Genomic DNA, 45,109 nt, shown 5'->3' with positions numbered 1-45,109 from the left:
CGTTTGCACAGCTCGGGGGTGGCTTCAAGCGCTTGCACAAAGCGTTTGTCGCGGGCGGTGAAATACTGCGCGCCGTGGTCAAACGAGCCAAAGGCGCTGTCGCGGGTGGCCATGCGCCCGCCCAGGCCACGGCTTTTCTCGAACAGCGTGACACGCTGCCCGGCTTGCACCAAGGCACGGGCGCAGCTGATGCCAGCCATGCCCGCGCCAATGATGGCAAAGTGTTTGGAAGAGGTTGTGTTTTTCGTCATGAGTTACTCCAGTGAATGTGACCGACTTTACACGCCCCGGTGCCGCTCCAGCAGCGCACTGCGGGTGGTGGCGCTTTGCAGCTGACCCAGCCACCACTGCAAGGCGCGGCCAGCGCCGTGGTTGCTGGCGCGCCAGGCGTAGTTGACGCGCACCGAGCGCGCTGGCTGCTGGGTGGTTTTCACCACCAGACGGCCACTGTCGATGTAGGGGCCGGCCATGCATTCGGGCACCGAGCCACAGCCCAGGCCACGCAGTTGGGCATCCAGCTTGTCTTGCATGGTGGCCACGGTCAACACGTCTTGCCCGCCCAGCAGCCCAATGGTGACGCCGTTGCCACGGCTGATGGTGTCGGCCACCGCCACCGCGCGGTGCTGGCGCACCAGGTCGTCGGCCAACGGTTCGGGCGCGCTGGCCAGCGGGTGGTGCGGCGCCACCGCGTAGACAAAGCGCACATCGCCCAGCGGCAGCGCTTGCAGCGTGCTGGTGGACACCAGGTCAGCCACGCCCAGCGCCAAATCAGCCTGGCCGCTGGTCAGGGCTTCCAGCGTGCCTGACAGGGTTTCGTCGCGCAGCCGAATGCGGGTGGGTGGCTGGCTGGCCAAAAAGCTGTCGCACAGCTCCATCACGGTGGCTTTGGCAATGATGCTGTCGATGGCAATGGTGAACTGCGGCTCCCAGCCGGTGGCCACGCGCTTGACGCGGTTGGCCACGGCCTCCAGGTCTTGCAGCAGGCGCTCGCTCTCGCGCAGCAGCTCCCGCCCGGCCGGGGTGGGTTTGGCCTGGCGGGCACTGCGGTCAAACAGCAGCACATCCAGCGCATCTTCCATCTGGCGCACGCGGTAGGTCAGGGCGCTGGGCACCATGCCCAGGTCACGCGCGGCAGCGGCAAAACTGCCGGTGCGGGCAATGGTTTGCAGCATTTGCAACGCATCAGGGGTGAGGACTTGGCTGGCAGTTTGCATGGTGTGGGCGCTTTGCTTCAAATAAATTGAATGATGCCATCAATTTCACTGTGCCACATGGCGCGTTGAGGCACGGAAAATTCAGCCATCGATGTTCAGCTTGAACCGCACGCCCTGAACCCAACCGCCTATTGTTTGAAGGAGAACCCATCATGCTGACCCTGCGACCCTCTCAAGAGCGCGGCTATGCCGACCATGGCTGGCTCAAGTCGTACCACAGCTTCTCGTTTGCCGGGTACTACGACCCTGCCCACATGGGCTGGGGCAATTTGCGCGTGATCAACGAAGACTGGATCGCCCCCGGCATGGGCTTTGGCACGCACGGCCACCGCGACATGGAGATCATCACCTACGTGCTCGCGGGCGAGCTGGCGCACCAAGACAGCATGGGCAACGTCAAAGGCATTCCGCCGGGCGACGTACAGCGCATGAGCGCGGGCACCGGCGTGCAGCACAGCGAGTTCAACCACGCCCCTGACAGCACCACGCATTTGTTGCAAATCTGGATTGAGCCCAACCAGCGCGGCGTGCCCCCCAGCTACGAGCAAACCACTTTTGCCAGCGCCGCCAAGCAGGGGCGCTTGTGCCTGGTGGCCTCGCCTGACGCAGCGCAAGGCTCGGTCAAAATCCAAGCCGATGCCTGGCTCTATGCGGGGTTTTTTGAGGCCGGGCAAACTGCGCACCTGTCTTTGCCAGCGGGGCGCAAAGCCTATGTGCATCTAGTGCGTGGCGCGCTGCAGGTCAATGGTGTGACGCTGACCACGGGAGACGCGGCCTTGCTGGCCGATGAGTCTGAAGTGGTGCTGTCAGAAGCGGATGCCGCCGAGGTGCTGGTGTTTGATTTGCACGCCTGAAAAAAGGTTGGTTTATTTCTGTGTTGGTTTTATTTTCAATTTCAAAAGGAGTTTTCTCATGGCAACAGTAGCAGTGGTATGTCATTCGGGTTACGGCCACACCCTGCGCATGGCGCAATCGGTGGCCGCAGGTGCGGATGCTGATTTGGTCACCATTGACGGCGACGGCAATGTGTCTGACGACGGCTGGGCCACGCTCAACGCGGCCGATGCCATCATCATGGGCAGCCCCACCTACATGGGTAGTGTGAGTTGGCAGTTCAAAAAATTTGCCGACGCCACCAGCAAACCCTGGTTTGGTCAAGCCTGGAAAGACAAGGTGTTTGCTGGCTTTACCAACAGCGCCACCATGAACGGCGACAAACATTCCACACTACATTACCTGTTTACCCTGGCCATGCAGCACAGCGGCGTGTGGGTCGGCACCGGCCTGATGCCCAGCAACAGCAAGGCCGCCCAGCGCAACGACATCAACTATGTGGGCTCATTTGCTGGTGCCATGGCGCAGTCGCCCTCTGACGCGTCCGCCGAAGACATGTTGCCCGGCGACCTGGAAACCGCCCGCCTGTTTGGCCAGCGCGTGGCGCAAATCACCGCCCAGTTCAAGCGCTGAGTCAGCCCCATACCAGCGGCACAAATGAATGGCAAAGCTGCACATCAGCTCCAAAGACAAACTGCGGGGTGGTGTGTTGCTCGAATGCCAAAGCGTGCTAATCGCGCATTCAGCCACGGCAGCTTGACGGCAGCGGCATACCCCTCGTGGTTTGATTTGACTTTTGACCGGTAATGATCTGATGCGTTATTTGCAGTTACTCGGCAAATATTTTGAATCAATCTTAGCGAAAAGCCCAGGACCACCTGAAACACAAGTCCAGGTGATACGTCCGTTATTGAGCGTGGCAACCAAGGATAGAAACTTATCGGTCAGTTCTGGATGACCAGCACCGGTAACTGTCAAATAGCCAATATTGCTATTTCCACGCCAAGTCACGTTTGAAACGTACTTTGATGAGTGTGCTGGAGCCACATAGCATGTATCACAAGGAACGAACCCATTGTTATTGAGTGCAACCCATTCCTCCACTCCTATGCGCCCAGGGGTTGCTGCCAAAATAAGTTCTGTAGCTTTTGAACGGATTGTGTAGGCTTGATAACTTGGCAAAGCAACAGAAGCCAGAATGCCAATGATGGCCACCACAATCATCAGCTCGATCAAGGTGAATCCGCCTTGCCTTCGGCGCGGAGACGTGTTGGAACTTGTGGCATTGACATCCAAGGTGGCCGGGTGCGCATCAGCGTGCGCAGCTGTTGCCAAGGTGCCAGCTGCCCTTGAGCGGCGACGGCTGATGGCTCCCACCACCCCTAAACCAAGCAGCAACATGGCGTAGGTTTCGGGCTCGGGCACTGGGGCCATCACATCACCAGCATGCACAGCCAAGGCATAAATCTGAGGGGATTTAACGGCGGCATCCTGGCCACCATCCCAGGTATTGAAGTACCACGCGCGGTTGGGATCAGGCGCGTACTCTGTACCGATCCAGTAGTAGCTGGACTGCATGTTCTGAAAACTACCTGCGTTGGTCAGACCGAAACCCGCTTGCTCTGCACCACTGGTATTGAAGTAAGCCTTGTTGCCCAGAGTGTTGTAAAACAGGCTGGCCATTTCACTGGTGGATGTGGTGGAGTTGTAACCACAGTCAGTGCCGACGGGTGACAAATTGCACCCCGGCGTGCCAGTGTCAGTCATGGTGGGCAAGCGCCAGCCGCTGATGGTGTTGCCACCACTGCCGGTGCTCAGGTTAGCGGCCCAAGCAGTCGCAGTGTCCCAGGTCATTTGCCTGTTGGCGTTGGCATCGCGGAGCCAGGTGACCCCTAGCGTGGTGTCATACAAGTACACCGCGCTGACATCGGTGGCAACAACGGCATTGCGGTTGATGTCACGCCCTAACAATGTGGTTTCCCAGCTACCTTGACCTGACACGGATTGAGCCTCTGCGGGCAACACACAGGCCAGCGACAGGACAGTGGTGGTGACTGCCGTACCAAAGAGCGAAGTGAATTTCATGCGTAGGATCTCCAAAAACAACAAACCACTAAAACGCGCCAACTTTCAATTGACCTGATTCGCCAAAGACCCATGCGCCCTTGAGCGGCGACAGCTGATGGCACCAACCACCCCCAGGCCAAGCAGCAACATGGCGTAGGTTTCGGGCTCGGGCACTGGGGCCATCACATCACCAGCATGAACAGCCATGGCATACAACGAGTCGCTCTTGTAGGCGGCAAGCTGGGTGCCAATGCCGTTATTGAAGTACCAAGCAGTAGGTCTGGAAAGGTTAGGCGCGAACTCTGTACCGAGCCAGTAGCCGTTGGGTTGCAAGTTTTGGAAGCCACCTGCATTGGTCAAACCATAACCTGCTTGGACTGCGCCACTGGTGTTGACATATGCCTTATTGCCCAGGGTGTTGTAAAACAGGCTGGCCATTTCGCTGGAACTACCGGGCACGTTGTAACCATAATCCGTGGTGCCGTTGCTACTTATGTTTGTATTTGGGTTGGCCACCGTCATGGTAGGCAAGCGCCAGCCGGTGACACCACCCACATTCAGGCCACTGGCCCAGGCATTGGCTGTATCCCAGGTCAATGCCCCACTGGCCATATCAAGCCATGTCACGTTCAGTGTGGTGTCGTAAAAGGCGTTGGTAGCACCAGTGCTACCAATGTCACGCGCTTGCAAAGCCGCCTGTGCGGGCAGCATGCAGGTCAGTGACAGGATGATCATTGAGGTGGATGTGCCAAAGAGCGAAGTTAGTTTCATGCGGGAGTTCTCCATAACAAACAAACGTAAACGGGTTAGGTGCAAATTTCAGGAGCCGATGCTAGGCAGTACAGCGGTTTTTGGAAATGGTCTGTTTAGACCAGGTGGCACAGGTTTAATTAAGGGAAGCGTCCCATTTATGCCATTGCCTAGACGTTGTCGGATCAATCAAACCGGGGTGTACCTGTGACGACCCACAACCGCCCCTGTGATGCCAACCAGTCAGCAGCATGGCGCAAGTTACCGGCTCTGGTACAGGCGTTACCGAGGTCAAGAGTATTGAGTCTCCACCAGCCGTACGAAGCGTAAAGCCGCTTGTGGCGGTGGGTGTACTTGCTGATGAACCATTGCTAAACACATTAAAGTCCCCGACGGTCGAAGGAAAAGCACCTGAACCCCATGCCCCCTCCGGATTCGCCTGTCCAAACCACTCACGATTCAGATCCAAAATTCCGCCAGCTGTGTTGATGAAAAAAGTACTGAAATCCGACAGGCCAAACGTACCATTTCCGCCAGATGATCCAGTGACGGTGATGCTCAATGCCGACAAAGCCGACATTCCAGAAAAAGAAGTAAAACCTGGGTTATTGAGGCATGCCGTATCAACGGTAAAGTAGCCCGTGGCAGACGCACCATTACCAAATGAAGCGCCGCTCCAAGTCAGGTTGAATGTCTTGTAAGTTGCAAGTACATGAGCCAAGCTGCCGAAAAAAAGACTGGTTGACATTGAAGTGGTCTTAAATAAATGTAGAAAACCAATTTCCAAAATGTGTGCAGCACCAAGCATTTGAGCAATAAGAAAGGGTAGCGTCCCCTTTTTCATATCGCAAACGTGCGTGGGGCAGGCGCAAATTTCGGGGGTTGATGCTAGGCCGGGCAGCAGCTTTTGGAAATGGTCTGTTTAGACCAGAGGGCACAGGTTTTTCGGGTGGTTTAATACGCGCCATGGTTTCGCCACGCATCCTGCTCATTGATGATCACGCTATGTTTCGCGCCGGCTTGTGCATGGTGATTGGCGGCGCCTTGCCTGGCGCGTGCATCTTTGAAGCAGCCACACTAGAGTCCGCCCTATGCAACGCACCCGATGCGCTTGATGTGGTGCTGCTCGACATTCAGCTCAAAGGCACAAGCGGCCTGGAAGGCTTGAAGCAGATCAAGCACAAGTGGCCGCAGATGCCGGTGCTGATGTTGTCGTCACAAGACGAGCCACACACCCAGCGGCTGGCGTTGGCTCGGGGTGCCGCCGGTTTTGTGTCGAAAGCCGAAGCGGCTGACAACATCATTGCCGCCATTGAGTTGGTCTTGCGCGGGGAATTGGCCGCAGCCACACTGCCAGATGACAGCCCACCAACACGCCAACTGACACCACGCCAGCGCGAGGTGCTAGACCTGCTGCACCAGGGGCTGTCAAACAAACTCATTGCGCGGCAACTGGCGCTGTCAGACAACACTGTGCGCCGTCATGTGCAAGACATTCTGGAGTTTCTGGGTGTTTTAAGCCGCTCGGAAGCCGTGTTTGTGGCTCGCAAACAGGGCTTGTTGAGCTGACAAATCTGGTTGCCTAATGAGACTCCGCAGTAACCCACTACGCCTTGCCGATGAGCGTATTTTGGTAGAGCAGCTGCGCGCGTTGATGCTGGGCACGCTCACTACCGGCATTCCTATCACAGGCGTGGTTGTATTTTTGGTTTGGAGCTTGTCCAATGCCAACAATGCTTTGATTTTGAGTGCGTGGGCGGTGCTGGCATTGCTGAGCCACTTGAATTTTCAATTGTTTACACGACGCTGCATGGCAGCTGGCATTGCCGCTGATCAAACGCACCGAACGGTGTGGATTTTGATGCTGTTGAGCGTCATTGGCGGGGTCATTTGGGCTGGGTTGGCCTGGATCGCATTGGGCAATGTTGGCTTGTCAGGCAATTTATTGGTGCTGGTTGCGATTGCAGCCATGGCCAGTGGCAGCGCTTCCTCGCGTTCGCCCGTGCTACCAGTATTTGCGGCCTACATTGTTCCAAACCTGCTGCTGACCGCGCTGAAAATGTGGCAAATCGAGGAGCGCGACCCGGTGTATGTGGCGTTGGGAGCAGCCTGCATTTTGTACATGTTCGGCCTGCTTGGCCAGGCACGAAGCAATGCAAAAACCATCCGCACTTCCATCGAGTTGCGCTTTGAAAACATCGACCTACTGGACAAACTGCGCCGTGAAACCGAGCTGGCCAAGCTTGCCCGCACGCAAGCCGAGCAAGCCCAGCGCGAGGCCGAACACGCCAACGCAGCCAAGTCCAAATTCCTGGCCGCAGCCAGCCACGACTTGCGCCAGCCCATACACGCGCAAGGCTTGTTTCTGGATGTGCTGTCACGCACATCGCTGGATGCGCGCCAGCACCAACTGCTCGACAGTGTCCATGCCGCCGCCGCCGCATCGTCTGACATGCTCAACACACTGCTGGATTTCTCGCGCATTGATGCCGGGGTGATTGAGCCACAGCTCGCTCCGTTTCGAGTGCAGTCGTTGCTCAACAAGATAGAGCGCGAGTTTGAGCCTCAGGCCGATGCCAAAGGCTTGCGCTACCGATCGTGCGAAAGTGCGCTGGTGCTGCAGTCTGACCCGGCCCTGGTTGAGCTGATTTTGCGCAACCTGGTCTCTAACGCCATCCGTTACACCGAGCGTGGGGGCTTGCTGGTGACCTGCCGCCCGCGCGGCGCGCAGGCAGTGCTGGAGGTGTGGGACACCGGAATCGGCATACCGTTGGCGCAGCAGCAAGAGGTCTTTCGGGAATTTCACCAGTTGGGCAATCCACAACGTGACCAGCGTAATGGTTTGGGCTTGGGGCTGGCCATTGCGCAAGGATTGGCGCGCACGCTGGGCCACCCGCTCACATTGAAGTCCACCGAGCACCAGGGTAGCCGATTTCAACTGGCTTTGCCATTGGCCACAGAAACCTTGACTGACCAGGTGATCAATCCTGAGTTGGGTATGGACCAATTGCGCAACGTGCGTGTTCTGGTGCTTGAAGATGATGAGGCCGTTCGCCACGGCATGCTGCAGTTGCTGCGAGATTGGGGTTGCCAGTGCGAGGGAGCGCCAGACCAGGACGAGGCGTTGGCAAGGGTGCAGATCTTTATGCCACAAGTGCTCATCAGTGACTACCGGCTGCGCGAGGAGCGCACCGGGGTGCAAGCCATTGCCGCCCTGCGTGCAGTGCTGGGGGCAGGTTTGCCAGCCTTGCTCATTACCGGAGACACCGCACCTGACAGGTTGCGGGAAGCCTTGGCTAGCGGCACCACATTGCTGCACAAACCGCTGACACCCCGGCAGCTGTACCGAGCGCTGGTGAGCGAGCTGCAGCTGTAAAGCAGCGCCAGACTTGGCGTGCGCAAACATTCGCCCTGCGTTGTGTGCATCTCCTTTTGTTAGCATCGTGGTGTGAGCCAAGGGCTGGCGCACTCACAACACTCAAGGGGATGGATGAACGCTGAATTTGGGTTGCAAGATCGTGCCCGCCACGTGCGCGCTGCCAGCACCATTGGGCTGTGGGTGGGGGGGCTTTTTACCGTGTTCAACCTGCTGCAGCCAGACCTGCGAACGCTCGGGCTGATTGAGCTGGCTGCGGTGCTGCTGCTGGTTGCCCCCTCGTTTTTTTTCAGCCGCCTGTCTAGCCGGGTGGCCTTGGCCGAGACCTTGCTGTTGCTGGCCAGCGCGGTGATTTTTGGCGCACTCATTGTGGCTGGTGGCATTCAGGGCACCGGTTTGTTTTGGGTCTACACCCTGCCGTTTTTGGCCTTTTTCTTGAAGGGCGAGCGCTTGGGCTGGGTCTACAGCTTGGCCTTTTTAGCGGCTGTGGCGCTTTATTTTGGGGTGCAGCAGCCCACCTGGTCTGCGGCTTACCCGCACCCGCCTGTGGTCGCGCTGCACTTTGTGCTGTCTTTGGCGTTTTACACCCTGGTGGCTGCCGCGTTTAACCATGTGCGCAGCCGGTACGAGACGCAGTTACAGCAGGGCAAGGCACAAGCCGAAGCAGCTTATGCCTCCAAATCGCGCTTTTTGGCGGCTGCCAGCCACGACCTGCGCCAACCCGCGCACGCTCTGGGGCTGTTTGTGGCCACCTTGAAGCAGCGCCCACTGGACGCCCAAAGCACCGAGCTGGTGCAAGGGGTGGAGTCTTCAGTGCGTGCACTGCAAGACATGCTCAACGCCTTTTTTGACTACTCCCGGCTCGACGCGCCCCAACTGGCCGTGACGCCCAAAGCCTTTCCCGTCAACCCCTTGTTTGAGCAGTTGCACAACAGCTTTGCCGCTGTGGCAGCAGGCAAGGGCTTGCGTCTGCGCTTGCGCCCAAGCCCGCTGTGGCTGCAGACTGACCCGGTGCTGCTGCAGCGCGTGCTGCTGAATCTGGTCAGCAACGCGGTCAATTACACCGAAACCGGTGGCGTGCTGGTGGCCTGCAGGCGCGCGCAGGGCGGGCAAGCGGTGCGCATCGAGGTCTGGGACAGCGGTCTGGGCATTGCACCTGAGGAACAGTCCCAAGTCTTTGAAGAGTTCTACCAGGTGGGCAACGGTGAGCGCAACCGGGCCAAGGGTTTGGGGCTGGGCTTAAGCATTGTGCGGCGCACCTGTGAGGTGCTGCAGTTGAACCTGACTTTGCGCTCGGTTCCTGGCAAGGGCTCGTGTTTTGCACTGGAAGTGCCTCGGGCGTTGTCACCCGCTGCCAGTGCAGCCCCGCCATCACCTGGCTGGCCGCTGCAGTCGCTGGCCTTTTTTGCCCCTGACTTGGCACATGTTGCTGAACCCCTGGCCACACCCGCCGCTGCTGCAACCACCGCCGCCTCAAGCCTGCCAGCGTCTGACTTGCAGGGCATGCATGTGCTGCTGTTGGAAGACGACGTCTTGGGCGGTGACGCGTTGGTAGCATTGCTGCAAAACTGGGGCTGCCGCGTGAGCCGTGCTGAGAGCGCTGCGGCCGCTTGCGAGCTGGCGCGCCAATGTGGTGCGGTGGATGTGCTGGTCAGCGACTACCGCCTGCCCGGCCCGCACACCGGGCTGGACGCCGTGCGCATGCTGCGGCCAATCTTGGGGGACATGCTGCCCGCCTGCATCATCAGCGGCGACACCGCATCTGAGGTGCGCGCACAGGTGCAAGCGGCTGGCCTGGTGCTGTTGCAAAAGCCGGTGCGCCCCGCCAAGTTGCGCAGTGTGTTGCGCCATGCTGGGCGTGCACAAACGCCCCTGGCTGCAGCGGATGAAAGCGCTAACCCGTGCCCTAACTTGTAACCTGAACCCCCGTAGGATGGGCTTCAGTTCGTTATGATAGACTTAATTTTTATAGCTGCTCACGCATATTCCATAAGCTCTAGAGGCCAATTTGACCATGAACATTGAAGAAAAAGCAGACTTTACCACGCCGTTTGAATGGATCGGTGGCGAGGCGCGGGTGCAAGCCTTGGTCAACCGCTTTTACGACCTGATGGCGCTGGAGCCTGCCTATGCCCAGCTGCGCTCGGTGCACGGCCACACGCTGGATGACGCACGGCAAAAGCTGTTTTGGTTTTTGTGCGGCTGGCTCGGCGGGCCGCAGTATTTTGTTGAACGCTTTGGCCACCCCCGGCTGAAGCAGCGCCATATGCCGTTCAAAATTGGCTTGGTTGAGCGCGACCAGTGGCTGGCTTGCATGGCGCAAGCCATGGCCGAAGAAGCGCTGCCGCAGGGGCTGCAAGACAAGCTCAAAGCCGCATTTTTTCAGACCGCAGACTGGATGCGCAACCAGCCCGGATAACCTGCCCTCAAGCCCGGCTGGTCATCAGCAGCACCACCAGGGCACCGGCGCCGCCATCGGCTGGTTTGGCCTGCACAAAGGCCAGCACCTCGTTTTTTTGCACCAGCCAGCTGTGTACCCGGCTTTTCAGCACCGGCGCTTTGCCGGGTGAGCCCAAGCCCTTGCCATGCACCACGCGCACGCAGCGTATGCCTTGCTGATGCGCTTCGCGGATGAAGAGGCTCAAGGCCTCGCGTGCCGCATCGCGGCGCAGGCCGTGCAGGTCAAGCTGGCGCTGAATGCTCCAGTCGCCGCGGCGCAGCTTGCGCGTCACGTCCGGGCCAATGCCGGGGCGGCGAAAGCTCAGGTGTTCGTCCACTTCCAGCAGGGTCGAGACATCAAACTCGTCGCTGATGGCTTCTTTCAGCACCGCTTTTTCATCTTTTTGGTACTGCATGGTCAGTGGTACGGTGCGCACTGTTTTGTGGAGCACCTTGCGCTTGTCTGGCAAGGGTTTGACGGCGCCTGCGGCCTTGACAAAGAGGTCTTTGTCGGTGGCCGCTTGCTTGACCGCCTTGGCCTGTGTGCTGATCTGCAGGGCGCGCTGTTTGGCTTGTGCGGCGATGGCTTTTTTGACCACTTTCAGGTCGCTCAAGGCGGTGACTTTGACTGCCGCTGCGGTGGGCTTGGGCGCATGCGGCATCACAGCAAGCCCCGCTCGGCCATGCTCAAGGCCTCGCCTGGTGCCACGATCACGTGGTCTAACACCCGCACGTCAATCAGCGCCAGGGTGGTTTTCAGGGTTTGCGTGAGCATTTCATCGGCGCGGCTGGGCTGCACGCTGCCGCTGGGGTGGTTGTGCGACAGCACCACGGCGCTGGCCTGGTGGTGCAGGGCGCGCAACACCACTTCACGCGGGTAAACGCTGGTTTGGGTCAGGGTGCCCTGAAACATTTCATCGAGCGCAATCAAGCGGTTTTGCACATCCAGAAACAGCACCGCAAACACCTCATGCTTGCGCTGTGACAGCTGTAACTGCAGGTAGTGCTTGACGGCGTCTGGGGTGTCAAACACCGTGCGCTCTTGCAGCCGCTGCGTCATGGCGCGGCGTGCCAGCTCCAGCACCGCCACAATTTCAGAGCGCTTGGCCGGCCCCAGCCCTTTGACGCGCTTGAGGTCGTCTGCGGTAGCGTCCAGCAGCCCGGCCAGCCCGTCAAAACCGGTGGCAACAGGCGTGGGGGTGGCGTTTTCAGCAACACCGGGCACTGCGCCAGGCTTGGTGCTGGGGGCGGCCGCAGGTTTGAGCTTGAGCAGCTCGGCCGCCATCTGCAGCACGCCTTTGCCTTTGATGCCAGTGCGCAGCAGCAGTGCCAACAGCTCCACGTCGCTCAAGGCGGCAGGGCCGCGCGCGAGCAGCTTTTCACGCGGGCGGGCATCGGGGGGCAGGTCTTTGAGTGGCATGTGTGGGCAATGGGCTGGCTTTTACAATGCTGTGCAGTTTATGCCGCCCCACTTGGCCAACTGCCCAAGTAGGGTCTCAACGCAACACCATCACACCATGTCCACAACGCCTCCCACCATTGCCCCCGGCTCGTTTTTAACCTTGCACTACCGCTTGAGCGGCCCTGCGGGCGACGTGGTCAACACCTTTCACGCCGCACCTGCCACCCTGACGCTGGGCACCGGCGAGCTGGCACCGGCGGTAGAAGCCCGCCTGATGGGGCTGGCCGAGGGCACCCGCACCACGCTGGAGCTGCCCGCGGGCGAGGCGTTTGGCCCGCGCAGCCCCGACATGCTGCAGTGGTTGTCACGCAAAGAGCTCAATGCCCTGGGTGGCGTGGGTGAGCAGTTTGCGGTGGGCGAGGTGGTCAAGTTCCCCACGCCTGATGGCCAGGGCGAATTTGCCGGGGTGATCAAAGAATTTCGCACCGACGCCAAGGGCGAAGCCGTGTTGTTTGACTTCAACCACCCGCTGGCTGGCCAGCCGGTGACGTTTGAAGTGCTGGTGATTGGGGTGCTGTGAGCATGCCCCAAGCACCTGCCCACCTCACGCCTGCCACGCCCGTGCTGGACGTGCTGCTGGCCGAGCCCCGTGGCTTTTGCGCCGGGGTAGACCGCGCCATTGAGATTGTGGAAAAAGCCCTGGCCAAGTTTGGCGCGCCCATTTACGTGCGCCATGAAATTGTGCACAACACCACCGTGGTGAACGACCTGAAAGCCAAAGGCGCTATTTTTATAGAAGCGCTTGAAGCAGTGCCTGCGGGCGCTACGCTGGTTTTTTCTGCCCATGGCGTGAGCCGTGCGGTGCAGCAGGAAGCCAGCCGCCGTGGTTTTCAAATCTTTGATGCCACCTGCCCACTGGTGACCAAGGTGCATGTGGAAGTGGCCAAGCTGGCCAAAGAGGGCTTTGAGTTCATCATGATCGGCCACAAAGGCCACCCCGAGGTGGAGGGCACCATGGGGCAGCTTGACGGCGGCATCCATTTGGTCGACAGCGTGGCCGATGTGGCGCGCATCACCCCCACGCAGACCGACAAACTGGCGGTGGTGACCCAAACCACCCTGAGTGTGGACGATGCTGCCGACATGGCCGCCGCCATCAAGGCACGTTTTCCCAAAGTGCGCGAGCCCAAGCAGCAAGACATTTGCTACGCCACGCAAAACCGCCAGGATGCCGTCAAGCTGATGAGCCCGCAGGTGGATGTGGTGGTGGTGGTGGGCAGCCCGACCAGCTCCAACAGCAACCGCCTGGCCGAAGTGGCGCGCAAGCTGGGTACCCCCGGTTACATGGTCGACACCGCGGCTGATTTGCAAGCCAAGTGGTTTGAGGGCTGCCAGCGGGTGGGGCTGACTGCCGGGGCCTCGGCGCCTGAGATTTTGGTCACGCAAGTCATCGAGCGCCTCAAAGCGCTGGGCGCAGTGTCGGTGCGCCGCTTGCCAGGCGACCCTGAGAACGTCAAGTTCCCCTTGCCCAAAGGGCTGCGAATCGACGCCACAGACGACCTTGAATCAATTTAAAATTCATAGCTACTCACGCAATATCAACGGGCGCTAGAGCCTTATTTCTTATATAAAACCTTATCATGCTAGACCTGACCCTGCTGCGCAAAGACCTGACCCAAGTGATCGCCCGCCTTGAAACTCGCAAGCGCCCACAAGCCTTTTTGAATGTGGAAGCCTTCAGCGCGCTGGAGGCCGAGCGCAAAACCATCCAGGTGCGCACCGAGGCACTGCAAGCCCAGCGCAATGCGTCAAGCAAGCAAATTGGCCAGCTCAAAGCCAAGGGCGCCACCGGTGCCGCTGAAGTAGAGGCTGTGATGGCGCAGGTGGCGGGCATCAAAGACGAGCTGGATGCCTCGGCCAAGCGTCTTGACCTCATCCAGCTGGAAATGCAAACCTTGCTGCTGGCGGTGCCCAACCTGCCACACGAGAGCGTGCCGGTGGGGGCTGACGAACACGCCAATGTGGTGGTGCGCAGCTGGGGCACGCCCAAAGCCTTTGACTTTGCGGTCAAAGACCATGTGGACGTGGGGGAACCTTTGGGTCTGGACTTTGCCATGGGTGTCAAGCTCACCGGCGCCCGCTTTACCGTGATGAAGGGGCAAATTGCCCGCCTGCACCGTGCCCTGGCGCAGTTCATGCTGGACGTGCAGACCACGGAGCACGGTTACACCGAGTGCTACACACCCTACATCGTCAACGGTGAAACCCTGCGCGGCACCGGTCAGCTGCCCAAGTTTGAGGGCGATTTGTTTGCTGCCAAAAAAGGCGGGCAAGAGGGTGAAGAGCAGCCTGACCACACCGCGCTGTATTTGATTCCTACCGCCGAAGTGCCCTTGACCAACTTTGTGCGCGACGTGGTGGTGGCCGAATCTGAGTTGCCGATCAAGCTCACTGGCCACACGCCATGCTTCAGGTCAGAGGCAGGCAGCGCCGGGCGCGACACCCGTGGCTTGATTCGCCAGCACCAGTTTGACAAGGTGGAGATGGTGCAAATTGTTCACCCCGACACCAGCTACGACGTGCTGGAGCAAATGACCGGCCATGCCGAGGCCATTTTGCAAAAGCTGGGTTTGCCCTACCGGGTGATGAGCCTGTGCACCGGCGACATGGGCTTTGGGGCGGCCAAAACCTACGACCTGGAGGTCTGGCTGCCAGCGCAAAACACCTACCGCGAAATCAGCTCGGTGAGCAACTGCGAAGCCTTTCAGGCGCGCCGCTTGCAAGCCCGCTTCAAGAACGCCCAAGGCAAAAACGAGCTGGTGCACACCTTGAACGGCTCCGGCCTGGCGGTGGGCCGCACGCTGGTGGCGGTGCTGGAAAACTACCAAAACGCCGACGGCTCTGTCACCGTGCCGGAGGTCTTGCGGCCGTATCTAGGTGGCTTGGCAGAGCTCAAAGCCTGAGCGACTGAACTAAGGGCTTGTAAAGCAATAACCGGCTGTGCGATGGCCGCGCCCCAGTTGATTGCCTTGGTGGGTGCCGAGTGCACTGGCAAAACCACCCTGGCGCAGGCGCTGGCGGCACATTTTGGTGGGCTGTGGGTGCCTGAGGCATTGCGCGAATTTTGCCAACAGCAGCAGCGCACGCCGCGGGCAGATGAACAAGCTGCCCTGATGCGGGCGCAATTTGACCAAGAAGAACGCATCACAGCGCAAGCCAAGCAAGCCGGTTGTGCCTGGGTGTTTTGCGACACCACGCCGCTGACTACCGCGGTTTACAGCGCCTACTATTTCTCAGACCACGCGTTGCTGGCCAGTGCCCATGCGCTGCAGAGTCGCTATGCCTTGCACCTGGTTCTGCACCCAGATGTGCCCTGGGTGCCCGACGGCCAGCAGCGCGACGGAGCTTCTGCCCGCCAAGCCGTGCACGCCATGCTGCAGCAGCAGTTGCAAACCCGGCATTACCCGTGCATCGACATCAAAGGGCAGGGCGCTGACAGATGGGATGCCGCGGTGTCGGCTGTGTTGGCACTTTTGTATTGATGGGCGGACTCAAGTCCAACCCTGTCAACTCAAACTTTCAGGTGTTGCTTTGAAGCTGTGAAGGACTGAGGCATGAATCAAACACGACTATGCCAATACCCAGGCTCACGGCTTTGATGAGCCACCGCAAATATCTGCGGACCCAGCGTTTGATTTTCTTCGTACACCACAGTGAAGGGAAATCGGTTGAAGTGGTAGATGCGCAGCCCATCTTCGCCATGCGCGCCGCATTGTTGATTTTTCATCAGCAACTCAACGACTCTTTTGAATTCAGCAAGGAACGCATTAGCAATATTTGCGCTAGCGTGGGTGGCGTAGAACTCAGCCGCATCACCAAGTTCTGCTTCGGCATCGGGATGAATACCGTAATTCAAGCGATCCTTGCCTTGATGCGCAACATGGCATCTGCACCATTGACCATGGCAACTTCACCCGTTCTGATTTGTTCGCGGCGTTGTAGTGCCAGATTCATCCATGCTTTTTGAGGGTCTGGTTGGGGTTCAAAACTGTTCAGCAGCAGTTCGAGGATTTTGGCGCGATCTTGTGCCGAGAGTTCAAGCACTTCTGCAGCTAACTCTTGTACTTGCGGGGGCATAAGGATTCCTGTGGGTTTGATGCATGAAAACGACTGTTTTTTCATTCTACTTTTTCGCTCAGAAAAGGTCATTTTTTTTCTGTTGAATGCGGATGTCATTCACTGGGGTGTGGTCGGGGGGGAGTTTTAACCCGGCAGGGCGACTGGGTCAGGGGCGTGCGGTTTTGGGGTGAAAGCACGCGCGGGGCTAATCGCCTTGGTACGCCAGCTCCTCTTTCGCGCGCATTTCACGCAGTAGCCCGGTCCCCTGACCCAATCACCCTGCCTCACTTGGTTTGGACTCGAATATTTATAAGAAATCAGCCTGTAGCCCATGTATGACAAGCGTAACCAGCTATTAATTTTGCTATTTCTGCCAGCACAACAGCCACACAGATAAGGCGTGGTGGTTGGGTCAGGTGACCGGGCTTTGGGGGCAAAGGCGCGCGCAAGTGGTGAAGGGCGAACCGAGGCCTCAGCCCCGCGCGTGTTTTGCCCCCAAAACCGCACGCACCTGACCCAGCCGCCGCGCCGTGCCAGTGCCGCCAAAGCAGCAATGCACCAGAGCCACCGGGTGCGATTCACACTGATGTGTTGTGCGTTTCACTCCCTCTCCCTCTGGGAGAGGGAATAAATCCACATCAGTTTGAATCGCACCCAGAGCCACTAAAGCAGCTGTGCCAGAAACCCGGCGTCACTACAATCCAAACCTCACCGGGGGTGTCTGGCGCAAGCCGGGCTGAGAAAGTCCCCATACCTGATCTGGATCATGCCAGCGTAGGGAGCGTGAAGGTTTTGGAGTCGGGCCCCGCCTTGGGGTGCTGTCTTTCACGCCAACGCTTCTGATGTTGGCGCACTGAAAGGCCTTGCCATGAACCGTCGTCACTTTGCTTTTGCCGCCACTGCGCTGGCTGCACTGAGTTTTTCTAGCCTGTCACTTGCTGCCGATGAACTGCGGGTGATGGTGCACAGCTCATTTGCCCTGCCCAAACCGCTGCTGGCCGATTTTGAAAAACAGGCTGGGGTCAAGCTGGCGCTGATCAAGGGCGGCGATGCCGGTGAAATGCTCAACAAACTCATTTTGACCCGTGCCAACCCGGTGGCCGATGTGGTTTACGGCATTGACAACACCCTGCAAGCCAAAGCGCACGCAGCTGGTGTGCTTGATGGGGCGCTGCAGCCTGTGGATTATGGCTACGTCACTCTTAATTTTGATAAAACCGCGATGGCCAAAAATGGCTTGGTGCTGCCCACCACCCTGCAGCAACTGACCCAACCCGCCTACAAAGCTGCGCTGGTGATGCCAAACCCGGCCACCAGCAGCACCGGCTATGCGTTTTTGCTGGCCACCATTGCCGGGCTGGGTGAAGAACCGGCCTTTGCCTGGTGGGCGCAGATGCGTGCCAACGGCTTGAAAGTGGCCAAAGGCTGGAGCGAGGCTTACTACACCGACTTCACCCGTGGCGGCGGCGCCCAGCCCATGGTGGTGAGCTATGCCACCAGCCCGGCCGCCGAAGTGTTTTACGCCACTGAAAAACGCACCCAGTCGCCCACTGGCAGCCTGACCCTCAAGGGCGGTGTGTTCAAGCAGACCGAAGGCGTGGCGCTGCTCAAAGGCGGCGGCCAGCGTGCGGCGGCGTTGAAGTTCATCGACTTCATGCGCTCAGGCCCGGTGCAGCAAGCGCTGCAAACCGAGATGTGGATGTACCCGGTGTTGCCTGGCACGCCACGGGCACCTGTGATGCAACACGCCACTGAGCCCACCCAGTTTGAAACCTTGCCGGTGCAGACCATGGCCGACAAAGGGTCGCAATGGGTGGCACGCTGGACGCAGGTGGTGCTGAAGTAGCGCGAACCTAGATGCCTCAATTTTGAGCACGCCCACCCGCAACCCGTTGCGCAGTTTCTGGCTGGGCGTGTTGCCCGCCGCCGCCTTGCTGGTGCTGCTGTGTGCCCCGTTGCTGCGCTTGCTGTGGGCGGGGTGGAGCGGTGAAGCACGGCAGTGGCTGGCGGCCCCCGCCCCCGCATCGCTTTGGCTGCCTTGGCAAGACGCTTACCTGCGCTGGCGCGTGGGCTGGTCGGTGGCGCAGGCGGGCATCACTTGCGGCTTGGCTTTGGCCATTGGCCTGCCGCTGGCCTGGGTGCTGGCACGTTTTGAGTTTACCGGGCGTGCGCTGGTGCTGCGCTTGTTGATGCTGCCGTTTGTGGTGCCCACGCTGGTGGCGGGCTTGGGGGTGTTGGCGCTGTGGGGGCCGCATGGTTTGCTCAGTGGCTGGCTGGGTGTGAACTTGCAAGACACGCCCTGGCTGCTGCTGTATGGCAACCTGTTTTTTAACCTGTGTTTGGTGGTGCGCGCCGGGGCGGACGCGCTGGGGCAGGTCAACGCCGCGCAGGTGGCGGCCGCGCGGTCTTTGGGTGCTACCCCCTGGCGGGCGTTTTGGCGCATTGAGTGGCCGGCCATTGCGCCGTGGCTGATGTCAGCACTGTGCTTGGTGTTTTTGTATTGTTTTGCCGGGTTTGGCCTGGCGCTGGTGCTGGGTGGGCAGCGTTATGCCACGGTAGAGGTTGAGATTTACACCCTGGTGGCGCACGAGCTGCAGTTGGGGCAAGCCAGCGTGCTGGCGCTGTGGATGCTGCTGCTCACTGGCGCTGTGGCGATGGTCTATGCCTGGCTTGAAAAACGCATGGCGGCACCGGCGCGGGTGCAGCCCGTGCTGCGCCATGTGCCACATGGCGTTTGGCAGTGGCTGGCGCTGTTGGCTGCGCTGGCGGTGTTGGGGGTGCTGTGCGGCTTGCCCTTGGTGGCCATTGTGTGGCGGGCGCTGGCTGTGGACGAGGCCGCCTGGGCGGCACTGGTGGAGCCTGAAGTGCTGGCTGCGTTGTGGAACACCTTGCGTTTTTCAGCCGTGGCACTGGTGCTGGCCACGCTGCTGGGGGTGTTGCATGCGCTGGCAGCGCAGCGCTCGGTGCTGTGGCGGGCGGCGGCGTTTTTGCCGTTTGTGGTGTCGCCGGTCACGGTGGCGTTTGGCTTGCTGCTGCTCTACCCCGGCTGGACGGCCAGCTTGCCACTGCTGTTGGCGGCCTATGCGGTGCTGGCTTACCCGTTTGTGGCCAAAGCCATGTCGGCTGGGCTGGACGGTTTGCCGCCCCATGTGCTGCAAGCAGCGCGCACTCTGGGCGCTGGCCCGTGGCGCTGCTTTTGGCGAGTCACCTGGCCGCTGCTGCGCCCGGCGCTGCGCCGGGGCATGGCGTTTGCGGCAGCCACGGCGCTGGGCGAGTTTGCGGTGACGCTGTTTTTGTCGCGCCCCGAGTGGGCCACCCTCACCACCTTGATTTACCAACGCTTGGGTCACCCCGGTCAGGCCAGTTTGGATCAAGTTTTTGTGCTCTCATGCTTGCTGATGCTGCTTGCGTTGCTCTCTTTTTTGGTGATTGAATGGCCCCGCCCCAACACTGCGGCGCGGCCGCTTGCCAGGGAGCTGTCCCATGCTTGAGTTGCGTCACATCAGTCAAAACTATGCCGCCAGAGCGCTGCTCAAAGACATTGATCTGCGCGTGTCGGCTGGGGAAATTGTGGCGCTGCTGGGGGCGTCGGGCAGTGGCAAGAGCACTTTGCTCAGCATCGTGGCGGGGCTGCAGCCGCCGCGTGCTGGGCAGGTCTGGTTTGATGGCCACGACATCACCACCCAGCCACCCGAGCAGCGCCGCTTTGCCCTGATGTTTCAAGACTTTGCGCTGTTCCCGCACCTCAACGTGCAAGACAACGTGGCTTTTGGCTTGATCGAGAAGCGCCTGCCCAAGCCCCAAGCGCGTGCCCAGGCGCTTGGCATGCTGGGGCTGATGGGCTTGTCCAGCCACGCGCAGCACAAGGTGTGGCAGCTCTCTGGCGGCGAGCAGCAGCGCGTGGCGCTGGCACGCGCTTTGATCACCCAGCCTCGCGCTTTGCTGCTGGATGAGCCTTTTTCGGCACTCGATGCCGACTTGCGCAGCAGTTTGCGTGACGAGTTTCGCAGCCGCATTCAAGCCGCTGGCATGCCCACATTGCTGGTCACCCACGACGAGGCCGAAGCCCAAGCCATGGCCGCGCGTGCCGTGCGTTTGGTGGACGGTTTGCTGCAGCCGCTTTGGTATAGGGCTGGCTAATTTAGAGCGACTGTTTCAAACGGCGCTGGGTTGCTGCGGCGCGCATGGGTTGGGCATAAACTGCCTTCATGACAAACAGCATCTCACCTGACCCCATGTCTTCCCCCCTCATTGAATCTGTCACAGAGCCGCTGGCGCGCGTGCTGGCATTGCAGCGCCAGGCCTATGCGGCGCACCCTGTGCCCACTTATGCCCAGCGTCGGGCCGATTTGCTGACGCTGCAGCGCTTTGTGCGTGAGCACAAAGACGCGCTGTGTGCGGCCATCAGTGCGGACTATGGCCACCGCAGCCGCCACGAGACGCTGCTGGCCGAGGTGTTTCCGGTGGTTGATGGCGTGGATCATGTGCTGGGCGAACTGCGCAGCTGGATGAAGCCGCAGCGCCGCAGTGTGGACTGGCGCAACTTTTTCGGTGCCCGCAACCGGGTGCTGGCGCAGCCGTTGGGCGTGGTGGGGGTGATCGTGCCGTGGAACTTTCCGCTCAATTTGAGCCTGATCCCGCTGACCTACATCTTTGCCGCCGGCAACCGTGCCATGGTCAAGATGAGCGAAAACTCGCGCCACCTGGCGGCCTACCTCATTGCACACATGCCGGCCTACTTTCCGCCAGAAAAGCTGCAGTTTTTTGATGAAACCGGCGGTGTGGGGGTGGCATTTTCCCAGCTCAAGTTTGACCACCTGTTGTTCACCGGCTCCGGGCAAACCGGTCGCGCCGTCATGGCCGCGGCCGCGCGCAACCTGTGCCCGGTCACCCTTGAGCTGGGGGGCAAAGCCCCGGCCATTGTGTGTGACAGTTTTCCTTTGCACACGGCGGTAGAGCGCATCATGTTTGTCAAGCTGCTCAATGCCGGGCAGATATGCACCACGGTCGACCACGCCTGGTTGCCCACAGCCAAGGTAGCCGAATTTGTGACCCTGGCACGCGCCATCGTGGCGCAGCGCTACCCCACGCTTGACTCATCCGACTACACCAGCATCATTGACCAGCGCGCGTTTGATCGGCTGCTGGCCGCGCTGGCGCAAGCGCGTGCCCGGGGTGCGGAGGTGATTCCGTTGCTGAATGGCCCCGCCTTTGATGCCGCCAGCCGCAAAATTGCCCCGCATCTTGTGCTGAACGCGCCCGCCGACTGTGACCTGATGCAACGCGAGATTTTTGGCCCTGTTCTGCCGCTGCGCAGTTACACCGACTTGGCCGAGGTGGTGGCTGCAGTCAATGCCGGACCGCGGCCGCTGGCCATTTACCCGTTCAGCCATGACGCGGCGCAGGTGCAGCACCTGATTGACCACGTGATGTCGGGCGGCGTGTCGGTCAACGACGCGCTGTTTCATGTCGGCCAGCACGACTTGCCGTTTGGTGGCGTGGGCGACTCTGGCATGGGGCACTACCACGGGCATGAAGGCTTTGAAACTTTTTCCAAAATGCGCCCGGTGTTCTACCAGGCACGTTGGAGCTCACTCAAATTCCTGTGGCCGCCCTACGGCAAGTTGGCCGACCGGGTGTTGTCGTTTTTGATTCGGTAAACCCCAAACCCTGGCTGGCAAGGCGGGGCGCCACAGCTGCCGCCTATACTTGCCTGCTGATTTGTGTAGGAGTTCACACATGGCGACCAACTTGGCATTGAATGACGATTTGATTGAAGAAGCGCGCCAACTGGGGGGGCATCGCACCAAAAAAGAGGTGGTCACGCAGGCGCTGCTTGAATACGTGCAGCGCAGGCGCCAAGCGGGGTTGATTGACTTGTTTGGCACGATTGAGTTTGATGATGCATTGGATGCCAAAGCACAGCGCCACGTGGCGCGCACGCCCCTGGCTGATTGATGAAAGTGCTGGTAGATACCTCGGTGTGGTCGCTGGCATTGCGTCGGCCTAAGGGGGCGTTGCTTGTGGCTGATCAAGTCTTGGTCGACGCCCTGGCTGACTTGGTGCGGGACGGTCGCGCGGTGCTGATGGGGGCCATTCGTCAAGAAGTGTTGAGCGGCATCAAGTCTGCTTCACAATTTGAGTTGTTGCGCAGCAGCTTGGCGGCGTTTGACGATTTGACTCTGCCGGCTGTGGTTTATGAGGCAGCAGCGCAGGCCTTTAACGTGTGCCGAGCCCATGGTGTGCAGGGCTCCAACACGGATTTTTTGATTTGCGCGGCTGCTTTGCACCATGCGCTGCCTATTTTTTCAACCGATGGTGATTTTGTGAGCTACCAGCGTTGGTTGCCCATTCAGCGCTATTGGCCAACCACACACTCATGAACCTTCCGTTTGAACTCCTTCTGGGCTGGCGCTACACCCGCGCTGGCCGCGCCACCCGGCGCAATGGCTTTATTTCCTTCATCTCAGGGGTGTCGATGCTGGGCATTGCGCTGGGGGTGGCGGCGCTGATCATTGTGCTCAGCGTCATGAACGGCTTTCAAAAAGAGGTGCGCGACCGCATGCTGGGGGTGGTGTCGCACATCGAGATTTTTGCCCCCAATGGCGCTGCCTTGCCCGATGTAGAGCGCACACTGGCGCAAGTCAAAGCCCACCCCAAGGTGCTGGGTGCTGCACCTTTCATAGCTACTCAAGCACTGCTGGCAAGGGGGGAGGACATGAAAGGCGTGATGGTGCGGGGCATTGAGCCGACCCTGGAGCCGAGCGTGAGCGATGTGTTTGCCCAAGCCAAACTATCGGTGCTGACGCAGCTGGTGCCGGGGGAGTTTGGCGTGGTGTTGGGCGCTGAGCTGGCGCGTGCCTTGGGCGTGATCAAGGGCGACAAAGTCACGCTGGTGGCACCCAGCGGGCAGATCACCCCGGCTGGGGTGATCCCGCGGCTGAAACAAATGACGGTGGTGGGCACGTTTGATTCGGGTCACTTTGAGTACGACTCGGCGCTGGTGCTGATGCACATGGCCGATGCCGCCCGGGTGTTCCGGCTGGAAGGCGCCACCGGGGTACGCGTCAAACTGACCGACCTGAACCTGGCACGCGCTGTGGCGGCTGATTTGGCCGCCAGCCTGACCGACCGCCTGTTGATTCGCGACTGGACGCGCCAAAACCGCACCTGGTTTGCCGCTGTGCAGCTGGAAAAACGCATGATGTTCATCATCCTCACGCTGATCGTGGCGGTGGCGGCCTTTAACCTGGTCAGCACGCTGGTGATGACGGTCACCGACAAGCGTGCCGACATTGCCATCTTGCGCACGCTGGGCGCCAGCCCGGCCAGCATCATGGGTATTTTTGTGGTGCAAGGTGCCATGGTGGGGGTGATCGGCACGTTGGCAGGTTTGGCACTGGGCTTGGGCGTGGCGTTCAATATTGACGTCATCGTGCCCGCCCTGGAGCAGGCTCTGGGCGCCACCTTTTTGCCGCGCGACGTGTACCTGATCAGCCGCATGCCGAGCGACCCGCAGCAGGGCGACATTGTCCCGATTGCCGTTATTTCACTGGTGCTGGCTTTTGCTGCCACGCTGTACCCCAGCTGGCGTGCCAGCCGTGTCAACCCAGCGGAGGCACTGCGCTATGAGTAACGCTAACACGCCGGTCGCGCCTCAGCTGGTGCTCAGCGCCCGTGGCTTGACCAAACGCTTTACCGAGGGGCGGCTGGATGTGACCGTGCTGCAAGGGGTGGACCTGGACGTGCGCGCTGGCGACACCCTGGCCATTGTGGGTGCTTCAGGATCTGGCAAAAGCACACTGCTGCACTTGTTGGGCGGGCTGGATGCCCCTAGCAGTGGCTCGGTGCAGCTGTTGGGGCAAGACTTGGCGCTGCAAACGGCCGCAGTGCAGGGGCGCCTGCGCAACCAGTACCTGGGTTTTGTCTACCAGTTTCACCACTTGTTGCCAGAATTCAGCGCCCTGGACAATGTTGCCATGCCCTTATGGATTCGGCGTGTAGCGCCCGCAGATGCTGTGCTGGCAGCTACAAAAATGCTAACAAGTGTGGGGCTGCAAAACCGCTTGCACCACCGCCCGGCAGAGCTCTCAGGCGGCGAGCGCCAGCGCGTGGCCATTGCCCGGGCGCTGGTCACACAGCCTGCCTGTGTGTTGGCAGATGAGCCCACCGGTAACCTGGACCGCAGCACGGCGCACGGCGTGTTTGACCTGATGCTGAACCTGGCCAGCAGCCAAGGCACCGCGTTTGTGATGGTGACCCACGACGCCAGTTTGGCAGCACGCTGCGCGCGCCCATACACTTTGGTGCAAGGGCTCTTGTCTGCGCCGCAGCAAGGTGTTCGCAACAGTTGATGAAAGAAGGTTGGAATGAAAATTGAGTGGTTGGAAAGTTACAAATTAGGCGTGCCCGAGGTGGACGACCTGCGTCAAAAACTGTTTGTTTTGACCAATGAATTTTTGGCCTCAGACGACTTGATGGTGCTGCGCCCGGTGATCGTGGCCTTGTACAAGCAAGCCCGGGCGCAGTTCGAGCTTGAAGAAGCCTTGATGCAGCGCGCCAATTACCCTGACCTGCCCGCCCATGCCGAGCAACACCGCCAGTTGCTTGATCAGCTGATGTCGCGCAGCATGGACGTGGGCAAAGGCCACATGAACAAGCCCGCGATTGCGGCGTTGATGAAGCACTGGGCCAGTCAGCACGTGCCTCATGAGGATGCGGCTGTGGCGGCGTTTTTGGCTGGGTAACGTGAAAGAACACGCATTGCGTTCTGAAATAAGCCGCCCTACTAAAGGCAAGGACAGTGCTATTCTCATTTTTCTCAAATTTTTTTGAACGGATGCGGTAATGAACAAGACCTTGATTCATCAGTGGCTGGGGTGTGCGGTGCTTGGTTTATGCGCTGTGGTGTCTCAGGCTCAAGCGCAAACCGCCACACCAGTGCGAATTGGCTGGATTGGGCCTTTGACGGGGCCATCGGCTGATTTTGGTGTGCCCATGCTCAACGGTGCCAAATTGGCAGTCGAAGAAATCAACGCGGCAGGCGGCTACCTCGGGCGCCCGATTGAACTGGTCATCAAAGACGACACCGGCGTGCCCGATGTGGGTTTGGCGCGTGCCCAAGAGCTGATCACCGACAAAGTGGCCGCTACCGTGGGTTTTTGCAACACCGGTGTGGCCATGAAAGCACTGCCGGTGTTTCAAACCGCCAAAATGCCCTTGATCGTGCCTTGCGCCACGGGCACGCCCATCACAGAAAAATACCCCGCGCCTGAGAGCTTCATCTTTCGCACGTCTGCGCGCGATGCCATCCAGGCGCCATTTGTGGTGGAAGACATTGTGTCGCGCGGCTGGACGCGTGTGGCGGTGTTTGCCGACACCACCGGTTATGGCGAAGCCGGTTTGCAAGATGTCATCAAAGCACTGGCCGCCAAAAACCTCAAACCTGCTTACATAGCCAGGTTTGCGCTGGGGGTGAAAGACTTGAGCCAAGAACTCAAAGCCGCGCAAGCGGCCAACGCAGACGTGGTGTTCAGCTACACCGTGGGGCCTGAAAACGCGGTGATTGCCCTGGGGCGCAAAGCCATGGGCTGGAAAGTGCCACAAGTTGGGGCCTGGCCGCTGTCTTTTCCGTTTTTCATTGACGGCGCCAAAGATGCGGCTGAAGGCGCTTTGATGGCGCAAACCTTCATTGCCGAGCCTAGCAACGAACGCCGCCGGGCTTTTTTGAGCGCCTATGCCCGCAAATACCAGGTCAACAAAATCACTGTGCCCATGGCCGCTGCGCAAGCCTACGACACGGTGTACATCTTGACTTATGCCATTTTGGGCATTCGCAACGGCGATTTGTCGGGGGTGTCTATCAAAGCCGCGCTTGAGCATATGCAGCGTGTGTATTACGGTGTCACGGCCACCCACCAGAACCCTTTTGCCAAAGATGACAAAGACGCCGTCAGCATGAACATGCTGGTCATGGGCATGGTGAAAAATGGCACTGTCACTTTTGCTTACCCGCAAGACAAAACCAAAAACCTGTTTGTGCAGCGCAAAAAATAGCCACCGGTTTCGTTCATGTCTGCACTGCGCTGGATCGACACCCACTGCCATCTTGATTACATAAGTTTTAGTGCTCTAGCGCCCTATTTACAAGCGCAAGCGGCTACAAAAAACAGAGTAAATTGTGTGCTGCCTGCAGTGCATGTGGGCAATTTTGAGGCGGTGCACGACTGGGCACATGCGCACGCCGGCAGCTATTGCCTGGGCATTCACCCGCTTTACGTGGCGCAAGCCCAAGACCATGACCTGGACGTGTTGGACGCCACGTTGACCCGCTACCAGCATGACCCGCGGCTGGTGGCGGTGGGCGAAATTGGCCTGGATTTTTTTGTGCCCGAGCTTTGTCTGAGCCCCTTGCGCGAACGGCAACAGCACTTTTACATGGCGCAGCTCAAGCTGGCGCGCCAACACGGCTTGCCCGTGGTACTGCACTCGCGCAAATCGGTGGATCAGGTGCTGAAAGGGCTGCGAGAGGCGGGGCGCATGACCCAGCGCAACCCCGTTGTCTCACAGGCTTTGCCTGACCAACCCCTGTGGCATGGCATTGCCCACGCCTTTAACGGCAGTGCCCAACAAGCGCACGCTTTGCTGGCCATGGGGTTGAAGCTGGGTTTTGGCGGTGCCTGCACCTTTGAGCGCGCTCACCAACTGCGCCATTTGGCCGCCACTTTGCCGGTCGATGCCATCGTGCTGGAGACCGACGCGCCCGACATGCCACCGCATTGGCTTTACACAACCGCGGCGCAACGTGCCGCAGGCCAGTTGCAAGCCATCAACACCCCGGCCGAGCTGCCACGCATTGGCGCAGAAGTGGCCGCCTTGCGTGGCATCAGCCCCGCCGCCTTGGCCGCCGCCACCTGCCAAAACGCTTTGCAGGCTTTGCCTAAACTTGGCTTGCTTGATGCGGTTTAGCTATTTTTTGGCTGCGCATGGCTGCTGATTGAGGTGCAATTTTGGTTTTTCAGCAGTTGCCAATGTGGCTGGGGCGTTTTTGAGAACTGTTCTTGCTTGAATCAGTTCTGAGCGGCGAGTTTCAACCAGGTCAGGTATTTCTAACTTCGGTAAGCATATCTGGATGTCGATCCAGCAGCTTGAATAACTTGACCAAGGCCAACGGTGGCTTGGTCTTGCCGTTTTCATAGCGCGAGAACGCATTGACGCCGCCGCCAAAGAGTTCAGCAGCCTGCCGTTGGTCAAGATCGAGCTTCCTGCGCACCTTGGCGATATAGCTTGGATCGACATAGGCGGCATTGACCTGCCGTTGAAACAAGCCAACCATTTCGCTGTAACGGTCACCATGTTCACGGTTCAAGATGGCTTCACCGCAAGCTGGACAAAAGTCGCCTGTTACCGCTGGGATGGTGGTGTTTTCGCCCTTGTAGGTAAAGGGCATATCGCGCGTGTCGTGGATCAGTTCCGCCGCGCCGCAACATGGGCATTTCATGGTCATAGCTCCTTGAAGGAAACGATCAACACGTCATCAATGACGGTCAGTTTGAGATACACCTCGTCACCGTTGGCAGTCTTGGCTCGGTAAACGTCTTGCCAGACTCGGTGATCTGCATGGGTCGTCATGCTTTTGTAGAAGTCGGTGGAGCTGAGCGCCAAGACAACGGCACACATCCCGTCCAAGTTGTTGATGCCAATTTCACGTGCTCCATTGAATGCGCTGGCTGTGGCTCTGACCTGCCCCGCCTCTATCAAGGCTTTGACGACTGGCAGCTTGCAGTGTGGGGTGCTTTTCTCCATAGGGTCATCATAACCTAATACGTTAATTTACCAATTAGGTTAAAAACGCGCAGAAGGTGACGCTGCAATTTTGTGCAGCAGACGTTTCAGGTTCAATTGCGCGAGTAAATCGACCGTTAGTTGACGAAAATTTCAGGATGGAATTTGGCTTTTGTCGGTCGGCAATAGGCTGAAAGCCGGTTTACACGATAGTCCGGTATCTGGTGGTCCAGCCCATCACGCCTTCAGAAGGCGTTCATGGCATTCGGCAACGTGCCCATTGCCGACAATGAGACTCCATAAATGCCTTCCTGAAACCAGCCCTTGAAACCCCTGTGACAAGGTTATCAATCCTGACGGCAACATTCTTTCATTGTCAAAAAAACGAAAATCAATTATCCTTACAATTATTGTTTATGTAAGGAGTTTTAATGTCTGAATCCACCATGACTGTCAAAGGGCAAACCACTGTTCCACAACCGATACGGGAAGCTATGCACATACAGCCTGGAAGCAGGTTGACTTGGAATCTGATGCCCGATGGGACAGCCATTGTTCGCGCAAAAACCAAGTCTGTGCTCGATTTAGCTGGCATGCTCAAAGCCCCGCCGGGAATAACGGTTAGCATCGAAAGCATGAATCCGTGGCGTTAGGGGTTTCAAAATATGGCGGCTCTTGATACCAACGTTCTGGTTCGCTTCCTGGTTCAGGACGATGCCAAACAAGGCTTGCTGGCCAGGGAGTTGATTCGATCAACTTTGGCGAAAGGTGAGCCACTTTTTGTTCCTGTGACGGTGATGCTTGAGTTGGAGTGGGTGCTGCGTTCAAATTTTGGCTTCGACAAAGCACAGATTATTTTGACTCTGACGAGCTTGCTCGCTGCATCTGAGCTGTCTTTCGAGTCTGAAAAATCGGTGGAAGTGGCGCTTGAACTATTCAGGCAAAACAAGGCAGATTTCTCGGATTGCGTTCACATCGCCTTAAGTCACTCAGCTGGAATGACACCTATGTGGACTTTTGACCGGGCGGCCTCCAAAGTGGATGGTGCCAAATTGCTTTCAGAAAAATTGAAATAGAAAATCTCAGAGCATTGCGATTGCATTGTGGTACCCAAATGCAGCCGCAGATGACGGACTCTTACTGGTCGTTTGCCGGTACTCAAGCTGCCACGCATTGGTGCAGAAGTGGCTGCCTTGCGTGGCATCAGCCCCGCCGCCTTGGCCGCCGCCACCTGCCAAAACGCTTTGCTGGCTTTGCCCAAACTTGAAGCCGCTCTTTATAAGCCCTAGGATGCTGACCCGGCATTGCCCCAAGAGAGCGGGTTCTGCGCATGGTACGGATGGCATCAAGAAAACGACCGTGTTCTGACGTTGGGTACAGACACTTGTCTGCTTTTTTTTGTAGTAACATTACTACATATATCAGCAATATGAGGCGTCGCAATGACCATCACAACCCTATCCAGCCGCGAGTTCAATCAAGGGGCGAGCGAGGCAAAGCGGGCAGCAAATAACGGGCCGGTATTCATCACAGACCGAGGCAGACTGGCTCATGTGCTGATGCGCTTTGAGGACTATCAGCGGCTCACCAGGCAGCGGCGCAACATTGCCGATGCACTGGCCATGCCGGGTGTGGCTGACATCGAGTTTGAGCCACCGCGCGTGACCATTGAGCCCCGGCCTGCTGATTTCTCATGATGTTTGTTCTTGATACCAACGTGGTGTCCGAACTGCGCAAGGTACGGCTTGGCAAGGCTGATTTGAGCGTTGCGGCATGGGCGCAAAGCGTGGATGCCGCTGACCTGTTCGTCTCGGCCATCACCATCATGGAACTGGAGCTTGGTGTTCTTGCGATTGAGCGAAAGGATGCCACCCAAGGGGCCATGCTGCGCGCGTGGCTGGAGCAACAGGTATTGCCCGAGTTTTCCGGGCGCACGCTGCCCGTAGACACCTCCGTGGCACAGCGCTGCGCCCGGTTGCACGTACCAGACAAGCGTGGCGAGCGAGATGCACTCATCGCCGCAACGGCGCTTGTGCATGGCATGACGGTGGTCACTCGCAACGTCGCAGATTTCAAGCCCACTGGGGTGACCATCCACAATCCGTGGGAGGCTCAGCAGTGATGCGTGGCAGATATTGCGGGATGGGAACTAAAAGTGCGACGCGAGTGAATCATCAGATATGTCGCCTGTGCAGCGATAACTGACAGCCACGAATGGCTGGTCACTGGCATTCCAATTTAATGAATTTCGTTATCCTGCGCTAACCGTTGGTGGAGCTTTACCCCAATGAAATGGCAGTGCAAGAAATGGACTTGGGCATCCATGCATTCCGACAACCACAATTAGCCCTGCTGTAAGCGTTTAATCAGCACTTTTCTACGCATAAATTTTAAGAGGCACGTCTACAACCGACGCTCAGCATGTAAATAACGCTACTTTTTTTGACAATCATGCGTAGAAAGCTTTTTAGCTTCAGCTTATCTGTAAAATACCCACCAACATTGGTATTGCAAATAGGGAAAAAGTATGAAAAAGCTAATATTGACGATATTGTGCGTCTCGGTTTCACTTGTTGGTTGTACCACCTCGTCAAAAGACATCGCAACAAATTATGTTTCACCGATTCAGTTCCAGTCTTACGACTGTGATCAACTCCAGAGCGAAGCTGTACGGATCCAATCACGAGTTAGCCAATTAGGTGGTCGACTCGATGAGGCAGCGTCTAACGACAAAACGATTACAGGGGTCAGCATGATCTTATTTTGGCCAGCACTATTTGCTCTCGGAGGTACAAAACAGCAAGAAGCAGAATATGCACGGCTAAAGGGTGAATATGATGCAATTCAGCAATCGTCAGTCAATAAGAAATGTTTTAATTCAGCGACTAAAACTGTTCGTACGGAGAAGCCCTTGATCGTAACATCAGTCAAATCTAGAAATGAGGGTGTCAATTCACCGGAAAAAAATAGTGAAGAGAAACTGATTGAATTAAAACGTCTTTTTGATGCAGGCCTGATTAGCACTGAAGTATATTCAGCCCAACAAGCGGCAATTCTCGGTGGATAGTCAAAACTATAAGTAAGCAAATCTAATTTTCTGCAGGTAGTTGGTTGTTTATTACAAAATAAACCTAGTAACTCTAGAAAATTAATATACTAGATTCACATTAAACAATGGGCAATTAAATGAATAATAAATCTCTTATCTTGGCAATATTAGTTAATTTAACTACGGTTGCATCGGGAATAGAAGTCGGTCAGCAAGTTCAAAATACAATTTCAATCAATGGAAGAAATGGAACTGAGGTTTATGCAAACTTTCCATTGATCGAAGGTCAATGGTCGGTTGAATATACGGATATACGCGGGAACAATAGTAATTCAAATTTCCGAAATATAAATCTCATGCAGTTTGAGGGCGGTAAATTAAAATTGGCTTCGGAATACTCTATAAAAGTTGATGGTTCAACCACTCGATGGACAGATGAACCTTGTAAGGTTGAGCCCACTTTGCATAAAAATAATTATGGGACGAGTCTTTGGAAGCAAAGGTGTCTTGTTATCGAGCCAATCACATTCCTTCAGAACAATAATGACGTTACTCGGGCAGCACTTAGTTCCTTGGCGAGTAGGGGAATTAAAAATGATTTTAATTCATTGCGTTTAACTTATACAAGATATGGTGATTCTGATAAATTTATGCGAATCAGATTTCACCTTTTTCCTTCAACTTTTGGCCTAGAAAATCCTACTGTTGGAAGTATGAATACATCACCGTGGAGTCCTGTAAATGTCGCATCAGATCCAGCAAAAGTTCAATTCATTAGCGCCTTGACGAATTATGCAGAACGCTTAGTAAAAAGTCTCGATTTGGCGTATGAGACAGGAGGTTCTGTAGCTCCAATTCCTGCATTCATGTATCCTGAATCTTTGACTGGAAATAGGGTTGAGGTAAATGAAATTGTTAGTGAATTGCCTTCTAAAGAAGAACGTCTAAAATATTTGAAAAAAATATTTGAAAAAGGTCTTATTACTAAAGATATATATGAGGCGCAACAAAAAAATATTCTAAGCAATTTTTAGTCTAAGAATTTCTATTTCATCTTCAGCTACTCTTGCAGGTTCAATTTCAGAGGATTAATTTTACGACTTTTGGTTTACCGAAGTAGGATATTCCATCAATTTCAATCTAGTGCGTTTACCAATCCAATTCAACGTCACTATTTTTGGCATATCGTAATCTTTTTGACTGACTGGTATTAGGCGACCGGTTCCGAAAAGCGGTTGTCTGCAATCGACCATTTTGCTGACCGAACATGACAATGAACCGGACATTCCTTAACCATCCGGTTGTGTTATCGGGCAACATGCCACAGGCAACCTTCGAGCATTTGTCGGTTCTGTTTTGTTGAGCTAGGTTTGGAATAGCCGTTGGGATTCGTTTCAGAATAGTCCAAGTGCAGAAGTGCGGTTGCGCCCGAGGCGAATCCATCACAATGCAACATCACTTTCTTACCGACCCGCCATGAACCCCAAGCCGCCTTCTGAACTGCAAACCATCACCCACATCCTGACCCACTGCCGCACCGTGGCGGTGGTGGGCATGTCGCCCAAACCCGAGCGCGACAGTTACCGCGTGGCGCACTACATGCAAGCGCAGGGTTGGCGCATCATTCCGGTGAACCCGGTGGTGGCCGGGCAGACCTTGCTGGGTGAGCATGTGTTTGCCACCCTGACCGAGGCAGTGCAGCATGCTCAGATTGACTTGGTGGACGTGTTTCGCAACAGCGCAGACGCGGCGCCAGTGGTGGCCGAAGCCATGGCCTTGCAGCTGCCTGCTGTCTGGTTGCAACTGGGTGTGTGCAACGACACGGCGCTGGCATCTGCCCAAGCCGCTGGCGTGTGGGCGGTGCAAGACCGCTGTTTGAAGATTGAGCACGCCCGCCACAACCACCCATGAATCCGCTGGGCGCATGTCTGGCTGTGATGTCTGGCTTTGCCGTCTGGTTATTGCACCCGGTCGCCATATTTGATGGAGACAACTTTGCCTGCGTCGATTTGCAGCGTGGTCATGAATTGGCCGCGGCCTGGGTTGTAAGTCCACTCATCCACATGTCTGCAGGAGGGCACCACAACCGCAACGCTGGCACCTGCCGCTGCACTTTGTGTGGGTTCAATGGGTTTACAAAACGTGTCTTTGATCACGGGTTCACCGCAGCGCAAGAGCAGTGAAGCGCGCGAATCCCCCACATTGACTGACTCGTTCTTGCAGCGCAAGTATTCGGCCGACGCCACATGCGGCAGTAGCAGAAACACAGCGATGAGGGCTAGCAGTGGCTTGCGTTGTTTGTTCATGTAGATACCTCTGATGTTGGTAAGAGCTGCTGCGCAGAATACCTGAATTCACTGGCTGCACCGCTTTGAATTTCACCCAAGTCAGCGCGGATAATTCGGGCATCTTGAAAAAACATACCCACTCCCTCCCCGAAGTTAATTTCTCTGATGACGGCCCGGTGCGCCACTTGCACCTGGGTACCGAATGGATTCAGGGCTCCATGTACCTAGACTCGCCCAACACGCTGGTACACGAATACATCCAGCGCATGATGGCCTGGCTGCTGTTTGTAGAGCCAAGCTCGGTCAAAGACCGGCAAGCGGTGCAACTGGGCTTGGGCGCGGGCTCGCTGACCAAGTTTTGCGCCAAAGAGCTGCGCATGAAAACCACCGCCATCGAGCTCAACCCGCAAGTGCTGGTGGCCTGCCGGGGCTGGTTCAAACTGCCCGCTGAAAACGCCCGCATGAAGATTGTGCTGGCCGATGCCGCGCAAGAAATCCAAAACCCCACATGGTTTGGCACGGTGGATGCGCTGCAAGTGGATTTGTACGACCACGAAGCCGCCGCCCCGGTGCTTGACAGCTTGCCGTTTTACAACCACTGCCGCCGCCTGCTCACGCCTGAGGGCTGCATGACGGTGAACCTGTTTGGCCGGGCGTCGAGCTTTGCCCGCAGTGTCGAAAAAATGTCAGCCGCCTTTGGCAAAGACGCCATTTGGGCGTTCAAACCCACGCGCGAGGGCAATACCGTGGTGCTGGCGCAGCACACCCCCAGCCGCCCCAAACGTGAGGTGCTGATGGCGCGCGCCGACCAAATTGAGGCGCAATGGGGCTTGCCCGCCAGCAAGTGGGTACGGGTGTTCAAACCCATGCTGACATGAGAGCCGCCGCCACGGCCAAGCCCGATGGCGCAGAGGCCTCTGGCCCGCTGGACTGGCGCAAACTGGTGCGCTGGCTGCAGCAAGATGGCGAGATCAGCACCGAGGAAAGTCAACGCATTCACACCCGCTGTGCCCAGGCCGAGAGCGTGCAGCACCCGCTGGTGCGCTTGGCCAGCGTGGTGGTGTACCGCGCGCTAGACGGCAAGCCGTTAGACCTTGAGTCACTGACCCAATGGCTGGCCAAGCGCACCGGCTTGGGCTATTTGCGCATTGACCCGCTCAAGGTTGACGTGGGCAAGGTGGCCGACGCCATGAGCGCGGTCTATGCCGAGCGGCACAAAATTTTGCCAGTGCAGGTCACTACCCATGAGGTGGTGGTGGCCACGTCAGAGCCGTTTTTGACCGACTGGGTGGCCGAAGTCGAGCGCCAAAGCCGACGCAGCGTGCGCCGGGTGCTGGCCAACCCGCAAGACATCACCCGCTACACGGCGGAATTTTTTGCCTTGGCCAAGTCGGTGCGGGCAGCGGCCAAAAGTGGCAACAACGCGGGCAGCAGTTTTGAGCAACTGGTGGAGCTGGGCAAGAGCAACAAGCAGTTAGACGCCAATGACCAAAGCGTGGTGCAGGTGGTGGACTGGCTCTGGCAGTACGCGTTTGACCAGCGCGCCAGTGACATTCACCTGGAACCACGGCGCGAGCAGGGCGTGATCCGTTTTCGCATTGACGGCGTGTTGCACCCGGTCTACCAAATGCCCACAGGTGTGCTGGTGGCCATGACAGCGCGCATCAAACTGCTGGGTCGCATGGACGTGGTGGAAAAGCGCCGCCCGCAAGACGGCCGCATCAAAACCCGCAACCCCAGTGGCGCAGAGATTGAAATGCGTATCTCAACCCTGCCCACCGCCTTTGGCGAAAAAATGGTGATGCGGATTTTTGACCCTGACACCACCGTCAAAGACCTCGACGCGCTGGGTTTCTCACTGCATGACGCGCAACGCTGGGAGGCACTGGTGAAGCGCCCCAACGGCATCATTTTGGTGACCGGCCCCACTGGTTCGGGCAAAACTACCACGCTGTATTCCACCTTGAAGCGGGTGGCCACGGAAGAAGTGAACGTGAGCACGGTGGAAGACCCCATTGAGATGATTGAGCCATCGTTCAACCAAACCCAGGTGCAGTTGCAGCTTGACTTTGGTTTTCCGGAAGGCCTGCGTGCCCTGATGCGGCAAGACCCCGACATCATCATGGTGGGTGAAATCCGTGACCAGGCCACCGCTGAGATGGCGGTGCAGGCCGCGCTGACCGGCCACTTGGTGTTCAGCACCCTGCACACCAACGACGCACCCAGTGCCATCACACGGCTGATGGAGCTGGGTGTGCCGGCCTACCTGATCAACGCCACGCTGCTCGGTGTGCTGGCGCAGCGCCTGGTGCGCACCTTGTGCAAGCATTGCAAGCTGCCCGACCCAGCCGCCACCCGCGAGGCATTGGCCGAGGTTGTGAAACCCTGGCAGCTCAATGGTACCTACAAGCCGTTCAAAGCGGTGGGGTGTGTGGACTGCCGTTTGACTGGCTTTCAGGGGCGCATGGGTTTGTATGAGTTGCTGGTGGTGACTGAGGCCTTCAAAGAAAAAATCACCCGCGAGCCCAATGCCGATGCCCTTAAACGCCAGGCCATTGCCGATGGCATGCGCCCCCTGCGCCTGGCCGGTGCCCTGCGCGTGGCCGAAGGCGTGACCGTGCTGGAAGAAGTGCTCTCAAGCACACCGCCCCTGAGCTGATGCCGCTGGCCTGCCCCGAGGGGCAGTTTCATGCCTTAAAAATTTATAAGAAATTAGCCTCTAGAGCTTATGGATAAAGCGCAATTAGCTACTAAAAATATAGTAATTGGGTTACTGCTGGCGACCTTTGGCGCCATCGCCTTCAGCGGCAAAGCGATCATCGTCAAGCTGGCTTACCGCCATGGGGTGGACGCGGTCACGCTGATCATGCTGCGCATGCTGTTTGCGCTGCCCATTTTTGCGGTGATGGCCTGGTGGTCCAGCCGTGGCAAGCCGCCACTGACCCGCCGCCAGGGCTGGGGCATTGTGGGGCTGGGGTTCAGCGGCTACTACTTGGCCAGTTTTCTGGACTTTGCCGGGCTGGCCTACATCAGCGCGTCGCTGGAGCGGTTGATTTTGTACCTCAACCCCACGCTGGTGCTGCTGTTGGGGCTGGTGCTTTACAAACGCCACATCAGCCGCCGTCAAGCGCTGGGCATGTCCATCAGCTACGCTGGTGTGCTGCTGGTGTTTGGCCACGAAATCAGCTTTGCCGGTGCCGATGCCGCGCTGGGGGCGTTGCTGGTGTTTGGCAGCGCCGTGAGCTATGCCTTGTATTTGAGTTTCAGTGGCGAAATGGTGCAGCGGCTGGGCTCGCTGCGGCTGGTGGGGTGGGCCACCAGCGTGGCCTGCGTGCTGTGCATTGGCCAGTTTGTGCTGCTGCGGCCATGGAGTGCCGCGCTGGTGGTGCCCGAGGTGGTGTGGCTCTCGGTGCTGAACGCCACGCTGTGCACGGCGGCGCCGGTGTTAATGGTGATGATGGCCATTGAGCGCATTGGCGCAGGGCTGGCGGCGCAAACCGGCATGATCGGCCCGATGTCAACCTTGCTGATGGGCGTGTGGGTGTTGGGCGAGCCTTTCACCGCCTGGGTGGCCGCTGGCACGGCGCTGGTGTTGGCGGGTATTTTTGTTTTCACCAGCCGGGCGAAGGCAAGTTCATAGGCCGGTCGTGGACAGGCGGTGTGGCTACTCTGGTGGGGGTTCAGGCGTCACCCGTCATGCCAAATTCGATGGGCGTTTTGACATAAAACACCTTGATATTTTCCTGGTGCAGGCGATCCATCAGACGCTGTACATCGGCAGCGCTGAGTGCCATCGTGACCTCAATGGGTTGGTCGGCCAATTCAAAAAAGTGAGCGCTGTGCAATTTGCCATCATGGCCAAAGCCTTCGCCTGCAGCAGTCAGTGTGGCACCACGCAAGCCCAGCTTTTTGGCCTCTAACAGCAGCCATTGCCCCAGGGGTGTAGTGCCGTGCAGACGATCTTGCTGGGTGAAAAAAGTCAGTTGGAAGCCGTTCATGGCGTGATCCTCAGGTGGGTTTGATCAGCTGCCAGGTGGCCAGGCCGGCCAGCGTCATGGCCAAGGAGCCCACCACATGGGTGGCAATGCTGGCCATGGCCAGCAGCAGGCGCTTGTCTTGCAGCAGCGTCACCACCTCGGCGGAAAAGGTTGAAAACGTGGTCAGCCCACCGCAAAACCCGGTGATCACAAGCAAGCGCCATTCAGGTGCCAACTGCGGGGTTTGGGCAAAAAATGCCATGGCCAGCCCGATCAGGTAGCCGCCCACCAGGTTGGCCACCAGGGTGCCGGGGGGGAGGGCGCTGAACAGCGCGTTGAGTTTGATGCCCAGTTGCCAGCGCAGCAAAGCGCCCAAGGCCGCGCCAATGGCAATGGCTAGGATGGGTTTCCACATGGCGAGGTTGGTGTGATCAAACAAAAAAAGCCCGAACCGTCTGCGGTATCGGGCTTCAGAACCGGGTGAACCTTAGCTGGCCAGTGCGGCCAAGGCACGGGTGGTGATGTCTTCCACGCTGCCGGTGCCGCTGATGGCGCGGTATTTGGGGGCGGCGGCGGGCTCAGCCTTGGCCCATGCGCTGTAGTAGTCCACCAGTGGGCGGGTTTGAGCGCTGTACACATCCAGGCGTTTTTTCACGGTTTCTTCTTGGTCGTCAGCGCGCTGCACCAGGGGTTCACCGGTCACGTCGTCCACACCTTCAACCTTGGGCGGGTTGAACTTGACGTGGTAGGTGCGGCCAGAGGCCGGGTGCGAGCGGCGGCCGCTCATGCGCTCAATGATGGCGTCAAAGGGCACGTCAATTTCAAGCACGTAGTCCAGCTGTACGCCAGCCGCCTTCATGGCATCGGCCTGTGGCAGAGTGCGTGGGAAACCGTCAAACAAGAAACCACCGGCGCAGTCGGCTTGGGCAATGCGCTCTTTGACCAGGTTGATGATCAGGTCGTCGCTGACCAGGCCACCGGCATCCATCACGGCTTTGGCTTGCACGCCCAAGGGGGTTCCTGCTTTGACGGCAGCACGCAACATGTCACCTGTGGAGATTTGGGGAATGCCGTATTTTTGGCAAATGAAGGTGGCTTGTGTGCCTTTACCAGCGCCAGGTGCGCCCAACAAAATGAGTTTCATGCGTGTCCTCGGGTGAGTTTGAGAAAAGAAGATTGGTTGAGATCATCGCTCTGACCAAATATCAAAGTGACGTCTGAACTCAGCTTATAGCGCTTAAGAATAGCACGCACGAGCTTTTGAAAGGCTTACACCTGCGCAGGCGCTTCAGAAAATGCGTGCCGCACCCGCGCCAAGTCTTCGGGGGTGTCAACCCCCGCTGGCGGGGCGTGTGGGCTGATGTGCACCGCAATTTGATGGCCATGCCACAGCGCGCGAAGCTGTTCCAAGCACTCTGTCAGCTCAGTGGGCGCTTGTGCCAGGTTGGGGAATTGGCGCAAAAACCCAACCCGGTAGCCATAAATGCCAATGTGCCGCAGCGGCGCAGGGTGGGGCAGTTGGGCAGGTGTGTCTCTGGGGAACGGCATCGGCGCACGGCTGAAGTAGTGTGCCAAACCTGCTGCATTGCACACCACTTTGACCACATTGGGGTTGTGAAAGTCGGCCACGTTGTCAATGGCGTGTGCCGCTGTGCTGATGCTGACGCCGGGCGAGGCATTTAGGAGCTCGGCCACGGCGCGCACCAGTAGGGGGTCAATCAGCGGCTCGTCGCCCTGCACATTGACCACCATGGCATCGTCGGGCAAGGCCAGCAGCTGGCAGGCCTCGGCCAGGCGGTCGCTGCCACTGGCATGGTCGGTGCGCGTCAACAGCGCTTGCACACCGTGCGCTTGGCAGGCTTGCACAATGCAGGCGTCGTCAGCGGCCACCACCACCTGGTCTGCACCCAGGTGCGCCACCCGCTGTGCCACCCGCACCACCATCGGCACACCGGCAATGTCGGCCAGGGGTTTGTTGGGCAGCCGGGTCGAGGCCAGCCGCGCTGGAATCAAAACGGTGAAGTGCATTGCCTGCGCCAGCGGTGTCAGAGCCCCAGCTCTTCGTCGGTCATTGGGCGGGCTTCGTTTTCCAGCAGCACGGGAATGCCGTCGTGCACTGGGTAGGCCAGGCGGGCGCTGCGTGAAATGAGTTCATTTTTTTCACGGTCATATTCAAGCGGCCCTTTGGTGACGGGGCAAACCAGCAGTTCAAGTAGTCGTGTGTCCATGTATGAATGATAGCCTGCGCCACCTTGAAATTCATACTGATGTGATGCTGCGGGGTTAACTCCCTCTCCCTTTGGGAGAGGACAGGGGTGAGGGCTGCCCGAAGGCAAGTGGCGTTTTGGTCAGCAGCGTGGCCAGGCGGGCGTCGAGCAGCTGGGTCAAGGGGGTGGGAAGTGTGCAGTGCAGCGGCACGGCCAGTGCATCGGGGCGCAAGTGCCACAATTTGACGGCATCTTTTTCAGTACAAATCAGGCTGTAGCCCTTGTATTCATTGCGCAAGGCACTCTCAAAATCAGCATGGTCTGACAGTGCCAGGGTGCGTGCTGGGATCACCCCTTGGGTGCGCAACATGGCAAAAAAAGCCTCGGGCTGGGCAATGCCTGCCAGTGCCAGCAGCGGTGCTTGGGCTTCTACTGATGTGTTTGGCGTCGTGACTTGGGTAGCGTGAGCCGCCAAATCCGCCAAGGCCACACAGCTGCCATCCGCGCGCACGGCCCACTGCGCCAGTGTGCGCTGAACCTGGAACCCCGCAAAGGCCGGGTGTTGGCCAGTGTGCAGCACCGCGTCCAGCGGGCGTGGCCAGGGTTCGCGCAACGGGCCTGCTGGCAGCAGCCAGCCATTGCCCACGCCACGGTCATCAAACACGCCAAGGTTGAGGTCACGGTGCAGCGCCAGGTGTTGCAAGCCGTCGTCGCTGACGATGAGCTGGGTACTTGGGTAAGCGGCCAGCAGGGCGCGGGCAGCGTCGATGCGACGCTCGGCCACAAACACTGGGGCCTGTGTGCGGCGCTGAATCAGGCTGGGCTCGTCGCCCACGTCGGTGGCAAGGGTGTGCGCAGTCACCTCAAAGCAGCCCTGGGTGCGGCGCCCGTACCCACGTGAGATCACGCCCACTTGCAGCCCCTGCGCTTGCCAGTGTTGCACCAAGGCCATCACCACCGGGGTTTTGCCCACGCCACCGGTCACCACATTGCCCACCACCACCAGCGGTACCGGCACGCGCTGGGTGGCGATCGCATGAAGCCGGTACAACGCCGTGCGCAGCCCTACCAAAGCGCCATACAGCAGCGACAGTGGCCACAAACCGCAAGCCAGCAGACCGCGCCGCGTCCAGGCCAGCTGCAGGGTGGTTTGCCAACGCATTGAACTAGTTAAGACCCGTTGGAGGTGGATTGGGTGGCGAAGGTGATTTGCGTCAGTCCAGCGCGGCGGGCAGATTCCATCACGGTGATGACCGCCTGGTGTTTGGCTGCGGCGTCGGCGTTGATGATGACCACCGACTCTTTGCCGGCTTTGGCGGCTTCGGCCAGGGCTTGCGCCAGCTCGGCCACGCTGCGCCCAGTCACAGCTTGCTTGTTGACGCTGTAGCTGCCCTCGGCGCTGACCGACACCAGCACCTCTTTGGGGTAATCGCGCTGGGCATCGACATCGGCCACGGGCAATTTGATTTGCATTTCCGTGAACTTGCTGTAGGTGGTGGAGAGCATCAAAAAAATCAAAATCACCAGCAGCACATCAATGAACGGGATCAGGTTGATCTCAGGCTCTTCTTTTTGGCGCGGTCGAAAGTTCATAAATTCCTCACAGCAAATCCCTTAAGACGCAGCGCACGTGCTGCCGTGCCAAGCCTGGGCAAGACCTCATTTGCGCAGGTGGTTCAGGTGGCGTGCCAGCTGCTCGGCCGAGAGCTCCAGGGTGAGCAAAAATTCATCGACCCGGCCGCGAAAGTAGCGCCAAAAAATCAGCGAAGGGATGGCCACAATCAAACCAAACGCGGTGTTGTAGAGCGCCACCGAGATGCCATGAGCCAGTTGCGCCGGGTTGCCGCCGGTGGCACTGCCCGCAGGTTGCGAGCCAAAAATCTCGATCATGCCCACCACCGTACCAAACAGCCCCATCAGCGGCGCGGCCGAGGCAATGGTGGCCAGCGCATTCAGATAACGCTCCAGCCGGTGCGCCACGCGCCTGCCCGTGGCTTCCATGCTGGCGTGCAACTCTTCTTGGCTGCACCCCGGGTGCGTGTTGAGTGCCCGCAGCCCGCTGGCCAGCACCTCGCCCAACGCCGAATTTTGCTCAAGCTGGTTGATCACATCAGGGCCGGGCACGTTTTGCCGGGTCACGGCAATCACTTCCTCAAGCAGTTTGGGCGGGGCAATTTTGGCGGTTTTCAGGCTCAAAAAGCGTTCAATGACCAAGGCCAGCGCCAGTATGGAGCAGGCTACCAAAGGCCAAATCGGCCAGCCAGCGGCTTGTATGATGGAAAACAAATGAAGACTCCACGCGGTAAGAAGAATGAGCTCTGCAATTATGGCGCAGCGTGGGTGGTTGACCGTGGGACTTCATGCTGCTGACAAAGGCGCCGCACAGTGTCCACATTTTCTGTGGATAACTTTGTGGAAAACCCCCGTGGCTACCGTCGCAAAGCACGGTTTAATGCGGGTTGTGGTGGGTTGATGACAATTTAAGCAATTAAAATAACTAATGAAATCAATAACTTATATCGAAAACTCGCGATTTAACGCTACCCATTTTGGGGTTATTGCGGTGCCTGGAAATTGTGGATTAGTGAGCACGCCAAGCCCAGTGAAACAAGGGTTTGCGCATGTTTGATGCTTCAATACCTGAACCCAAGGCGCGGGTTTGGCAAGTGGGCGCTTTGTGCCGTGCCATTGCAGACGCGCTGCAAGCACGCTTTAACCCGGTGCAGGTGCAAGGTGAATTGACTGGGTTTTCACGCGCGGCCAGCGGCCACTGCTACTTTGCCTTGAAAGATGCCAACGGGCAGTTGCGTTGCGCCATGTTCAAGCGTGCTGCAACCGGGTTGGATTTTTCGCCCCGCGACGGCGAGTTGGTTGAGGTCTCTGGCCGGTTGGGGGTGTATGAGCCGCGCGGCGACCTTCAGTTGATTGTGGAGCGCATGAGCCGCGCCGGCCTTGGCAATCTGTTTGAGCAGTTTTTGCAACTCAAAGCCAAGCTAGAGGCATTGGGCTGGTTTGACGCCGCACGCAAGCGGCCGCTGCCGGCCATGCCGCGCGCCATTGGCTTGGTTACCTCGCTTGGGGCGGCGGCGCTGCATGATGTGGTGACCACTTTGCAGCGGCGCGTGCCGCACATCCCGGTGATCTTGGCTCCTGCGTCGGTGCAAGGTGCCAGCGCGCCAGCAGAGCTGATCAGTGCGCTCTCAAAACTGTATCTGCTCACGCAATCACAGAAAGGGCTAGAGCCTGATTTGGCATCTAAAAATAAAACCCCTGTGGTGGATGTGATTTTGCTGGTGCGCGGCGGCGGAGCCATCGAAGACCTGTGGGCGTTCAATGACGAAGCCTTGGCGCAGGCGCTGCGGCAAAGCCCGGTGCCAGTGGTCTGCGGGGTGGGTCACGAGACTGATTTCACCATTGCCGACTTTGTGGCCGATGTGCGCGCCCCCACGCCCACCGCAGCCGCTGAACTGGTGGCGCAGCCGCAGGAGGCCTGGCTCAATGCCCTGGCGCACCAGCAGCAGCGTCTGATGGATGCACTGCAACGCGTGCTTGACCGGCACGACCAGCGCTTAGACCACGCCGCCCAGCGGCTGGGGCGGCCGTCTAACCGCTTGGCGCTGCAGCAGCTGCGGCTGGCGCAAACAGCACATCACATGCAGTCTGGCTTGCGCCAAACCATGGCGGTGCGGCATCAGCACCTGGATCATGTGGCCGCGCGGCTGCTGCCGGCGCTGCAGCGGGGCGTGCAAAGTCAGCAACAGCGCTTGGCACAAGCGGCCATGCGGCTGGGCTTGCTGGACCCGCACCTGGTGCTGGAGCGCGGCTACGCCTGGCTGCAAGATGCACAGGGGCAAGCCATTGGCTCGGTGCAGCAAACCCATGCGGGCCAGGTGCTGCGGGCAACCCTTGTCGATGGCACGGTTGATTTGACGGTGTCTGACCCGGCATCTTGAATGTTTTTACAATGATTTTTTTCACCACCCAAACGAGGATTACATGGAACACACCTTGCCCGCTCTGCCTTTCGCAATGGATGCCCTGGCACCCCACTATTCCAAAGAAACTCTGGAATACCACTATGGCAAGCACCACAACGCCTATGTGGTGAACCTGAATAACCTGCAAAAAGGCACTGAGTTTGAAGCCATGGACCTGGAGTCGATTGTGAAAAAAGCCAGCGGTGGCATTTACAACAACGCGGCCCAAGTCTGGAACCACACCTTCTTCTGGAATTGCCTGACTCCCAACGGTGGTGGCGAGCCCAGCGGTGCGCTGGCCGCTGCCATCAACGCCAAATGGGGCTCCTATGCTGCCTTCAAGGAAGCCTTTGTCAAAAGCGCCGTGGGTAACTTTGGCTCTGGCTGGACTTGGCTGGTGAAAAAAGCCGACGGCTCGTTGGACATCGTCAATATGGGCGCCGCTGGCACACCGCTGACCACCGCTGACAAAGCCTTGCTGACCGTGGACGTGTGGGAACACGCTTATTACATCGACTACCGCAACCTGCGTCCCAAATATGTGGAGACGTATCTGAGCAATCTGGTGAACTGGAAGTTTGCCGAAGCCAATTTTGCTTGATCAACTGCCATCACCGGCCACAAAAAAGCCACCTTGCGGTGGCTTTTTTTATATATAAAAATGGCTTCTAGAGCAATAAATACGGGCGTGAGTAGCTATATATTAAGTAGCATTATTGGCTGCCAAACGGCTTGCCAGAGAGCTTGAAGCCCGGTTTGATGCCTTTCTTTTGGAACCAGCCCTGGTTCATTTCCAGCACAAACCGCACCGGTTTTTCGGAGCAATGCGAGTCGGTGGTTTGCGGTTTCATGTCAGCCAAGTTGACGATGGTGCCGTCATCGGCCACAAAAGCGGCGGTCAGCGGCAAACGGGTGTTTTTCATCCAGAAACATTGCTCGCTTGGAAAGTCAAACACAAACAGCATGCCTTCAGCTTGCGGCATGCTGGCGCGGAACATCAGCCCGGTTGAGCGCTGCTCGGGCGTGGCGGCCACCTGGGCGTCAATCAAATACATGCCCGCCGTGATGGGGGTGCGCGGCAAGTTCATTTGTGGGTTGTCTTGCGCGTAACCCCATGAGGCAGTGGCCAACAGGGCGAAAAGTTGGGCAAATTTGTAGAAGTTCATGGATTGATTTTGCGGCAAACAGGTAAAAAAAAGCCCGCCGGAGCGGACTTTTTTGTTTCAAACCGAAGGCTTGATTACTGAGCAGCAGATGCTTTAGCTGCAGCTTTTTTGGCCTTTTTGGCTTTTTTTGCCTTCTTGGCAGGTGCTGCTTTGGTGGCAGCAGGTGCGGTTGCTTCAGCAGCAGGCGCGGCAGCCACAGGGGCAACAGCTGCTGGAGCAACAGCTGCGGGTGCAACTGCAGCAGCAGGGCCGGCAGCAAAAGCACCAGCAGCGAAAAGACCAGCGATCAGGGCAGCGAGAAGTTTGTTCATGTGAAAAGTCCTTGAAATAGTGTGAACCCAGATAGTCCATTAGGATTTTCAAAAGAAAAGTGGTGCAAACCTCCCAGTGCAGATTTCTAATGGATACCATTAGAAATTCCGTTTGAAATCATACGGTTATCCAACAGTCTGGAGGTGAG

General features: G+C 58.1%; 56 protein-coding genes and 1 riboswitch. Of the genes, 34 read left to right on the top strand and 22 right to left on the bottom strand.

The window, feature by feature from the left end; all coding sequences use genetic code 11:
• Together PHT20_RS10050 and PHT20_RS10045 are read right to left on the bottom strand one after the other, a co-directional pair.
• Nucleotides 1–251 (bottom strand): FAD-dependent oxidoreductase (locus tag PHT20_RS10050; protein WP_301020426.1); only part of this gene is annotated, 251 nt, incomplete at its 3' end.
• Nucleotides 252–278: 27 nt separating this feature from the next.
• On the bottom strand, nucleotides 279–1,214 hold the full coding sequence (locus PHT20_RS10045) for a LysR family transcriptional regulator (protein ID WP_301020425.1): 936 nt from the start codon (nucleotides 1,212–1,214) through the stop codon (nucleotides 279–281).
• Nucleotides 1,215–1,366: 152 nt separating this feature from the next.
• On the opposite strand from PHT20_RS10045, the gene PHT20_RS10040 reads away from it, so the two are divergent.
• Both PHT20_RS10040 and PHT20_RS10035 read left to right on the top strand, forming a co-directional pair.
• On the top strand, nucleotides 1,367–2,068 hold the full coding sequence (locus PHT20_RS10040) for a pirin family protein (protein WP_301020424.1): 702 nt from the start codon (nucleotides 1,367–1,369) through the stop codon (nucleotides 2,066–2,068).
• A 58-nt stretch (nucleotides 2,069–2,126) separates the two neighbouring features.
• Nucleotides 2,127–2,681 carry a flavodoxin family protein gene (locus tag PHT20_RS10035; protein WP_301020423.1) on the top strand — a complete coding sequence of 185 codons (555 nt, stop codon included), beginning with the start codon at nucleotides 2,127–2,129 and terminating at the stop codon, nucleotides 2,679–2,681.
• A gap of 186 nt (nucleotides 2,682–2,867) precedes the next feature.
• Here PHT20_RS10035 and PHT20_RS10030 read toward each other — a convergent pair whose 3' ends face one another.
• The 3 genes from PHT20_RS10030 to PHT20_RS10020 form a co-directional block, all read right to left on the bottom strand.
• Nucleotides 2,868–4,133, bottom strand: coding sequence for a pilin (locus PHT20_RS10030; RefSeq protein ID WP_301020422.1), 1,266 nt, complete (start codon nucleotides 4,131–4,133; stop codon nucleotides 2,868–2,870).
• Nucleotides 4,134–4,178: 45 nt separating this feature from the next.
• The gene (locus PHT20_RS10025) at nucleotides 4,179–4,886 is read right to left on the bottom strand and encodes a PEP-CTERM sorting domain-containing protein (RefSeq protein ID WP_301020421.1); all 708 of its coding nucleotides are present in this window, start codon (nucleotides 4,884–4,886) and stop codon (nucleotides 4,179–4,181) included.
• A 115-nt stretch (nucleotides 4,887–5,001) separates the two neighbouring features.
• Nucleotides 5,002–5,709, bottom strand: a complete 708-nt coding sequence (locus PHT20_RS10020; RefSeq protein WP_301020420.1) for a hypothetical protein — start codon at nucleotides 5,707–5,709, stop codon at nucleotides 5,002–5,004.
• Nucleotides 5,710–5,750: 41 nt separating this feature from the next.
• On the opposite strand from PHT20_RS10020, the gene PHT20_RS10015 reads away from it, so the two are divergent.
• The 4 genes from PHT20_RS10015 to PHT20_RS10000 all read left to right on the top strand — a co-directional run bounded on the left by PHT20_RS10015 (nucleotide 5,751) and on the right by PHT20_RS10000 (nucleotide 10,660).
• Nucleotides 5,751–6,434, top strand: coding sequence for a response regulator transcription factor (locus PHT20_RS10015; protein WP_301020419.1), 684 nt, complete (start codon nucleotides 5,751–5,753; stop codon nucleotides 6,432–6,434).
• Nucleotides 6,435–6,450: 16 nt separating this feature from the next.
• On the top strand, nucleotides 6,451–8,241 hold the full coding sequence (locus tag PHT20_RS10010) for a hybrid sensor histidine kinase/response regulator (RefSeq protein WP_301020418.1): 1,791 nt from the start codon (nucleotides 6,451–6,453) through the stop codon (nucleotides 8,239–8,241).
• Between the two features lie 114 nt (nucleotides 8,242–8,355).
• On the top strand, nucleotides 8,356–10,158 hold the full coding sequence (locus PHT20_RS10005; RefSeq protein ID WP_301020417.1) for a hybrid sensor histidine kinase/response regulator: 1,803 nt from the start codon (nucleotides 8,356–8,358) through the stop codon (nucleotides 10,156–10,158).
• A gap of 97 nt (nucleotides 10,159–10,255) precedes the next feature.
• Nucleotides 10,256–10,660, top strand: a complete 405-nt coding sequence (locus tag PHT20_RS10000; protein ID WP_301020416.1) for a group II truncated hemoglobin — start codon at nucleotides 10,256–10,258, stop codon at nucleotides 10,658–10,660.
• A gap of 7 nt (nucleotides 10,661–10,667) precedes the next feature.
• On the opposite strand, the gene PHT20_RS09995 is transcribed toward PHT20_RS10000, so the two are convergent.
• Nucleotides 10,668–11,342: a Smr/MutS family protein gene (locus PHT20_RS09995; protein WP_301020415.1), complete on the bottom strand. Its 675-nt coding sequence runs from the start codon at nucleotides 11,340–11,342 to the stop codon at nucleotides 10,668–10,670.
• The gene (gene radC / locus PHT20_RS09990) at nucleotides 11,342–12,100 is read right to left on the bottom strand and encodes a DNA repair protein RadC (protein ID WP_301020414.1); all 759 of its coding nucleotides are present in this window, start codon (nucleotides 12,098–12,100) and stop codon (nucleotides 11,342–11,344) included. Before radC ends, PHT20_RS09995 begins: the two co-directional genes overlap by 1 nt.
• A gap of 97 nt (nucleotides 12,101–12,197) precedes the next feature.
• On the opposite strand from radC, the gene PHT20_RS09985 reads away from it, so the two are divergent.
• The 4 genes from PHT20_RS09985 (at nucleotide 12,198) to PHT20_RS09970 (ending at nucleotide 15,624) form a co-directional block, all read left to right on the top strand.
• Nucleotides 12,198–12,662 (top strand): FKBP-type peptidyl-prolyl cis-trans isomerase, encoded by a 465-nt coding sequence (locus tag PHT20_RS09985; RefSeq protein WP_301020413.1) that lies wholly within the window; start codon nucleotides 12,198–12,200, stop codon nucleotides 12,660–12,662.
• 2 nt (nucleotides 12,663–12,664) lie between these two features.
• A complete protein-coding gene (gene ispH, locus PHT20_RS09980; RefSeq protein WP_301020412.1) occupies nucleotides 12,665–13,657 on the top strand; it encodes a 4-hydroxy-3-methylbut-2-enyl diphosphate reductase in 993 nt (330 codons plus the stop codon).
• Between the two features lie 65 nt (nucleotides 13,658–13,722).
• A complete protein-coding gene (serS, locus tag PHT20_RS09975; protein WP_301020411.1) occupies nucleotides 13,723–15,045 on the top strand; it encodes a serine--tRNA ligase in 1,323 nt (440 codons plus the stop codon).
• A gap of 42 nt (nucleotides 15,046–15,087) precedes the next feature.
• Nucleotides 15,088–15,624 (top strand): ATP-binding protein, encoded by a 537-nt coding sequence (locus tag PHT20_RS09970; protein ID WP_301020410.1) that lies wholly within the window; start codon nucleotides 15,088–15,090, stop codon nucleotides 15,622–15,624.
• Nucleotides 15,625–15,701: 77 nt separating this feature from the next.
• Here the strand turns inward: PHT20_RS09970 and PHT20_RS09965 are convergent, their stop codons facing one another.
• Both PHT20_RS09965 and PHT20_RS09960 read right to left on the bottom strand, forming a co-directional pair.
• Nucleotides 15,702–15,998 (bottom strand): type II toxin-antitoxin system RelE/ParE family toxin, encoded by a 297-nt coding sequence (locus PHT20_RS09965; protein ID WP_300080847.1) that lies wholly within the window; start codon nucleotides 15,996–15,998, stop codon nucleotides 15,702–15,704.
• The gene (locus PHT20_RS09960) at nucleotides 15,995–16,291 is read right to left on the bottom strand and encodes an addiction module protein (RefSeq protein ID WP_301020409.1); all 297 of its coding nucleotides are present in this window, start codon (nucleotides 16,289–16,291) and stop codon (nucleotides 15,995–15,997) included. The genes PHT20_RS09965 and PHT20_RS09960 overlap by 4 nt, the downstream gene beginning before the upstream one ends.
• Nucleotides 16,292–16,904: 613 nt before the next feature.
• Nucleotides 16,905–17,000, top strand: a riboswitch (TPP riboswitch).
• 69 nt (nucleotides 17,001–17,069) lie between these two features.
• Here PHT20_RS09960 and PHT20_RS09955 point away from each other — a divergent pair.
• From PHT20_RS09955 to PHT20_RS09905, 11 genes are all read left to right on the top strand, one after another.
• Nucleotides 17,070–18,047: a thiamine ABC transporter substrate-binding protein gene (locus PHT20_RS09955; protein WP_301020408.1), complete on the top strand. Its 978-nt coding sequence runs from the start codon at nucleotides 17,070–17,072 to the stop codon at nucleotides 18,045–18,047.
• A gap of 22 nt (nucleotides 18,048–18,069) precedes the next feature.
• A complete protein-coding gene (locus PHT20_RS09950) occupies nucleotides 18,070–19,692 on the top strand; it encodes an iron ABC transporter permease (RefSeq protein ID WP_301020407.1) in 1,623 nt (540 codons plus the stop codon).
• Nucleotides 19,685–20,341 carry an ABC transporter ATP-binding protein gene (locus PHT20_RS09945; RefSeq protein ID WP_301020406.1) on the top strand — a complete coding sequence of 219 codons (657 nt, stop codon included), beginning with the start codon at nucleotides 19,685–19,687 and terminating at the stop codon, nucleotides 20,339–20,341. The genes PHT20_RS09950 and PHT20_RS09945 overlap by 8 nt, the downstream gene beginning before the upstream one ends.
• A 95-nt stretch (nucleotides 20,342–20,436) precedes the next feature.
• Complete coding sequence (locus PHT20_RS09940) at nucleotides 20,437–21,861, top strand: coniferyl aldehyde dehydrogenase (protein ID WP_301020405.1); 1,425 nt, start codon at nucleotides 20,437–20,439, stop codon at nucleotides 21,859–21,861.
• A 79-nt stretch (nucleotides 21,862–21,940) separates the two neighbouring features.
• Nucleotides 21,941–22,159, top strand: a complete 219-nt coding sequence (locus PHT20_RS09935) for a type II toxin-antitoxin system VapB family antitoxin (protein ID WP_301020404.1) — start codon at nucleotides 21,941–21,943, stop codon at nucleotides 22,157–22,159.
• Nucleotides 22,159–22,584 (top strand): PIN domain-containing protein, encoded by a 426-nt coding sequence (locus PHT20_RS09930; RefSeq protein WP_301020403.1) that lies wholly within the window; start codon nucleotides 22,159–22,161, stop codon nucleotides 22,582–22,584. Before PHT20_RS09935 ends, PHT20_RS09930 begins: the two co-directional genes overlap by 1 nt.
• Nucleotides 22,581–23,837 carry a lipoprotein-releasing ABC transporter permease subunit gene (locus PHT20_RS09925; RefSeq protein WP_301020402.1) on the top strand — a complete coding sequence of 419 codons (1,257 nt, stop codon included), beginning with the start codon at nucleotides 22,581–22,583 and terminating at the stop codon, nucleotides 23,835–23,837. Before PHT20_RS09930 ends, PHT20_RS09925 begins: the two co-directional genes overlap by 4 nt.
• Entirely contained in the window at nucleotides 23,830–24,555 is a 726-nt protein-coding gene (locus tag PHT20_RS09920) for an ATP-binding cassette domain-containing protein (RefSeq protein ID WP_301020401.1), read from the top strand. The genes PHT20_RS09925 and PHT20_RS09920 overlap by 8 nt, the downstream gene beginning before the upstream one ends.
• Nucleotides 24,556–24,570: 15 nt before the next feature.
• Nucleotides 24,571–24,948 (top strand): hemerythrin domain-containing protein, encoded by a 378-nt coding sequence (locus PHT20_RS09915; RefSeq protein ID WP_301020400.1) that lies wholly within the window; start codon nucleotides 24,571–24,573, stop codon nucleotides 24,946–24,948.
• 100 nt (nucleotides 24,949–25,048) lie between these two features.
• Nucleotides 25,049–26,257 (top strand): ABC transporter substrate-binding protein, encoded by a 1,209-nt coding sequence (locus PHT20_RS09910; protein ID WP_301020399.1) that lies wholly within the window; start codon nucleotides 25,049–25,051, stop codon nucleotides 26,255–26,257.
• A 15-nt stretch (nucleotides 26,258–26,272) separates the two neighbouring features.
• Complete coding sequence (locus PHT20_RS09905; protein ID WP_300080806.1) at nucleotides 26,273–27,169, top strand: TatD family hydrolase; 897 nt, start codon at nucleotides 26,273–26,275, stop codon at nucleotides 27,167–27,169.
• 130 nt (nucleotides 27,170–27,299) lie between these two features.
• Here the strand turns inward: PHT20_RS09905 and PHT20_RS09900 are convergent, their stop codons facing one another.
• Both PHT20_RS09900 and PHT20_RS09895 read right to left on the bottom strand, forming a co-directional pair.
• Nucleotides 27,300–27,701: a type II toxin-antitoxin system MqsA family antitoxin gene (locus tag PHT20_RS09900; RefSeq protein WP_300080803.1), complete on the bottom strand. Its 402-nt coding sequence runs from the start codon at nucleotides 27,699–27,701 to the stop codon at nucleotides 27,300–27,302.
• A gap of 2 nt (nucleotides 27,702–27,703) precedes the next feature.
• Nucleotides 27,704–28,006 (bottom strand): type II toxin-antitoxin system MqsR family toxin, encoded by a 303-nt coding sequence (locus PHT20_RS09895; RefSeq protein ID WP_300080800.1) that lies wholly within the window; start codon nucleotides 28,004–28,006, stop codon nucleotides 27,704–27,706.
• Between the two features lie 410 nt (nucleotides 28,007–28,416).
• Between PHT20_RS09895 and PHT20_RS09890 the strand changes: the two genes are divergently transcribed.
• The 8 genes from PHT20_RS09890 to PHT20_RS09855 all read left to right on the top strand — a co-directional run bounded on the left by PHT20_RS09890 (nucleotide 28,417) and on the right by PHT20_RS09855 (nucleotide 32,945).
• Nucleotides 28,417–28,638, top strand: coding sequence for a type II toxin-antitoxin system PrlF family antitoxin (locus PHT20_RS09890; protein WP_301020398.1), 222 nt, complete (start codon nucleotides 28,417–28,419; stop codon nucleotides 28,636–28,638).
• Between the two features lie 12 nt (nucleotides 28,639–28,650).
• A complete protein-coding gene (locus tag PHT20_RS09885) occupies nucleotides 28,651–29,061 on the top strand; it encodes a type II toxin-antitoxin system VapC family toxin (RefSeq protein WP_300080796.1) in 411 nt (136 codons plus the stop codon).
• A gap of 72 nt (nucleotides 29,062–29,133) precedes the next feature.
• Entirely contained in the window at nucleotides 29,134–29,274 is a 141-nt protein-coding gene (locus tag PHT20_RS09880) for a hypothetical protein (RefSeq protein WP_301020397.1), read from the top strand.
• A gap of 153 nt (nucleotides 29,275–29,427) precedes the next feature.
• The gene (locus PHT20_RS09875; protein ID WP_301020396.1) at nucleotides 29,428–29,682 is read left to right on the top strand and encodes a type II toxin-antitoxin system Phd/YefM family antitoxin; all 255 of its coding nucleotides are present in this window, start codon (nucleotides 29,428–29,430) and stop codon (nucleotides 29,680–29,682) included.
• Nucleotides 29,679–30,107, top strand: a complete 429-nt coding sequence (locus PHT20_RS09870; RefSeq protein WP_301020395.1) for a type II toxin-antitoxin system VapC family toxin — start codon at nucleotides 29,679–29,681, stop codon at nucleotides 30,105–30,107. Before PHT20_RS09875 ends, PHT20_RS09870 begins: the two co-directional genes overlap by 4 nt.
• Nucleotides 30,108–30,512: 405 nt before the next feature.
• On the top strand, nucleotides 30,513–31,052 hold the full coding sequence (locus tag PHT20_RS09865; RefSeq protein WP_301020394.1) for a hypothetical protein: 540 nt from the start codon (nucleotides 30,513–30,515) through the stop codon (nucleotides 31,050–31,052).
• A 119-nt stretch (nucleotides 31,053–31,171) separates the two neighbouring features.
• Nucleotides 31,172–32,068 (top strand): hypothetical protein, encoded by an 897-nt coding sequence (locus PHT20_RS09860; protein WP_301020393.1) that lies wholly within the window; start codon nucleotides 31,172–31,174, stop codon nucleotides 32,066–32,068.
• A 442-nt stretch (nucleotides 32,069–32,510) separates the two neighbouring features.
• A complete protein-coding gene (locus PHT20_RS09855) occupies nucleotides 32,511–32,945 on the top strand; it encodes a CoA-binding protein (protein WP_301020392.1) in 435 nt (144 codons plus the stop codon).
• Nucleotides 32,946–32,992: 47 nt separating this feature from the next.
• On the opposite strand, the gene PHT20_RS09850 is transcribed toward PHT20_RS09855, so the two are convergent.
• A complete protein-coding gene (locus PHT20_RS09850; RefSeq protein WP_300080781.1) occupies nucleotides 32,993–33,340 on the bottom strand; it encodes a DUF2845 domain-containing protein in 348 nt (115 codons plus the stop codon).
• Nucleotides 33,341–33,441: 101 nt separating this feature from the next.
• On the opposite strand from PHT20_RS09850, the gene PHT20_RS09845 reads away from it, so the two are divergent.
• From PHT20_RS09845 to PHT20_RS09835, 3 genes are all read left to right on the top strand, one after another.
• Entirely contained in the window at nucleotides 33,442–34,200 is a 759-nt protein-coding gene (locus tag PHT20_RS09845; protein ID WP_300081124.1) for a spermidine synthase, read from the top strand.
• A complete protein-coding gene (locus tag PHT20_RS09840; protein ID WP_301020428.1) occupies nucleotides 34,197–35,981 on the top strand; it encodes a GspE/PulE family protein in 1,785 nt (594 codons plus the stop codon). The genes PHT20_RS09845 and PHT20_RS09840 overlap by 4 nt, the downstream gene beginning before the upstream one ends.
• Before the next feature lie 69 nt (nucleotides 35,982–36,050).
• Nucleotides 36,051–36,962, top strand: a complete 912-nt coding sequence (locus PHT20_RS09835) for a DMT family transporter (protein ID WP_301020391.1) — start codon at nucleotides 36,051–36,053, stop codon at nucleotides 36,960–36,962.
• Between the two features lie 40 nt (nucleotides 36,963–37,002).
• Here the strand turns inward: PHT20_RS09835 and PHT20_RS09830 are convergent, their stop codons facing one another.
• The 8 genes from PHT20_RS09830 to PHT20_RS09795 all read right to left on the bottom strand — a co-directional run bounded on the left by PHT20_RS09830 (nucleotide 37,003) and on the right by PHT20_RS09795 (nucleotide 41,792).
• On the bottom strand, nucleotides 37,003–37,320 hold the full coding sequence (locus PHT20_RS09830) for a DUF190 domain-containing protein (RefSeq protein ID WP_300080777.1): 318 nt from the start codon (nucleotides 37,318–37,320) through the stop codon (nucleotides 37,003–37,005).
• A 10-nt stretch (nucleotides 37,321–37,330) separates the two neighbouring features.
• Nucleotides 37,331–37,714: a fluoride efflux transporter CrcB gene (gene crcB, locus PHT20_RS09825; RefSeq protein WP_301020390.1), complete on the bottom strand. Its 384-nt coding sequence runs from the start codon at nucleotides 37,712–37,714 to the stop codon at nucleotides 37,331–37,333.
• A 72-nt stretch (nucleotides 37,715–37,786) separates the two neighbouring features.
• A complete protein-coding gene (adk, locus tag PHT20_RS09820; protein WP_300080773.1) occupies nucleotides 37,787–38,443 on the bottom strand; it encodes an adenylate kinase in 657 nt (218 codons plus the stop codon).
• Between the two features lie 125 nt (nucleotides 38,444–38,568).
• Complete coding sequence (gene kdsB / locus PHT20_RS09815) at nucleotides 38,569–39,339, bottom strand: 3-deoxy-manno-octulosonate cytidylyltransferase (RefSeq protein WP_301020427.1); 771 nt, start codon at nucleotides 39,337–39,339, stop codon at nucleotides 38,569–38,571.
• A 5-nt stretch (nucleotides 39,340–39,344) separates the two neighbouring features.
• Entirely contained in the window at nucleotides 39,345–39,527 is a 183-nt protein-coding gene (locus tag PHT20_RS09810; RefSeq protein WP_301020389.1) for a Trm112 family protein, read from the bottom strand.
• Nucleotides 39,528–39,582: 55 nt separating this feature from the next.
• Nucleotides 39,583–40,668 carry a tetraacyldisaccharide 4'-kinase gene (gene lpxK, locus PHT20_RS09805; protein ID WP_301020388.1) on the bottom strand — a complete coding sequence of 362 codons (1,086 nt, stop codon included), beginning with the start codon at nucleotides 40,666–40,668 and terminating at the stop codon, nucleotides 39,583–39,585.
• 8 nt (nucleotides 40,669–40,676) lie between these two features.
• On the bottom strand, nucleotides 40,677–41,099 hold the full coding sequence (locus tag PHT20_RS09800) for a biopolymer transporter ExbD (RefSeq protein WP_301020387.1): 423 nt from the start codon (nucleotides 41,097–41,099) through the stop codon (nucleotides 40,677–40,679).
• A 66-nt stretch (nucleotides 41,100–41,165) separates the two neighbouring features.
• Nucleotides 41,166–41,792: a MotA/TolQ/ExbB proton channel family protein gene (locus PHT20_RS09795; RefSeq protein WP_301020386.1), complete on the bottom strand. Its 627-nt coding sequence runs from the start codon at nucleotides 41,790–41,792 to the stop codon at nucleotides 41,166–41,168.
• 335 nt (nucleotides 41,793–42,127) lie between these two features.
• Between PHT20_RS09795 and xseA the strand changes: the two genes are divergently transcribed.
• Complete coding sequence (xseA, locus tag PHT20_RS09790; RefSeq protein ID WP_301020385.1) at nucleotides 42,128–43,459, top strand: exodeoxyribonuclease VII large subunit; 1,332 nt, start codon at nucleotides 42,128–42,130, stop codon at nucleotides 43,457–43,459.
• A gap of 43 nt (nucleotides 43,460–43,502) precedes the next feature.
• Nucleotides 43,503–44,084 carry a Fe-Mn family superoxide dismutase gene (locus PHT20_RS09785; RefSeq protein WP_301020384.1) on the top strand — a complete coding sequence of 194 codons (582 nt, stop codon included), beginning with the start codon at nucleotides 43,503–43,505 and terminating at the stop codon, nucleotides 44,082–44,084.
• Between the two features lie 112 nt (nucleotides 44,085–44,196).
• Here PHT20_RS09785 and PHT20_RS09780 read toward each other — a convergent pair whose 3' ends face one another.
• Nucleotides 44,197–44,649 carry a DUF192 domain-containing protein gene (locus PHT20_RS09780; protein WP_301020383.1) on the bottom strand — a complete coding sequence of 151 codons (453 nt, stop codon included), beginning with the start codon at nucleotides 44,647–44,649 and terminating at the stop codon, nucleotides 44,197–44,199.
• A gap of 74 nt (nucleotides 44,650–44,723) precedes the next feature.
• Complete coding sequence (locus PHT20_RS09775) at nucleotides 44,724–44,960, bottom strand: hypothetical protein (protein ID WP_301020382.1); 237 nt, start codon at nucleotides 44,958–44,960, stop codon at nucleotides 44,724–44,726.
• Nucleotides 44,961–45,109 lie beyond the last annotated feature (149 nt).

Origin of the sequence: Rhodoferax sp. (assembly GCF_028715765.1) — a bacterium.
Classification (GTDB): Bacteria; Pseudomonadota; Gammaproteobacteria; order Burkholderiales; family Burkholderiaceae_C; genus Rhodoferax.
Note: the sequence above shows the minus strand (reverse complement) of the source record. Positions and strands in the feature narration are given on the sequence as shown.

Bases quoted from the DNA above. Each gene is read 5' to 3' on its own strand.
- PHT20_RS10045 (WP_301020425.1), bottom strand. From the start codon at position 1,214: ATGCAAACTGCCAGCCAAGTCCTCACCCCTGATGCGTTGCAAATGCTG.
- PHT20_RS10040 (WP_301020424.1), top strand. From the start codon at position 1,367: ATGCTGACCCTGCGACCCTCTCAAGAGCGCGGCTATGCCGACCATGGC.
- PHT20_RS10035 (WP_301020423.1), top strand. From the start codon at position 2,127: ATGGCAACAGTAGCAGTGGTATGTCATTCGGGTTACGGCCACACCCTG.
- PHT20_RS10030 (WP_301020422.1), bottom strand. From the start codon at position 4,133: ATGAAATTCACTTCGCTCTTTGGTACGGCAGTCACCACCACTGTCCTG.
- PHT20_RS10025 (WP_301020421.1), bottom strand. From the start codon at position 4,886: ATGAAACTAACTTCGCTCTTTGGCACATCCACCTCAATGATCATCCTG.
- PHT20_RS10020 (WP_301020420.1), bottom strand. From the start codon at position 5,709: ATGAAAAAGGGGACGCTACCCTTTCTTATTGCTCAAATGCTTGGTGCT.
- PHT20_RS10015 (WP_301020419.1), top strand. From the start codon at position 5,751: ATGCTAGGCCGGGCAGCAGCTTTTGGAAATGGTCTGTTTAGACCAGAG.
- PHT20_RS10010 (WP_301020418.1), top strand. From the start codon at position 6,451: ATGAGACTCCGCAGTAACCCACTACGCCTTGCCGATGAGCGTATTTTG.
- PHT20_RS10005 (WP_301020417.1), top strand. From the start codon at position 8,356: ATGAACGCTGAATTTGGGTTGCAAGATCGTGCCCGCCACGTGCGCGCT.
- PHT20_RS10000 (WP_301020416.1), top strand. From the start codon at position 10,256: ATGAACATTGAAGAAAAAGCAGACTTTACCACGCCGTTTGAATGGATC.
- PHT20_RS09995 (WP_301020415.1), bottom strand. From the start codon at position 11,342: ATGCCGCATGCGCCCAAGCCCACCGCAGCGGCAGTCAAAGTCACCGCC.
- radC (WP_301020414.1), bottom strand. From the start codon at position 12,100: ATGCCACTCAAAGACCTGCCCCCCGATGCCCGCCCGCGTGAAAAGCTG.
- PHT20_RS09985 (WP_301020413.1), top strand. From the start codon at position 12,198: ATGTCCACAACGCCTCCCACCATTGCCCCCGGCTCGTTTTTAACCTTG.
- ispH (WP_301020412.1), top strand. From the start codon at position 12,665: ATGCCCCAAGCACCTGCCCACCTCACGCCTGCCACGCCCGTGCTGGAC.
- serS (WP_301020411.1), top strand. From the start codon at position 13,723: ATGCTAGACCTGACCCTGCTGCGCAAAGACCTGACCCAAGTGATCGCC.
- PHT20_RS09970 (WP_301020410.1), top strand. From the start codon at position 15,088: ATGGCCGCGCCCCAGTTGATTGCCTTGGTGGGTGCCGAGTGCACTGGC.
- PHT20_RS09960 (WP_301020409.1), bottom strand. From the start codon at position 16,291: ATGACCTTTTCTGAGCGAAAAAGTAGAATGAAAAAACAGTCGTTTTCA.
- PHT20_RS09955 (WP_301020408.1), top strand. From the start codon at position 17,070: ATGAACCGTCGTCACTTTGCTTTTGCCGCCACTGCGCTGGCTGCACTG.
- PHT20_RS09945 (WP_301020406.1), top strand. From the start codon at position 19,685: ATGCTTGAGTTGCGTCACATCAGTCAAAACTATGCCGCCAGAGCGCTG.
- PHT20_RS09940 (WP_301020405.1), top strand. From the start codon at position 20,437: ATGTCTTCCCCCCTCATTGAATCTGTCACAGAGCCGCTGGCGCGCGTG.
- PHT20_RS09935 (WP_301020404.1), top strand. From the start codon at position 21,941: ATGGCGACCAACTTGGCATTGAATGACGATTTGATTGAAGAAGCGCGC.
- PHT20_RS09930 (WP_301020403.1), top strand. From the start codon at position 22,159: ATGAAAGTGCTGGTAGATACCTCGGTGTGGTCGCTGGCATTGCGTCGG.
- PHT20_RS09925 (WP_301020402.1), top strand. From the start codon at position 22,581: ATGAACCTTCCGTTTGAACTCCTTCTGGGCTGGCGCTACACCCGCGCT.
- PHT20_RS09920 (WP_301020401.1), top strand. From the start codon at position 23,830: ATGAGTAACGCTAACACGCCGGTCGCGCCTCAGCTGGTGCTCAGCGCC.
- PHT20_RS09915 (WP_301020400.1), top strand. From the start codon at position 24,571: ATGAAAATTGAGTGGTTGGAAAGTTACAAATTAGGCGTGCCCGAGGTG.
- PHT20_RS09910 (WP_301020399.1), top strand. From the start codon at position 25,049: ATGAACAAGACCTTGATTCATCAGTGGCTGGGGTGTGCGGTGCTTGGT.
- PHT20_RS09905 (WP_300080806.1), top strand. From the start codon at position 26,273: ATGTCTGCACTGCGCTGGATCGACACCCACTGCCATCTTGATTACATA.
- PHT20_RS09900 (WP_300080803.1), bottom strand. From the start codon at position 27,701: ATGAAATGCCCATGTTGCGGCGCGGCGGAACTGATCCACGACACGCGC.
- PHT20_RS09895 (WP_300080800.1), bottom strand. From the start codon at position 28,006: ATGGAGAAAAGCACCCCACACTGCAAGCTGCCAGTCGTCAAAGCCTTG.
- PHT20_RS09890 (WP_301020398.1), top strand. From the start codon at position 28,417: ATGTCTGAATCCACCATGACTGTCAAAGGGCAAACCACTGTTCCACAA.
- PHT20_RS09885 (WP_300080796.1), top strand. From the start codon at position 28,651: ATGGCGGCTCTTGATACCAACGTTCTGGTTCGCTTCCTGGTTCAGGAC.
- PHT20_RS09875 (WP_301020396.1), top strand. From the start codon at position 29,428: ATGACCATCACAACCCTATCCAGCCGCGAGTTCAATCAAGGGGCGAGC.
- PHT20_RS09870 (WP_301020395.1), top strand. From the start codon at position 29,679: ATGATGTTTGTTCTTGATACCAACGTGGTGTCCGAACTGCGCAAGGTA.
- PHT20_RS09865 (WP_301020394.1), top strand. From the start codon at position 30,513: ATGAAAAAGCTAATATTGACGATATTGTGCGTCTCGGTTTCACTTGTT.
- PHT20_RS09860 (WP_301020393.1), top strand. From the start codon at position 31,172: ATGAATAATAAATCTCTTATCTTGGCAATATTAGTTAATTTAACTACG.
- PHT20_RS09855 (WP_301020392.1), top strand. From the start codon at position 32,511: ATGAACCCCAAGCCGCCTTCTGAACTGCAAACCATCACCCACATCCTG.
- PHT20_RS09850 (WP_300080781.1), bottom strand. From the start codon at position 33,340: ATGAACAAACAACGCAAGCCACTGCTAGCCCTCATCGCTGTGTTTCTG.
- PHT20_RS09840 (WP_301020428.1), top strand. From the start codon at position 34,197: ATGAGAGCCGCCGCCACGGCCAAGCCCGATGGCGCAGAGGCCTCTGGC.
- PHT20_RS09835 (WP_301020391.1), top strand. From the start codon at position 36,051: ATGGATAAAGCGCAATTAGCTACTAAAAATATAGTAATTGGGTTACTG.
- PHT20_RS09830 (WP_300080777.1), bottom strand. From the start codon at position 37,320: ATGAACGGCTTCCAACTGACTTTTTTCACCCAGCAAGATCGTCTGCAC.
- crcB (WP_301020390.1), bottom strand. From the start codon at position 37,714: ATGTGGAAACCCATCCTAGCCATTGCCATTGGCGCGGCCTTGGGCGCT.
- adk (WP_300080773.1), bottom strand. From the start codon at position 38,443: ATGAAACTCATTTTGTTGGGCGCACCTGGCGCTGGTAAAGGCACACAA.
- PHT20_RS09810 (WP_301020389.1), bottom strand. From the start codon at position 39,527: ATGGACACACGACTACTTGAACTGCTGGTTTGCCCCGTCACCAAAGGG.
- lpxK (WP_301020388.1), bottom strand. From the start codon at position 40,668: ATGCGTTGGCAAACCACCCTGCAGCTGGCCTGGACGCGGCGCGGTCTG.
- PHT20_RS09800 (WP_301020387.1), bottom strand. From the start codon at position 41,099: ATGAACTTTCGACCGCGCCAAAAAGAAGAGCCTGAGATCAACCTGATC.
- xseA (WP_301020385.1), top strand. From the start codon at position 42,128: ATGTTTGATGCTTCAATACCTGAACCCAAGGCGCGGGTTTGGCAAGTG.
- PHT20_RS09785 (WP_301020384.1), top strand. From the start codon at position 43,503: ATGGAACACACCTTGCCCGCTCTGCCTTTCGCAATGGATGCCCTGGCA.
- PHT20_RS09780 (WP_301020383.1), bottom strand. From the start codon at position 44,649: ATGAACTTCTACAAATTTGCCCAACTTTTCGCCCTGTTGGCCACTGCC.
- PHT20_RS09775 (WP_301020382.1), bottom strand. From the start codon at position 44,960: ATGAACAAACTTCTCGCTGCCCTGATCGCTGGTCTTTTCGCTGCTGGT.